The sequence below is a fragment of the Acinetobacter sp. YH12152 genome (assembly GCF_013418285.1).
Lineage (GTDB): Bacteria > Pseudomonadota > Gammaproteobacteria > Pseudomonadales > Moraxellaceae > Acinetobacter > Acinetobacter amyesii.
The window spans coordinates 1-57,671 of record NZ_VPCH01000003.1; the positions used below are offsets into that span (position 1 = coordinate 1).

The 57,671-nt window shown below is 39.9% G+C and carries 53 protein-coding genes and 1 pseudogene (1 of these 54 running past the window's edge); 27 read left to right on the top strand and 27 right to left on the bottom strand.

Annotated elements, in window-relative coordinates:
* Positions 1-96 (top strand): transposase domain-containing protein (locus FTU83_RS01515; protein WP_151778282.1); only part of this gene is annotated, 96 nt, incomplete at its 5' end.
* Positions 97-294: 198 nt separating this feature from the next.
* On the opposite strand, the gene map is transcribed toward FTU83_RS01515, so the two are convergent.
* A complete protein-coding gene (map, locus tag FTU83_RS01520) occupies positions 295-1,089 on the bottom strand; it encodes a type I methionyl aminopeptidase (RefSeq protein ID WP_180105527.1) in 795 nt (264 codons plus the stop codon).
* A gap of 349 nt (positions 1,090-1,438) precedes the next feature.
* Here map and brnQ point away from each other — a divergent pair, with 349 nt between their 5' ends.
* Positions 1,439-2,731 (top strand): branched-chain amino acid transport system II carrier protein, encoded by a 1,293-nt coding sequence (brnQ, locus tag FTU83_RS01525; protein ID WP_180105528.1) that lies wholly within the window; start codon positions 1,439-1,441, stop codon positions 2,729-2,731.
* A 559-nt stretch (positions 2,732-3,290) separates the two neighbouring features.
* A complete protein-coding gene (locus FTU83_RS01530; RefSeq protein WP_078188534.1) occupies positions 3,291-3,527 on the top strand; it encodes a hypothetical protein in 237 nt (78 codons plus the stop codon).
* A gap of 277 nt (positions 3,528-3,804) precedes the next feature.
* On the opposite strand, the gene FTU83_RS01535 is transcribed toward FTU83_RS01530, so the two are convergent.
* The gene (locus FTU83_RS01535; RefSeq protein WP_180007847.1) at positions 3,805-4,266 is read right to left on the bottom strand and encodes a hypothetical protein; all 462 of its coding nucleotides are present in this window, start codon (positions 4,264-4,266) and stop codon (positions 3,805-3,807) included.
* 173 nt (positions 4,267-4,439) lie between these two features.
* Here FTU83_RS01535 and FTU83_RS01540 point away from each other — a divergent pair, with 173 nt between their 5' ends.
* The gene (locus FTU83_RS01540) at positions 4,440-5,300 is read left to right on the top strand and encodes an alpha/beta fold hydrolase (RefSeq protein ID WP_180040404.1); all 861 of its coding nucleotides are present in this window, start codon (positions 4,440-4,442) and stop codon (positions 5,298-5,300) included.
* Positions 5,301-5,516: 216 nt separating this feature from the next.
* The gene (locus FTU83_RS01545) at positions 5,517-6,002 is read left to right on the top strand and encodes an Lrp/AsnC family transcriptional regulator (RefSeq protein ID WP_078188537.1); all 486 of its coding nucleotides are present in this window, start codon (positions 5,517-5,519) and stop codon (positions 6,000-6,002) included.
* Positions 6,003-6,087: 85 nt separating this feature from the next.
* Here the strand turns inward: FTU83_RS01545 and FTU83_RS01550 are convergent, their stop codons facing one another.
* The 10 genes from FTU83_RS01550 to FTU83_RS01595 all read right to left on the bottom strand — a co-directional run bounded on the left by FTU83_RS01550 (position 6,088) and on the right by FTU83_RS01595 (position 14,874).
* Positions 6,088-6,300 carry a hypothetical protein gene (locus tag FTU83_RS01550; RefSeq protein ID WP_111884970.1) on the bottom strand — a complete coding sequence of 71 codons (213 nt, stop codon included), beginning with the start codon at positions 6,298-6,300 and terminating at the stop codon, positions 6,088-6,090.
* Complete coding sequence (locus FTU83_RS01555; protein ID WP_078193931.1) at positions 6,297-6,509, bottom strand: DUF4177 domain-containing protein; 213 nt, start codon at positions 6,507-6,509, stop codon at positions 6,297-6,299. Before FTU83_RS01555 ends, FTU83_RS01550 begins: the two co-directional genes overlap by 4 nt.
* Before the next feature lie 203 nt (positions 6,510-6,712).
* On the bottom strand, positions 6,713-7,570 hold the full coding sequence (locus FTU83_RS01560; RefSeq protein WP_180105529.1) for a tetratricopeptide repeat protein: 858 nt from the start codon (positions 7,568-7,570) through the stop codon (positions 6,713-6,715).
* 95 nt (positions 7,571-7,665) lie between these two features.
* A complete protein-coding gene (gene gltS, locus FTU83_RS01565) occupies positions 7,666-8,889 on the bottom strand; it encodes a sodium/glutamate symporter (protein ID WP_180011287.1) in 1,224 nt (407 codons plus the stop codon).
* Positions 8,890-9,094: 205 nt separating this feature from the next.
* Positions 9,095-9,310 carry a hypothetical protein gene (locus FTU83_RS01570; protein WP_180105530.1) on the bottom strand — a complete coding sequence of 72 codons (216 nt, stop codon included), beginning with the start codon at positions 9,308-9,310 and terminating at the stop codon, positions 9,095-9,097.
* 138 nt (positions 9,311-9,448) lie between these two features.
* Positions 9,449-10,285: a tetratricopeptide repeat protein gene (locus tag FTU83_RS01575; RefSeq protein WP_180105531.1), complete on the bottom strand. Its 837-nt coding sequence runs from the start codon at positions 10,283-10,285 to the stop codon at positions 9,449-9,451.
* Positions 10,286-10,465: 180 nt separating this feature from the next.
* Positions 10,466-13,105 carry a bifunctional aconitate hydratase 2/2-methylisocitrate dehydratase gene (locus tag FTU83_RS01580; protein WP_180105532.1) on the bottom strand — a complete coding sequence of 880 codons (2,640 nt, stop codon included), beginning with the start codon at positions 13,103-13,105 and terminating at the stop codon, positions 10,466-10,468.
* 296 nt (positions 13,106-13,401) lie between these two features.
* Positions 13,402-13,671, bottom strand: coding sequence for a hypothetical protein (locus tag FTU83_RS01585; protein ID WP_078189189.1), 270 nt, complete (start codon positions 13,669-13,671; stop codon positions 13,402-13,404).
* 296 nt (positions 13,672-13,967) lie between these two features.
* Entirely contained in the window at positions 13,968-14,327 is a 360-nt protein-coding gene (locus FTU83_RS01590) for a hypothetical protein (protein ID WP_078193938.1), read from the bottom strand.
* A 112-nt stretch (positions 14,328-14,439) separates the two neighbouring features.
* Positions 14,440-14,874: an I78 family peptidase inhibitor gene (locus FTU83_RS01595; protein WP_373685258.1), complete on the bottom strand. Its 435-nt coding sequence runs from the start codon at positions 14,872-14,874 to the stop codon at positions 14,440-14,442.
* Between the two features lie 299 nt (positions 14,875-15,173).
* Here FTU83_RS01595 and FTU83_RS01600 point away from each other — a divergent pair, with 299 nt between their 5' ends.
* The 4 genes from FTU83_RS01600 to xseB all read left to right on the top strand — a co-directional run bounded on the left by FTU83_RS01600 (position 15,174) and on the right by xseB (position 18,733).
* Entirely contained in the window at positions 15,174-15,821 is a 648-nt protein-coding gene (locus tag FTU83_RS01600) for a LexA family transcriptional regulator (protein ID WP_180105534.1), read from the top strand.
* Positions 15,822-15,836: 15 nt separating this feature from the next.
* Positions 15,837-17,132, top strand: coding sequence for a Y-family DNA polymerase (locus FTU83_RS01605; RefSeq protein WP_180105535.1), 1,296 nt, complete (start codon positions 15,837-15,839; stop codon positions 17,130-17,132).
* A gap of 136 nt (positions 17,133-17,268) precedes the next feature.
* Positions 17,269-18,549 (top strand): exodeoxyribonuclease VII large subunit, encoded by a 1,281-nt coding sequence (gene xseA / locus FTU83_RS01610; protein ID WP_180105536.1) that lies wholly within the window; start codon positions 17,269-17,271, stop codon positions 18,547-18,549.
* On the top strand, positions 18,539-18,733 hold the full coding sequence (gene xseB, locus FTU83_RS01615) for an exodeoxyribonuclease VII small subunit (protein WP_180105537.1): 195 nt from the start codon (positions 18,539-18,541) through the stop codon (positions 18,731-18,733). The genes xseA and xseB overlap by 11 nt, the downstream gene beginning before the upstream one ends.
* Before the next feature lie 73 nt (positions 18,734-18,806).
* Here xseB and FTU83_RS01620 read toward each other — a convergent pair whose 3' ends face one another.
* Both FTU83_RS01620 and FTU83_RS01625 read right to left on the bottom strand, forming a co-directional pair.
* The gene (locus FTU83_RS01620; RefSeq protein WP_180105538.1) at positions 18,807-23,327 is read right to left on the bottom strand and encodes a translocation/assembly module TamB domain-containing protein; all 4,521 of its coding nucleotides are present in this window, start codon (positions 23,325-23,327) and stop codon (positions 18,807-18,809) included.
* A gap of 21 nt (positions 23,328-23,348) precedes the next feature.
* The gene (locus FTU83_RS01625) at positions 23,349-26,090 is read right to left on the bottom strand and encodes an autotransporter assembly complex family protein (RefSeq protein ID WP_180105539.1); all 2,742 of its coding nucleotides are present in this window, start codon (positions 26,088-26,090) and stop codon (positions 23,349-23,351) included.
* 177 nt (positions 26,091-26,267) lie between these two features.
* Here FTU83_RS01625 and FTU83_RS01630 point away from each other — a divergent pair, with 177 nt between their 5' ends.
* Together FTU83_RS01630 and coq7 are read left to right on the top strand one after the other, a co-directional pair.
* Complete coding sequence (locus FTU83_RS01630) at positions 26,268-27,587, top strand: MFS transporter (protein ID WP_180105540.1); 1,320 nt, start codon at positions 26,268-26,270, stop codon at positions 27,585-27,587.
* A gap of 3 nt (positions 27,588-27,590) precedes the next feature.
* Positions 27,591-28,226, top strand: coding sequence for a 2-polyprenyl-3-methyl-6-methoxy-1,4-benzoquinone monooxygenase (gene coq7 / locus FTU83_RS01635; protein ID WP_078188555.1), 636 nt, complete (start codon positions 27,591-27,593; stop codon positions 28,224-28,226).
* Between the two features lie 69 nt (positions 28,227-28,295).
* On the opposite strand, the gene FTU83_RS01640 is transcribed toward coq7, so the two are convergent.
* The 7 genes from FTU83_RS01640 to FTU83_RS01670 all read right to left on the bottom strand — a co-directional run bounded on the left by FTU83_RS01640 (position 28,296) and on the right by FTU83_RS01670 (position 33,507).
* Complete coding sequence (locus FTU83_RS01640; RefSeq protein WP_180105541.1) at positions 28,296-28,976, bottom strand: hypothetical protein; 681 nt, start codon at positions 28,974-28,976, stop codon at positions 28,296-28,298.
* Between the two features lie 77 nt (positions 28,977-29,053).
* The gene (locus FTU83_RS01645; protein ID WP_257222511.1) at positions 29,054-29,632 is read right to left on the bottom strand and encodes a DedA family protein; all 579 of its coding nucleotides are present in this window, start codon (positions 29,630-29,632) and stop codon (positions 29,054-29,056) included.
* A 161-nt stretch (positions 29,633-29,793) separates the two neighbouring features.
* Positions 29,794-30,243 (bottom strand): 2-amino-4-hydroxy-6-hydroxymethyldihydropteridine diphosphokinase, encoded by a 450-nt coding sequence (locus tag FTU83_RS01650; RefSeq protein WP_180007921.1) that lies wholly within the window; start codon positions 30,241-30,243, stop codon positions 29,794-29,796.
* Positions 30,200-30,580 (bottom strand): dihydroneopterin aldolase, encoded by a 381-nt coding sequence (gene folB / locus FTU83_RS01655; RefSeq protein WP_078188558.1) that lies wholly within the window; start codon positions 30,578-30,580, stop codon positions 30,200-30,202. The genes FTU83_RS01650 and folB overlap by 44 nt, the downstream gene beginning before the upstream one ends.
* An 83-nt stretch (positions 30,581-30,663) precedes the next feature.
* Positions 30,664-31,962, bottom strand: a complete 1,299-nt coding sequence (locus tag FTU83_RS01660) for an AarF/ABC1/UbiB kinase family protein (RefSeq protein WP_180105542.1) — start codon at positions 31,960-31,962, stop codon at positions 30,664-30,666.
* A 58-nt stretch (positions 31,963-32,020) separates the two neighbouring features.
* Positions 32,021-32,800 (bottom strand): HesA/MoeB/ThiF family protein, encoded by a 780-nt coding sequence (locus tag FTU83_RS01665; RefSeq protein ID WP_180105543.1) that lies wholly within the window; start codon positions 32,798-32,800, stop codon positions 32,021-32,023.
* Positions 32,801-32,904: 104 nt separating this feature from the next.
* Complete coding sequence (locus tag FTU83_RS01670) at positions 32,905-33,507, bottom strand: TetR/AcrR family transcriptional regulator (protein ID WP_180105544.1); 603 nt, start codon at positions 33,505-33,507, stop codon at positions 32,905-32,907.
* 95 nt (positions 33,508-33,602) lie between these two features.
* Between FTU83_RS01670 and FTU83_RS01675 the strand changes: the two are divergent.
* A pseudogene (locus FTU83_RS01675) lies at positions 33,603-34,778 on the top strand (multidrug effflux MFS transporter).
* A gap of 98 nt (positions 34,779-34,876) precedes the next feature.
* Here FTU83_RS01675 and FTU83_RS01680 read toward each other — a convergent pair.
* From FTU83_RS01680 to FTU83_RS01690, 3 genes are all read right to left on the bottom strand, one after another.
* Positions 34,877-36,520: an AMP-binding protein gene (locus FTU83_RS01680; RefSeq protein ID WP_180105545.1), complete on the bottom strand. Its 1,644-nt coding sequence runs from the start codon at positions 36,518-36,520 to the stop codon at positions 34,877-34,879.
* 297 nt (positions 36,521-36,817) lie between these two features.
* Positions 36,818-37,954: an acyl-CoA dehydrogenase family protein gene (locus FTU83_RS01685; protein WP_180105546.1), complete on the bottom strand. Its 1,137-nt coding sequence runs from the start codon at positions 37,952-37,954 to the stop codon at positions 36,818-36,820.
* Positions 37,955-38,273: 319 nt separating this feature from the next.
* Positions 38,274-39,044 (bottom strand): 3-hydroxyacyl-CoA dehydrogenase, encoded by a 771-nt coding sequence (locus tag FTU83_RS01690; protein WP_180105547.1) that lies wholly within the window; start codon positions 39,042-39,044, stop codon positions 38,274-38,276.
* A gap of 141 nt (positions 39,045-39,185) precedes the next feature.
* Between FTU83_RS01690 and FTU83_RS01695 the strand changes: the two genes are divergently transcribed.
* Positions 39,186-40,220, top strand: coding sequence for an AraC family transcriptional regulator (locus FTU83_RS01695; protein ID WP_180102499.1), 1,035 nt, complete (start codon positions 39,186-39,188; stop codon positions 40,218-40,220).
* A 200-nt stretch (positions 40,221-40,420) separates the two neighbouring features.
* Positions 40,421-40,774: a hypothetical protein gene (locus FTU83_RS01700; RefSeq protein WP_180026411.1), complete on the top strand. Its 354-nt coding sequence runs from the start codon at positions 40,421-40,423 to the stop codon at positions 40,772-40,774.
* A gap of 76 nt (positions 40,775-40,850) precedes the next feature.
* Here FTU83_RS01700 and prmC read toward each other — a convergent pair whose 3' ends face one another.
* Positions 40,851-41,669, bottom strand: coding sequence for a peptide chain release factor N(5)-glutamine methyltransferase (gene prmC, locus FTU83_RS01705; RefSeq protein WP_180026412.1), 819 nt, complete (start codon positions 41,667-41,669; stop codon positions 40,851-40,853).
* Complete coding sequence (gene prfA, locus FTU83_RS01710) at positions 41,669-42,757, bottom strand: peptide chain release factor 1 (RefSeq protein WP_078188570.1); 1,089 nt, start codon at positions 42,755-42,757, stop codon at positions 41,669-41,671. Before prfA ends, prmC begins: the two co-directional genes overlap by 1 nt.
* Before the next feature lie 368 nt (positions 42,758-43,125).
* On the opposite strand from prfA, the gene FTU83_RS01715 reads away from it, so the two are divergent.
* The 5 genes from FTU83_RS01715 to FTU83_RS01735 all read left to right on the top strand — a co-directional run bounded on the left by FTU83_RS01715 (position 43,126) and on the right by FTU83_RS01735 (position 47,089).
* Complete coding sequence (locus FTU83_RS01715; protein ID WP_078193959.1) at positions 43,126-43,554, top strand: glycine zipper domain-containing protein; 429 nt, start codon at positions 43,126-43,128, stop codon at positions 43,552-43,554.
* Between the two features lie 290 nt (positions 43,555-43,844).
* On the top strand, positions 43,845-44,360 hold the full coding sequence (locus tag FTU83_RS01720) for a hypothetical protein (RefSeq protein ID WP_180022018.1): 516 nt from the start codon (positions 43,845-43,847) through the stop codon (positions 44,358-44,360).
* Between the two features lie 179 nt (positions 44,361-44,539).
* Positions 44,540-45,547, top strand: coding sequence for an LLM class flavin-dependent oxidoreductase (locus tag FTU83_RS01725; RefSeq protein ID WP_180105548.1), 1,008 nt, complete (start codon positions 44,540-44,542; stop codon positions 45,545-45,547).
* 233 nt (positions 45,548-45,780) lie between these two features.
* Positions 45,781-46,257, top strand: coding sequence for an inner membrane protein YiaA (gene yiaA / locus FTU83_RS01730; protein WP_180007913.1), 477 nt, complete (start codon positions 45,781-45,783; stop codon positions 46,255-46,257).
* Positions 46,258-46,516: 259 nt separating this feature from the next.
* Positions 46,517-47,089: a flavoprotein gene (locus FTU83_RS01735; RefSeq protein WP_180004943.1), complete on the top strand. Its 573-nt coding sequence runs from the start codon at positions 46,517-46,519 to the stop codon at positions 47,087-47,089.
* Positions 47,090-48,088: 999 nt separating this feature from the next.
* Here FTU83_RS01735 and FTU83_RS01740 read toward each other — a convergent pair.
* On the bottom strand, positions 48,089-48,925 hold the full coding sequence (locus tag FTU83_RS01740; RefSeq protein ID WP_078193964.1) for a pyruvate, water dikinase regulatory protein: 837 nt from the start codon (positions 48,923-48,925) through the stop codon (positions 48,089-48,091).
* Positions 48,926-49,078: 153 nt separating this feature from the next.
* On the opposite strand from FTU83_RS01740, the gene ppsA reads away from it, so the two are divergent.
* The 8 genes from ppsA to FTU83_RS01780 form a co-directional block, all read left to right on the top strand.
* A complete protein-coding gene (gene ppsA / locus FTU83_RS01745) occupies positions 49,079-51,457 on the top strand; it encodes a phosphoenolpyruvate synthase (RefSeq protein ID WP_180105549.1) in 2,379 nt (792 codons plus the stop codon).
* Between the two features lie 82 nt (positions 51,458-51,539).
* Positions 51,540-52,322: an RDD family protein gene (locus tag FTU83_RS01750; RefSeq protein ID WP_180105550.1), complete on the top strand. Its 783-nt coding sequence runs from the start codon at positions 51,540-51,542 to the stop codon at positions 52,320-52,322.
* A gap of 302 nt (positions 52,323-52,624) precedes the next feature.
* A complete protein-coding gene (cyoA, locus tag FTU83_RS01755) occupies positions 52,625-53,692 on the top strand; it encodes a ubiquinol oxidase subunit II (RefSeq protein WP_180051123.1) in 1,068 nt (355 codons plus the stop codon).
* A gap of 3 nt (positions 53,693-53,695) precedes the next feature.
* A complete protein-coding gene (cyoB, locus tag FTU83_RS01760; protein WP_067767311.1) occupies positions 53,696-55,684 on the top strand; it encodes a cytochrome o ubiquinol oxidase subunit I in 1,989 nt (662 codons plus the stop codon).
* A gap of 4 nt (positions 55,685-55,688) precedes the next feature.
* The gene (gene cyoC / locus FTU83_RS01765) at positions 55,689-56,309 is read left to right on the top strand and encodes a cytochrome o ubiquinol oxidase subunit III (RefSeq protein WP_078188581.1); all 621 of its coding nucleotides are present in this window, start codon (positions 55,689-55,691) and stop codon (positions 56,307-56,309) included.
* Positions 56,309-56,635, top strand: a complete 327-nt coding sequence (locus tag FTU83_RS01770) for a cytochrome o ubiquinol oxidase subunit IV (protein WP_078188582.1) — start codon at positions 56,309-56,311, stop codon at positions 56,633-56,635. The genes cyoC and FTU83_RS01770 overlap by 1 nt, the downstream gene beginning before the upstream one ends.
* Positions 56,636-56,645: 10 nt before the next feature.
* Complete coding sequence (gene cyoE / locus FTU83_RS01775) at positions 56,646-57,524, top strand: heme o synthase (protein ID WP_180105551.1); 879 nt, start codon at positions 56,646-56,648, stop codon at positions 57,522-57,524.
* 101 nt (positions 57,525-57,625) lie between these two features.
* Positions 57,626-57,671: the 5' end (the start) of a hypothetical protein gene (locus FTU83_RS01780; protein ID WP_180105552.1), read on the top strand. It continues 2,072 nt past the right edge of the window; only the first 46 of its 2,118 coding nucleotides appear in the window; its start codon is at positions 57,626-57,628; its stop codon lies beyond the right edge, outside the window.

The window sequence follows — 57,671 nt, forward strand, 5'->3', positions numbered from 1 at the left end:
GCCTATTTAAGTGATGTGCTGAAAAGGTTGCCGACACACAAAGTGACCCAAATTGAAGAATTGCTGCCGCACTGCTGGAAACCTAAATTGAATTAAAAAATAGGTATGGGATTCAGCGGACGCTTACAAACCTTATAAATTAAGCTATAGAGAAAACCTCTTAGTCTTAAAACCTATAACGCTCATACACACTACAACTTATTAGACTAAAGTCAAAAAATATACACTTGTACAATTTAATTTAACTTCAATCCTTTAGATACAGCAGATTCAGGATTAAATTCGCGATTTAGCTTAGATTGCAGGATATGTACCTGTACCTTCTGGCCATGGAGATAGCAACTCAAAACCACTATCGGTTACAACCACCATATGCTCCCACTGTGCAGATAAAGAGCGGTCTGCAGTAATCACTGTCCAGCCATCTTTTAACTCTTTAGTTCGCGCTTTACCGCTGTTAATCATCGGCTCAATGGTAAAGACCATGCCTTTTTTTAGATTTACACCTTGACCCGGTTGACCATAGTGTAAAACGCTCGGTTGCTCATGATAAACCTTACCAATCCCATGACCACAGTATTCACGTACAATGCTGTAGCCTTCACGATGAGCAACTTGTTGAATGGCATAACCTACATCTCCCAATGTTGCTCCCGGTTTAACTGCATGAATCCCAGCAACCATGGCCTCGTAGGTAGTTTCGACTAACTTTTTAGCCGCAGGTGAAACTTCACCCACATAGTACATACGACTGGTATCACCAAAATAACCATCTTTAATGATGGCGACATCAATATTGATAATGTCGCCATCTTTCAATACGGTTTCTTTCGAAGGAATACCATGACAAACCACTTCATTCGGTGAAATACAGGTGGTTTTGGTATAGCCATAGTAGCCAACATTGGCAGGAATCACTTTAAGTGTGTTGATGATAAAATCATTACAGATATCGTCCAAATATTCAGTCGTCACGCCCGGCTTGACATACTCCCCGATCATCTCTAAAACCTGAGCAGCTAAACGACCTGAAATGCGTAATTTTTCAATATCTTGCTCGGTTTTAATCGTGATTTTGGAAGCTTTCATCTGAATATCCTCAAATTTGAATACACCGAATTATAGACCTTTTAGATTTTTTTTGTTTTATTCAGCCAATATTTCTGCATTTATTCGGCTTATAGCATCCTATTTAGTGCTGAAAATTAGAACAATTGATTTATATCTGATAAATCTTAATCGCTAAACATATTTCTATAAAAATTTTATATACAATAAATTTCTTTTATTTATCATAAATATAAATAAAACATTATTTTATCTGTCAATATATTCATGATTCGTATTATAAAAACTATCTATACGATTTATAAATTTTGCTCCAAAAACGAGCTTAATTGCACTAAAATTGCCTTTTTTCACAGTTCATCTCCCCTTTATGACAAGTCTTCGTACACGGGATATTGTTGCCTTAGGTTTTATGACCTTTGCACTGTTTATTGGTGCAGGTAACATTATTTTCCCACCAATTGTCGCACAGCAAGCGGGTGAACATGTTTGGTTAGCTGCATTTGGTTTCTTAATCACCGCAGTTGGTCTACCTGTCATCACGATTATTGCTTTGTCGCGTGTTGAAGGTTCTATTCAAGTTTTAAGTTCACCTTTGGGTAAAGCAGCCAGCATTATCCTTACTGTCGCGTGTTACTTAGCTGTTGGACCTTTATTTGCAACACCTCGTACAGCTACCGTTTCTTATGAAATTGGTTTCTCTTCTTATTTTGGTAACGGCGCAAACAGTCTGCTAATTTATAGCGTGATTTATTTTGCATTAGTGACCATTGTTTCACTTTATCCAAACAAAATTTTGGATACTGTGGGTTATTTCCTTTCACCACTCAAGATCTTAGGTCTCATTGTACTGGGTATCTCTGCGTTCTTTATCCCTGCCGGTGTGATTCCACCTGCTATTGGTAATTACGTGGCTGCACCAGTTTCAGAAGGTGTGGTCAATGGTTATTTAACCATGGATACTTTAGGCGCTTTAGTTTTTGGTATCGTGATCGTAAAAGCCATTACTTCACGCGGTGTAACGGATAGTAAGCTCGTCACTAAGTATGCTGTCATTGCCAGTATTATTTCTGGTATTGGACTTACACTGGTTTATATCAGCTTGTTCAAACTCGGTATGGGCAGCCATGATATTGCTCCAAATGCAACAAATGGTGCAGTGATCCTGCATGCATATGTACAACATGCTTTTGGTGATATGGGCGCTTATTTCCTATCTGCAATGATCTTTGTTGCATGTATGGTGACCGCGATTGGCTTGACCTGCGCATGTGCTGAATATTTCTCAGAATTGACTAAAATTCCATACAAAGTTTTTGTGTTCATTTTAGTTGGTTTCTCACTGCTGATTTCAAACTTAGGTTTAACCAAACTCATTGCAGTTTCAGTGCCTGTTTTAAGTGCGATTTATCCACCTGCGATTGCAGTTATCCTACTGAGCTTCTGCTCTAAATGGTTTATTTCACCATCACGAGTTATTGCTTCTGTTACCGCATGTGCGTTTATTTTCGGTATTTTTGATGGTTTAAAAGTGGCTGGTTTCGAAGATGCACTTCCAAGCTTTATTGCCAATCTACCACTTGCTCAACAAAATTTAGCATGGCTGATCCCTTCTGTGATTGTGCTGATTATTGCTGCTGTAATTGATAAAGTTAAAAAATAACCTTTTTTGACTTGTCTAAAATCGGAGTTTTACCCGAATGACGATTTTACCTGCGACCAATAATTGTCGAGTTTTACCCAAACTGACTTTTATTTGTCCTACTACAGCGCAATAACCCTAAGTCATTGAACTTTTTTAATAAAGTTTTATTTTCATGATGAGAAAAAAATCCAGCCCTTTGGCTACAAAATATAATAATAGTTAAAATACAAATACTTTCTGCAAAATACACCGTACACAAACTCCATGATTAAGCCCGATTCAGACTGTAAGCTAGGCGGTTTCGTGTCATAAAGCCGATATACCCGTGTTGGTATATATATTGCTTATTCATACATAGATATTATGCATCGACCATTTTACTCACCAGTCAACACCTTTAGATTCATAATATTTAGTATATGAATAAAATGATTATTCTTATACGATGATCTAACATAGTTTTATGACAAAATAATGACATTTGCTATTGAAATACTTCTAGTTTCGAAGTACAACAGTAGTTCAAACCTGACCAAAATCATGGGTTTTGGCTAAACAACAACAAGGAGGGGTGGAGATGTTATCAGTACATTTCAAAAAGCAATTCTTCATTAACGCTCTGAAGGCAAATAAGAACATGGTGACCTATACAAGCACCACTATTGCTCTCATGCTGACACTACTTATTCAAGGCTTAATACAAGGAAATTTAAGACCTGAATATTTTGCTTATGCGCTTATTGTCTCTGTAGCCTTTTATTTATGGGCAGTCATTGACCACAAATATCGAAAGCAAAAATCAACAGAATTTTAAGTTAGAAGATGGATGAGGCATCATCCATCTTGAAAAAAGAAAAGATGCCAACCCCCCACCTTCTCGTTCATTCAATCCATTTAAAAAAACAATACAAATAATTCCTAAAATAACCAGAAAATCATCAGCCTTTTCTCATAAATTTTCAATTCTGCAGAACTTAAAATTTTGTTTATATAAATTCTTCGACCTAACAATCGTCTGCACTTTAAAAGCTTTTATCTCCTTGATTAGCCTCCAATCTAATTGATACGATTTTTATTTGATACTACTTTGCTTAAAACCAAAATTTAACGATGACTCCGAAGAGCAATCCGAGTGTTGCAATTAACTCGCCAATCACCAATCCAAGCATTGCCATACTCATCATCCATTTAGGTAAATGCCATTTGCCTAAGACGTGCGGTACTTTAAATTGATTGGTGGTATCAGCTAAAAAGCCATGCAGCACATAGCTTAAAATCGAAAAGCTAAAAAAGAACAAATTGATGATTACAAAGAGTAAATTGAGTGTATGTGGAAGTGCTGAAAAATAGGCCAATACCGCCAAAATGAGCGTCGCTGGGGCGTATAACAAACTGCTCCGATGTGCGATATCTACATAATAATGCGCACGTGCCAGTTCAGACTGCCTTATTTGTGCATATTTCCACACACCTGTGAGCATACCTACCCATAAATAAATCCCACTAAAAACTATCGCAATTTTTACTGCACTCGAAAGTTGAAGCATGTCCATTTTAATTTACATCCATTGTTCAATTATACGCATTATTTTTATCTGTATTTCTTCTGCAATAGTACTTGCTTCAAACCTGTTATGACATGACTTTAGAGTCATACTCTTTTCAGGTTTCTTTTTGGAACTTGTGTAAATTAGTGACATCGGAACACACCCATGAAGTTTGAATCATGTCATCATCTGAAAAACTCACGATTCATTGCCAAGACGGCTATTCACTGAGTGCGCGCTTTTATCCGCACCAGACAGAGCTCAAACAGGCTTTACCTGTGTTGATTTGTCCAGCCACAGGCATTACCAAGCAATTTTATAATAGCTATGCAACATGGTTGAGCCAACAAGGCTATGACGTTTTAGTTTTCGATTTTCGTGGTATTGGTGAGTCGCTACACAGCCCTTTAAAACAATCGACAGCAAGTATTGTGCAATGGGGGCAGCTAGATATCCCTGCGGCAATCGACGCTTTGATCAGTAAAACGCAGGCACCTAAAGTCATATTACTCGGTCATAGCGCAGGCGGACAATTATTAGGTATCGTGCCAAATTATGACAAAGTTGCCAAAGTGGTTGCTGTTTCTGGCTCTACAGGTCATGTCAAAGATCTTAAAGGTCGCACCAAGCTTTTAGCTCCTGTGATGTTTAATGTGATCTTCCCGATTGCACGCTATACCATTGGCTATGGCCCGACCAATGCGATTGGTATGGGTGAAAATTTGCCAAAAGATGTTGCTCGTGAATGGGCTGAATTTTGTAGCAAACCCGGTTATGTCATCAACGCCTTAGGCAAAACTGTTCAGCATGATTTTCATCAACAGGTGAACTGTCCGATCACTGCCGTATGGAGCTCCGATGACGAAATCGCCACGGAAGCCAATGTCAAAGACTTGCTGCGCTTATACCCGAATGCTTCGACTCAAATGATTGAGTTAAAACCGAAAGAAACAGGTCATAAAGCCATCGGACATATGTTGATGTTTAAATCGTCACATCAAAATCTATGGCCGATCATTGAACAACAGTTACACGCTTAAGTTTTTGCCACTCAGTCAGTAATCCGGCTGAGTGGTCTTTTTATGGTCTGCACAAGATTCTCTACTTTTAGATTCATTCACACTGCCTGACAGCTTACATATTTTATTTTTCTATCTTTAAAACCTGTACTGAAGGTCCAAGTGTGCTTATTTTCTTCAGCCGACCATTGCAAAAAATGATATAACTATTTTTTCTCAATTATATTCTATTTTGGCATGAGTGAAGCACGACACAACCTCGACAGAATTGATCGTTTAATATTATCCGCATTAAGAGAAGATGGACGACTCACCATAGCCCAGCTTTCTGAACGTGTTGGTCTCTCCTCTTCGCCGTGTTGGACACGCTTAAAGCGTCTAGAAAATTTAAAAATTATCGACGGCTATACAGCCAACATCAATCCAAAATCGATTGGGATCAATGAATTATTCTTTATTGAAATCACATTAGAACGTCACGATGATGAAATTTTAGATCAATTTAGTGAAACTTTAGCCAATATGCCAGAAGTGGTAGAAGCACATTTAGTCACTGGCGATTATGATTATTTGGTGAAAGTTGCAGTTAAAAATGCTGAACACTATGAGCGTTTTTTACGTAAAAATTTATATTCTATGAAAGGTATACGCCATACCCGCTCTATTTTTGCGCTACGACAATTAAAATCTGCCAGCAGTGCTGACCTTATGATGATTGAGTAATGAGCCAATATAGATTTAATCTATAAGATGACTTTAAAATTTAAAGGCAATTGAGTTCAGCACTCAATTGCCCTATTTATGTGTTCTAATCTATATAGCCATCTTTTTTCAATTTTTTATCTGTCAAATACTCACGTATGACCAATGTTGCAATAATAATGATGGCTTCTAAGATCGCTACTGTGATGGTTATTTTGGTAAATACTTCGACACTGAGCAACACAAACCATAATTGAGAGATGGCTAATAAACCCCATAAAACTGAAATAATAAGTGCACTAAAGACACCGTATTTCATTTTTCTCTCTCCAAAACAACTACATAAGCTTCGCGCTTCCAAAAAAGCAGCATACGGCGGATATCTTTTTCCATCGTAATCACCGCCCAGCCTTGCTGTGCATTTTGATTTAAAAAATTGGTGAATTTAACAGGATCAACTTTTGAAGAGCCAAGCAGCAAAGATCCCAGCATACCTTCTTGATAGATAACAACTTTATATTCTTTCATCAATATAGTTCTTTATGGTTATAGTGAAATGAACAAATGTTCAGAGCAAAGTATAACGATCGGTTTTCCCTAAAACAACCAAGTTTTAACTGTCAATTTGCTCAGCATTTTTTTCAATTTTATGCTTTAATACACGCAGTATGAGATGAGCCTTATATGAGTATCACGCGAGTGATACGACTAGCCCCTAACCATGGGGCTTTTTATTGTTTTCTACTTAGCTCACATTGTTGTATTTCATTGTTCAATTCTGACAAAACGAGACTGTGAATTTCACATGTTTTCACAGGGTCCTGCTCATAAGCCGAATTAAACCATGCAACAGCTTTTTCAAAATCTCGCTGTACGCCTAGCCCACCTAAATAAAAACTTGCTACGCTAATTTTTCCGTTCAAATCATTTGCTTCCGCAGCCTTTAAAAACCACGGATAAGCCTTTTTATAATCAGGCTTTGCGTCAATACCTTGATAATAAATCATACCCAAACGGGACTGATATTGAGCCAAGCCTTGTTCAGCCAACAACATCGTTGGCTTTTCAGCAAGCTGCATATTTTGCTTCGTATAGTAATAATAGTCGGCCAATTGTTCGATATCTTCTTGCTTGCCTTTATTTGCAAATTCAATTAAAAGACTTTCCAATTTTTTCTCATCCCTTGGAATGAGTTCATATTTATTCATAATCAAAAGCATACGCTTTGAATCATCTAAGTTTCTTTCAGCACCGATCTCAAACCATTTTGCGGCTTCTACATAATCTACTTTTACTCCTACACCTTTGTAATACATCAATCCCAAATTTTGATTTGCAGAGCGGTGCCCTAAGGCAGAAGCACGCTTATACAGCGCTATGGCTTCAGGCAGATTAATCTCCACACCTTCTAGCCCCATATGTTTCAGTACAGCCAAATCATAAAGCGCCTGTTTATCGTTATTTTTTGCTTGAACGATGGTCTTTCGGACATCAATTTCGGCTGAAAAGGTTATAGAAAATGGAAATGCTGTTAATACAAATAGCATGAACAATTTGATGTAAGGCAAATGATATTTTAAAACTTTCATTGTTTATTATTCTTGATCAATAAGATGGTGAAAAATGAAATGCTAAAGCACTCTATCTAGATGCTTTAGCATTTTTTAAAGCTGTATATATAGTATTAACCAAAGAAGCCTATCGTTGCCTGAATGACCACAGCATTGACAATATCTACAAAGAATGCCCCTGTCAAAGGAATAATCAAAAAGGCTTTATGTGATGGCCCATAGGTATTGGTCACTGCCTGAATATTGGCAATCGCTGTCGGTGTTGCACCCAAATTTATACCACATTGCCCTGCACAAAGTACGGCTGCGTCATAGCTTTTTCCCATGATCTTAAAAGTTACAAAGTACAGATACAGTGCTAAAACGAGGGTTTGTACCAGTAAAATAATCACCAGCGGGCCTGCAAGATCTGCCAATAACCAGAGCTGCAATGACATCAGCGCCATGGATAAAAATAATGCCAAGGATGCGTTACCAAATACATCGATACAGCGATCAAACATTTCAATTTTAAAGCCAAGTTCAAGGGTGTTTCTTAAAAATACACCACACGCTAAAGCCCAAACGAAGGTAGGTAATTCAAACCACTGTCCACGAGCAAACTCTGTCATGAAATAAGCAAAGCTGATACAGATGGCAAACATCCCCATCGTTTTGACGGCATCATCTGCGGTAATTAAACGAGTTTTTTCAGGATATTCGAAAGGCGCCGTTTCAGATGCAGGCGGTGCTTCATTACGTCCTGTTGTCGGTACAAGTTCTTCTGCCAACTGAAAACGGCGGATGAGGAATTTCGCCACTGGCCCGCCCATCATGCCACCAATGACTAAGCCGAATGTTGCACTTGCCATACCGAGTACGACTGCGCCTTGTATACCATGATCTTGTTCAAAGACTGTGCCCCATGCACCTGCTGTACCGTGACCGCCAGTTAATGTGACTGAACCTGTAATTAAACCGATGAGCGGATCTAATCCTAAAATTTTGGCTAAACTGATACCAACGATGTTTTGCAGCATGACAAATACAATCACACAACCTAAAAACAGCACCAGCGCCTTTCCGCCTTCTTTGAGTTTTCCAAGACTTGCGCTCAAGCCTACCGATGTAAAGAACATCAGCATGAATATTTGCTGGATTTTGGCATCAAAATTTACGGTGATATTAAAGTTTTTAAATAATATAAATGTGATAATCGCAGCGACCAAACCGCCTGCTACAGGTTCAGGAATGTTGTATTTTTTCAGGATGGAAATTTTGTGTACGAAGAAATAACCGATAAATAAAACCAAAACCGCCACGACAATTGTCAAAAAAGCATCTAGCTCATAATTCATAATTTAATCTTAAGTGCTCAATTTTATTTATCTTTTTACATAATTATTTGATTTTTTCAGCTAGAAAAATGTAAATAAGCTATTTCCCCCCCTTCTTCTACTACACATTTTTGAAGCCTAATAAGTGAAATAAATAAAAATACTCAGCGTATGTGATGTGCTGAGCATTGGTTATTTATGACTGAATATAAAGATTTTTGAGATATTATTTTATGTCGAATACCCAGTTATGCGCCTCTTTATCACTGGTGGTTTCACAGACATAGTAATCTTGGTCCCACGCATCTTGGTTAAAGATTTCTTTTTTGAAGTAATTCACCTGTTTGCCATTTTCGACACAGACAAAGCTTTCGCCTTGGTCTTTGACTTGGGTTCCGTTAAGGAAACCGCCAATGCAGAGGAAGCGGGATTGTTTGGGCATTTTTACATCATCACTTAAATCACTAATATTTTACCGAAATCAACACCCAGTAGTAAATTCTTGATTGAAACTAGTATGAGCTACATCATCTAGATTTTTAAATAAATTGTCACCCTATCGCTTCTAAAAAAATTAAAGTCAAATATCACAATCATGGTTTTTTTTACATACTTTATCCCAGTATTCATAATCTTTTGAATTATTTAGTTTTTTATAATAAAGTCTTAAGTTATAAATAGCATCTGGATGACCATCTATTGCTAATGGCTTGATTATATTAATAGCAGTATTAATATTAGCTTCCACACCATACCCTTTAAAATATAATGTTGCTAATTGGATTTTCGCTAGAGAATAATTTTGATTTGCTGACAAAGTATACCATTTGAAAGCCTCCTTAAAATCCCCATTACCGCCATTTCCTTTAAAATACATTTGGCCAATATTAAACTGCGCATCTGGATTACCTAGCAAAGCAGCCTTCTTATAATATTTCAGTGCATTTCCCAAATCTACATCATAACCATAGCCATAATTATACATCACACCTATTAAATTAAGAGCTGGTGCGAAATTATCATTTTCAATCGTCTTAAAAATTGATGCTGCTTCTGTATAATGTCCTTGCTCTAATCGAACTCTTCCTACATTATAAATAGCTGGAATATAATTTTTATTACCAGCTTCAACATAATATTTTAATGCTAATTCTAAATTTTTATCGACATAAATTCCATTTTCATAAAAATTACCAATCTCATTTTTAGCATAGCTACTGATATTATTTACATTTTCTAAAATTAATAATTTTTTATATGCTTCTTCATACTTTTTCTTTTCCAGCATATCTTTATATTCATTCAAAGTATTTTTTTCTTGCTGTTCGGATAAAATTAATGGTTCAGATGAGCTTGAGGTACAAGAGCTTAAAAAAATTATAATAACTAAAGGTAAAAAATATATTCTAAAGTTCATAACTAATCCGTGAATTTAATATCATTTATTTCTTAATATTTTCTAAAAGTAATTTAAACCTAGTGACATATACAACTTACAATATTCTAATTAATTTAAACACGTATAAAATTCGCAATATACTTTTAATAATAAAATAAGGGCTGATAAATCAGCCCTTATTTTCAACTACTTAATCAATTAAGACAATTGAGCAGCAGCAATTTTCTTAGTATCAACATCTTTAGAAGCGTCAGTATAGTCGCTCATTTTGTCGAAGCTTAAGTATTGGTAGATGTCAGCAGACATGCTATCAATTTGAGCTGCGTATTCTTGGTACTCAGCTGGAGTTGGTAATTTACCAAGTACAGCAGCAACAGAAGCAAGCTCAGCAGAAGCTAAGTAAACGTTCGCACCTTGACCTAGACGGTTCGGGAAGTTACGAGTAGAAGTCGATACACAAGTAGTGTTCGGAGCTACACGTGCTTGGTTACCCATACATAATGAACAACCTGGCATTTCTGTACGAGCGCCAGCTTTACCATAAATGTTATAGAAACCTTCTTCCATCAATTGACGTTCGTCCATACGAGTTGGAGGAGCCAACCATAGACGAGTAGATAAAGAACCACCAGGAACTTTGTCTAGAAGTTTACCAGCTGCACGGAAGTGACCGATGTTAGTCATACATGAACCAACGAATACTTCGTCAATTTTCACGCCTTGAACGTCAGAAAGCAATTTAGCGTCATCTGGGTCATTCGGGCAGCAAAGAACTGGTTCAGTGATTGTAGAAAGGTCGATTTCGTACACTTTAGTGTATTCAGCGTCAGCATCAGCTTTAAGAAGTGATGGGTTAGCCAACCATTTTTCCATGTTTTCTACACGGCGCGCCATAGTACGAGCATCGCCATAACCTTCAGAAATCATCCATTTCAACATAGTAATGTTTGATTTAAGGTATTCAGCAACTTTCTCTTCAGAAAGCGTGATAGAACAACCAGCAGCTGAACGTTCAGCAGATGCATCAGAAAGTTCGAACGCTTGCTCAACAGTAAGGTCAGTTTCCATTTCTGTAAGGTCGATCTCAAGGATACGGCCAGAGAAGATGTTTTTCTTACCTTTTTTCTCTACAGTTAAGTCGCCTTGTTGGATCGCAACGTAAGGAATCGCATGTACTAGGTCACGTAGAGTGATACCAGGTTGCATTTTACCTTTGAACTTAACAAGTACAGACTCAGGCATGTCTAGTGGCATAACGCCAGTTGCAGCAGCAAACGCTACAAGACCAGAACCCGCAGGGAAAGAAATACCGATTGGGAAACGAGTATGTGAGTCACCACCAGTACCAACTGTATCTGGAAGAAGCATACGGTTTAACCAAGAGTGAATAATACCGTCACCTGGACGTAGTGATACACCACCACGGTTCATGATGAAATCAGGAAGCGAGTGTTGCATTTGAACGTCAACTGGTTTTGGATACGCAGCTGTGTGACAGAAAGATTGCATAACTAGGTCAGCAGAGAAGCCTAGGCAAGCAAGATCTTTAAGTTCGTCACGAGTCATTGGACCTGTTGTATCTTGAGAACCAACAGTAGTCATCTTAGGTTCGCAGTAAGTACCTGGAAGTACACCTTGACCTTCAGGAAGACCACAAGCGCGACCAACCATTTTTTGAGCTTGAGTGAAACCTTTACCAGTAGCTGCAGGTTGAACTGGAGTACGGAATAAAGTTGAAGGTGCAAGACCAAGAGCTTCACGAGCTTTAGTTGTTAAACCACGACCAACGATAAGGTTGATACGGCCACCAGCACGTACTTCGTCTAGAAGAACTGGAGTTTTAAGTTCAGATTCAGCGATTTGAGCGCCGTCTTTGAACGCAGTTACTTTAGCAGCAGCGTGGTCGATTTTAAGCGTGATTTCGTCGCCCATGTTCATGTTTTGAACATCGATTTCTACTGGCAATGCACCAGCATCCTCCATAGTGTTGAAGAAAATCGGAGCGATTTTAGAACCTAAGCAATAACCACCGTCTTTTTTGTTCGGAATGTGAGCAATTTCGTCACCAAAGAACCAAAGTACAGAGTTAGTTGCTGACTTACGAGAAGAACCAGTACCAACAACGTCACCTACGTAAGCAACTTGGTTGCCTTTCGCGATAAGCTCTTTGATTTGGCTAAGTGGACCAACTTCGCCAGGAACTTCTGGATTGATACCGTCACGTACGTTTTTAAGCATTGCGTTAGCATGTAACGGAATGTCTGGACGGCTCCACGCGTCTTGTGCAGGTGACAAGTCGTCTGTGTTCGTTTCGCCAGTTACTTTGAAAACTGTAAGTTTGATTTCTTCAGGAACGTCTTTACGGCTAGTGAACCATTCAGCATCTGCCCAAGATTGCATAACTGCTTGTGCATTCGCATTGCCCGCTTTTGCTTTATCAGCAACGTCGTGGAAGGCATCAAATACAAGAAGAGTTTTCTTAAGTGCGTCAGCAGCTAATTCACCAAGCTCTGCATCATCAAGAAGTGCAACTAAAGGAGCAACGTTATAACCACCAAGCATAGTACCTAGTAGGTAAACCGCACGTTCTTTAGTTACTAGTGGAGAAGTCGCTTCGCCTTTTGCCAAAGCAGCTAAGAAAGCAGCTTTAACGTATGCAGCTTGGTCAACACCCGCTGGAACACGGTTTTCTAGTAAATCAACTAAAAATGCTTCTTCGCCAGCTGGTGGGTTTTTTAATAATTCAACTAATGCAGCTGTTTGAGCATCGTCAAGTGGCTTCGGTGGGACTCCGAGTGCGGCACGTTCTTCAACGTGTTGGCGGTAAGCTTCTAGCACGGTGTTATTCCTCTTTTTTAAAAAATTATTTACGCATTCCTGCTTTAAATAAAGCTACGCAAATAATATGGACTGCTAAATTTTACTAAAATTCCAGTTAAAAGTTAATGCACTACAAGTGTTTCTTCGTGATGCCCGTTATTTTATAAATAAATGATCCTCATATCGGTTATACATTAAGCAAAATCAATACTTAGAACACGCTTTTCTTGCACATATTAACTTTTGACTAAAATTAACCATCAAAAAAAGGCAACTAAATGTTGCCTGTTTTTATCAGTATTGGATATTCCACCTTAGTGTACAGTGGTTGCAGTGATATATTGCTGAAGTTCTGCTCGATCGCCTGTAAATCTGAGGCACCATTCGTCCTGACATGTGGTTTGATGTTGATTACTTGCAAAGCTGATATCGACCAAATAGCGTTGAGAAAATTCATCTACTTTTTGGCGTAATGTGACTTTATCTCCAATGCTGAGCACGTAGTTCCCACCACCGATAATTGCTACGCCTTGTTCATCTTCTAGGAGTAGATCTGAGTGATGCATATAACCTATAACGTCCATATTCTGCTCCTCTACTGTTTTTTATTCTCCATTTCATTATTCATTAAAAAGATTTGCTTTTCTATATTTATGATTTAGCAAGTTGTCACAATTTGTATTTCGCTCTGCTTAGGCTATTTAAAAATCTTTAAGCATCTCATATTCAAAGTAACCCGAAGATAAATATGCATTCGCAAAATAAGCATGAACTCAATCATATGGCTAAACAACGGATAGTTACCCAGTTGTAACTACTCACTGATGAATACAGCCTTTAGGTTTTGCTTTACGCGCTTTCTCGCATAAAAAACCGTTCCTTAGAACGGTTTATAATCTGGCATTTCAGTATGCGGTGTTGCGATACATTTTTCAGTAAACTCAGCACGAATTTTTTCACGTGCTTTTTCAACATCAGTATTAATCTCAGCTTGCGGCAAGGCATAAACTTCATCAATGATGTTCAGGATAAATCCTTTGGTGGTTTCATCCTCAATTTTGTTGGCATGCTCAACTGCTTTGTCTTTTTCAATTGCATTTTGACGATCTAACATAATCGTACGTGCAGCATTACCTACACTGCGGCAGTAACCCTGCCACTGCTCTTCAGGGGTTAATGGTTTTTTTTCAGCACAGCCGACCAAAGCCACCATAACGGATAAAGCAAATAACTTTTTCATGAACTTCTCCTTACGAGGGGCAATATAAAAGATCGTAATGGATTTGTCATTTAAATTAGTCGTAGCCGAACAAACAAAAAAAGCCCTTTCGGGCCTTTTTTATGCGTTTGAATTAACCACAAGTTGCTTGAATAATCTTTTTATTGATTGGATTTACAGTGACGGTGACGCGCTCTACACGATAATCCATTGTTACTGGCTGCCCAGGTTTGACTAAACGGACAATTTGAGCTTGGCTAATCGCCTTGATCTGATCTTCTGTCAATTTTGCTTGGCCAATCAACGTCTTTGCCTTATCAGCAACACATTGGGTCTGGCTACTACGGAATAATGCCCACTCTTCAACCACTTGCCCGTTTGGCAGATGGCAATACCCTACCTGACCATTTGCTTCATCACGAATTTCAAGTTTACCTTTTTGCTCTACACAATATTGGCTGGCTGGATTTGCCATACCAATTTTTTCTGGTGTATTTTCAGTTTGCTGGGTTGTACTACAACCCGCCATAAATGCTGTCAGTGCAGCTAAAATCCATATATTTTTCATCATGTCTATTTCTGAATATAAAAATTTAACTTATCAAGTTTATGGCAACTAAACGAGTTGTTTATTGCAATTTTTAGCAATCCTTCTGCTTTCTGCGATTGGGCAGCAATGCAGCCTTTATTCAAAATACAGCACGCCATTTTCTGTGAGCCGATGATGATTTTTGCAATATTTAAAACGACTCAACTTGTCGCAGTTTTGATTTTAAAGGTTTTATTAATTTGAAATTTGACCTGCCCAACGCGTATCCTAAAAAAAGTAATTTTCTTCAAACACGCCACGTTGCGTAGGAGCAAAATATGTCAAAAAAACTGCCAATTTATTTTTCGGACCAAGCTTGGTCATCTTTGCAACAGCTCATGGGCGAAGATGGTAAACCGAGTCCCACCATCAATGCCCTGCTTGAACAGCAATCTCAAGAACCTCCTAAAGATCCATTTTTGGATTCTTCGCTCAATGTTCAGCCTGTTCAAAAAAATACCCGTATTGAACTTCCCGTTGCCTTGGAACGTATTCCTGCTGGCCCAGCTTTCGCCAATAAAGATGTTTTTGAAAAAGTCTTAGACCTGAACGATTATTTGGTGATTAACCCGCTCGCTACATTTGTTGCGCATGTCGATAGCGAGTCTTTACTCAATGCTGGCTTTGAAATTAATGATACTTTTTTGGTGGATCGAAGCTTAGAAGCCAAACATGGCGATATCGTAGTCGCACTAATTGATAATCGTGAAATCACCTTAAAGCGTTTGATGATCACCGCAAAAATGTCAAAAGAAGAAATTGCCGACATTTTTGGTGACCCTAATAAAGTCTTACCCCAAATTTGGCTGAAAGCAGAAAACCCTGCCTATGCGCATATTATCCCTTCAGATAGCGAATCTATCGTTGTTCAGGGTGTTGTGACTTTTAATTTAAAGCAATTTTATAAGCGCTCATCACACACCTAAACACAAGAATTCGTCATGAAAGCTGAAAATAAAATATTTGCGTTAGTTGACCTCAACAACTGCTACGTCAGTTGCGAGCGTGTCTTTAACCCAAAGCTCAATAATGTCCCTGTCGTCGTGCTGTCCAATAACGATGGCTGTGTTGTATCACGAAGTCAGGAAGCCAAAGACCTTGGGATTAAAATGGCTGTGCCGGTCTATCAAATTCAAGATTTAATCCAACAACATCATGTTCAGGTGTTGTCGAGTAACTATGCACTCTACACCGAAATGTCTAATCGATTTATGAATATTTTAGGCATGTATGTCGGCCCCGAAGACCGTGAAGTTTACTCGATCGATGAGTGTTTTTTAGATCTCACCGCCTATCAAGAACTGTTCGATTTAAGCCTATATGCCAAAGAAATACGAGAGACGATCCTAAAATGGCTAGGCTTAACCTGCTGTGTCGGGATTGGTCGCTCTAAAACGGAAGCCAAAATAGCCAACCATCTTGCCAAAAAAAATGCGTATTTGAACGGTGTGTGCAATTTAGTTGAAATGGACCCGTGTTCCTCAGAACAGCTCCTTGCCCATACGCCAGTCAATGAAGTTTGGGGCGTCGGTCGAAATCATACAAAAGCCCTGAATCAACTTGGCATTCATCATGTTCTAGATCTGATCAATGCACAGCCTAAAGATATTCGAAAAAAATTTAGTGTGGTGATGGAAAAAACCGTCTTGGAACTGCAAGGTCTATCTTGTCTGTCTATTGAAGAAGAAGCGCCGAGCAAACAGCAAATTATCAGTAGTCGTTCCTATGGTCAGCCAGTCTACGAACTGGAAGATATTAAAGCCTCTATTCGTGTATATATCGCGCGAGCCGTCACACGTTTAAGAGCAGATCATTCTCTATGTCGTATGGTGGGGGTTTTTATTCAAACAAGTCGCTTTAATTCTGCTGAAAAATACGCACCCTACCTGGCCATTACTCTGAATGAGCATACCGATGACTTAATTAGCATCACCCAAGCAGCAACGCGTGCCGTCGAAAAAATCTTTAAAGCGGGATTTAAATATAAAAAAGCCGGTGTAGTGTTATTAGAAATCATTCCACAGCAAAATTTCACCCCAGATTTGTTTTGCGATATGACGCGAAGACAAAGCCGTTTGAAACTCTCCGAGACCATCGAAGGTATTCAAAAAAAATTTGGACATCATTTTGTCTCGATCGGCTTAGCGCAGGACGATGCTGCAACATGGCGGATGAAAAAAAATCTGTGTTCCCCTGCTTATCTGAGTAATTGGAACGAACTGCTCCGTGTGAAATAAACCGTTTGCTTGAAATGCTACGCTGTAGTGGCGTTGATAATGTCTGCTGTTTTAACCGAAATGATCATTTGCAATTGCTGAATATTTATTTAGTATTTAAATGAATATTCATTTGTATCTTCTCCTATTTTAAATTATGTCTGATGTTCAATTAACGCTGAGCGAATACCTATCTGCGGTCAAAGAAATCATTCAATTGGCTTTTGATGATGCCGTGTGGGTCAAAGCCGAGATTCGAAATTTAAACATCAAAGGTGGACATTACTATTTAGAATTGGCTGAAAAAGAACAAGAAAGCGATAAAGTCATTGCCAGTTGTAAAGCCACAATTTGGAAATTTACTGCAAATAAAGTTGTCGGAAAATTTGAACGTGAAAGCGGTATTGAGCTCAGTCGTGACTTAAATGTCTTAGTTAAAGTGCGTGCCAAATTTGACCCGCAGTACGGCTTTTCAGTCAATATCGAAGAAATTGATTCGAGTTTTACCTTGGGTGATCTAGCTCGACGTTATCAACAAATTTTAGAAAAACTCACCAGCGAAGGTCTGATTCATAAAAATCGAAACTTGCCTGCGCCATTTGATATTCAGCATGTCTTGGTTATTGCGCCTGAAAATGCGGCTGGCTTAGGTGACTTTAAAAAAGATGCAGATGCACTACAACATGCTGGCGTGTGTGAATTTGTCTATCATGCTGCAACCTTTCAAGGGAATACCGCAGCACAAAGTATCCGAGATGCTTTAGCACTGGGTTTAAGACAATGGGCCAATGACTTTCAAACTGCGCCAGATTTGATCGTGATTATTCGTGGTGGCGGTGCTGTTAACGATCTTGCTTATCTGAATGATTATGATTTGGCTGTACTTCTATCTAAGCGTAGCGTGCCGATTTGGGTCGGTATCGGCCATGAAAAAGACCGTACAATCTTAGATGAAATTGCACATCGTTCTTTCGACACCCCGAGTAAAGTGATTGGGGGGATTCGTAATCATATTGTTGAGCGAACTCAGGAAGTTTTAGAGGCATTACAAAGCATTCAACTGCGCTCACAACATCAAATTGCTGTGTATCAAAGTCAAAATGATCAGTTACTACAAGTCATAAAGACCTTGGCACAGAGTCAAATCAATGACTCAACTCAGCTATTACAACAATACCAAGATAACACTGCTTATTTTGCTCAGTTACAACTTAAAACAGCTGCACAGAATATTGAAATACTCATGCGTGAGACTTTACTGCAAAACCCTGCTCATGTGCTTTCCAAAGGTTATGCCATCGTGCGGCAGCAAGGTCACGCCATTCGCGCAACGAAAAATCTTCAGCCTTCAACGCATTCACCGATTGAAATTGAAATGCAAGACGGCATCATCACGGCTGACATTCAACATATACAGGTAAAAAATCATGATGACTGATACTCTAAGTTTTAAAGAAGGCTATGAAGTTTTAAAACGTAATGCTGAATTACTCGAATCTCAGCAAGAACCCGATATTGATAATCTTATGAAAATCGTTGAAGAGTCGATGCAAGCCTATAAAGCCTGCAAGACTCGTGTTGAAGCAGTACAACAGGCACTGAATGATACGTTTAAAGATTGATTTCTCAATTCATTATTTGCATAAAAAAACGCAGCCTAAGCTGCATTTTTTTATATTCAAATTTTGACTTCTCTTAGAAGCGCCAGTTATAGAACAAGTCGATTGCACGCTCTAAAGACTGACTCGCTTCCAAGTACAAACGTTGATTCATTTGATAACGTAAGGTCAGTTTATTCACTGGTGTAAATACCCCGACACCATAACGAATGAATAAGTCAGGTGTGATATAACCCGTCACAGAAACCTGAGTATCATCCCCTGTTCCTTGAGCATCTAGTGCCAAACCACTCAGACCAAATGTACGACCAATTTGGTTGGTCAATGCACGTGTACCACCCAAGCCCATACTAATACCGGCAGCAGCAATCGTGTTGTTCACATCAGAACGGAAACCTTCCGCCTGACTTAAACCTGAACTTCCTTCATTAATACGACCTGTAATTAAGGCATTTAAGGCTTCTTGTTCAGACAGACCCGCATCGTTATACACCTGAATCGCAGGACTTGATGCCGTACCCGTCACACGAACCCCAACAGTACTACCTTGCACGGCTTTATTGGCATCGATATCTAAAGTTGGGTTTGCCAATGGTCCATTGAAACGAGCAATCGCACGGTTCAAGTCCAGACTTTGACCATAGGCTTCGATTTTCACACGCTGAGAAACACCGATTGCACCATTGGCACGCATTGCTGTTTCTAAACCACGTTGTGTCAAATTCAAACGACCAATCAACGGAATTCGACTATCAAAACCTTGGAAAATCACTTGATTACCAATGTTCACCTGTACATCTGCGCGAATATCCCAAGGACGTGCCGATTTTAAGATTTCAAGTTGGTTATCACCTTCATGCACCACACGTACATCTGAAGATACCCCAACCACTGTTGCAGACGATTCTGGCATCGAAATCAATGCACGCGGCACATCAATTTTACCTTTTAAGGTTAATTTCTTACTGAAAGGCAGCACATCTAAAGATAAATCAGGCGTTACAACAGCGGTGATCAATGGCGCTTGACGGACCAACATTTCATTACCCGTTAAATTCAACTGGATACGTGGATCATTTTTCCAGTCAATATTTCCGGTTAATTTGCCTACACCACGCCCACTGTTAAATGCACCATCAATCGTCGCGTAGTTTTGACGCACAGCAGAATACAACTGAATATTGGTCAAGTTTACAGGCAATGAAATCATGCTAATCGAGCCATTTTTCACTCGAATCTCACCATCCATTAAAGGCTGAGACAATGTTCCGCTAATTTTTGCCGCATAAGACAACGTACCGCCCATTGAACGGACATCTTGTATAAATGGTTTTAAGATTTTCAATTGAACTTGGTTAAAGGCCACTTCACCACGGATCGGTTTATTGGCTTTATACGGGTCAATAATAATATTGGCATAACCTGTACCAATATCTGGGGCTTTGGTATCGAGTCGAATTTGTAGCCCTTCAGCGACACTTTTCGCAATCAAACCTACTTCATCATATTTTAAAGTGGATGCTAAATACTGTGGATCTTCAGCTGCTAAACCAAGTAAACCGTCACGAGTCACTAAACGTGCATCAATTTTAGGTTTTGCACCTTTCGCCCAAGACGCTTTTGCATAACCATTCACTTTACCCGTAATCGCCAGGCCTTCAGGCATAAATGCTGCAAAATCATTTAAGTCTAGGTTCTTTGTCACAAAAGATACATTGCCGCGGTTTTTATTCACACGAATCGGCTGATCAAAACATAATTCACTTTGCTGACTCATCCAACAATGTGCGCCAACAAATAAGTCAGACTGTGCAGTGTTGTAAATAATCGATGCATTTTGACGCTGCACAAGACGTGTACGCAAGGAGTCAAAATCGCCTTTTTGAATCTGACCAAGCCAATTATTTTGTGCGTTGAAACCACCAGCTAACTGCACATAAAATTTTGATAATTTATTTTCAGCACTGACTTTTAATAAATGCGCATTACGTGTTCCTGCTAGTGAAATTTGACCTTTCACAATCTCACGGTTGTTACTACGTAAATTATCCATCGTTGCCGTTAATAAACTTGGTGAAGTCGCAGAAGTTGGCAACTCACCTTGCACCCGTATTTTTTTCACACTGAATAAATTATTAAAAGCAAAATCATCTATTGCGATATTGGCAGATGCTTGCAGTCGTGGCTGTGCTTGAACATTTAAGTAGCCATAAGCACGTCCACGTAGGCCTGCATAAATTTCATATAACGCTGGTGCATTAATTTTCAATTGTAAATTTTGTGCATTACCAGTGGCTTGAATTTGGTTATTGGCATAAGCCAACAGCAAATTATTCGCTTCAAACTGTTTTGGCATAAAGCCGGATTGATTTGAATTAATCACCATCGCCAAGTTACCTTGACCACGGACAGGTTTGTTATTGATCATACCTGCCAAATTCAGACGTTCAATTTGAATACGTTTTAGCGCATCTGACCACACACCATTGGTTTTTAAATTTCCAGATAATTCACCCCGTACATTTGAGGCAAAATAATGCGGCTTAAAATGCACCAGTGATGCATTAATATCCCAACCAATGGCTTTTTGTAGTAAAACTTGTCCATTGGCAGAAATTTTACCTGCCACGCCATCATGACGCAGCTCGGCTATTTTAATTAATTCAGGTGTACCCGATACTTTGAAAATCAAACTGCCTTTACTTGCGGCAACTTGGCTTGCATTGAGGCCACCATCATAATTCACAGCAAAAGCTTTAAAGCCTCCACCTTGTTTCTCATCATGGAAAGTCAGCGCAGCAGTAGATTGACCTGTTAAATGAACTGTTTCATTTTGCTGTGCAAGTCGGCCTAACAAATCAATATTATTCAGCTGAATAATCTGTTGATTTGGTTTTGCATAACCATTGGCTTTTAATGACCCTGTAATTTGGTCGACAGGCGCAGCAGCCACGATGGTTTGCGGATTGAACTGCTGTGCTTGTACATTGGCTTGCCACTTCAGCATGCGTTTTTCATCAGGCAATTCTACAACTGCGTTACCTTTGAGCTGACCTTTGTCGGCCACATAACTAAAGGCAGGGACATTGAGATTGTTATTTTTCAGATTCAGTTTGGCTTGATATTGTCCAGCAGGCAGAGCACCTTTTTCATGTCTTGACACGGTGGTCGCCACGTTGATGTTCTGCTGACCTTCTGTAAGCGCCAATTGCACATTGCCCGAATCACTACTCAACCATCCAACATATGGCACTGCACGGTCTATATTTTTCCAAGACACATCCATCAGCATCGGCTGAGCTTTATTATTTTTGGCAGGCGCTTGATCGAGTTTTAAATTCCAAGTTTCATATTGGTCAAAATCCACCAACGCCGTCAAGTGCATACCTTTTTCAAGGGTCCCTTTGGACGCAATCTTACTGTTTAAATTTACAGGTAGAAAATCTTGAACCACTTGCGGGATCAGCTTATGTTTTGGATTAATTTTATCCAAACGACCACTTACATCCCAAGTGACCTGATCTTTCCAACTCACCACGCCACCCAAATTGACAGCACCGCCCATCACTTGACCATTTAGGTTAGAAATATCAAGTTGGTTGACCAAGTCCGTACTCATGAGCGCAGTATATTTACCCTCAGGAATATTGGCCCCGCTCAGGTCCGTGTCTAAATCTAAATTGAGACGCTGAATATCCCCTTTGAATTTTGCCAGCCCATTTTTAGCAAAGAGCTTTTGCTCAGTCAGTAAAGGTAAATGATAGTTTTTAAATTTAAGCGCACCAAACATCGGGACATGTGGACGCATTGGATGGACCACTGCCCATCCTGTTAAAAGATCAGGCGTATGAGTTGCCACACCAGCTTGAATCGTATCAAGAGATCCTTTAGCCACCATTTGAATATCATGAATATTCAAGCTTTCACGTAGTGAAGGTAAATTGACAATCCCCACAGCATTTAGCGGATACTTGTCTTCAAACTTCATATTCCCAGACGCTTGGCGCACAGACAAATACCCCATATCCATACGGGTATCTTCGAATTTTAATTCCGTCCCTGACCAAAGCGCTTCATTTAATTCAATATCATAAAAATCCACACCTGAACTATGGGTTTTAATCAACATATGATCTAAATCTGCATGATCGACACGAAGTACGAACGGCAAACGGATTTCACTAAATACAAAAGGTTTATCGCTAGGTGGGGTCTTGGTAATAATTTGCAGATTTTTAACATCTGCCTTATTTAAATGAATTTCTTTATTAATAATGGCGCGCCAACCGAGTGTAATATCGGCACGGTCAATTTTTACATCGACAGGTTTTAGCGTAACGAGGACATTTCGTAGAATAATGCCCCGCCACAGGTTACCACCTTCATATTCATAGTGAATGATTTGCTGACGTTCCAGAACACGGTCAAGTAAAAACTTACTACCTTTGTCTGTAGAGAACATGACCGCCAATGCAGCCACCAAAAAGATAAGCACGAACACGAAGGTCAAAATGACACTTCGAAGAATACGACGCTTCTTCGGCAGTTGCTCTACCGGCGTTTCGTTTTCTGGTTCTTGCTGTTCTTGTTCAGTCATAAAAAACACATCACCTAAAAATTATAATTGTGAACCAATAAAGAAATGTAAACGAATTGGTTTGCTGTCGTCAGAAAGTCCGGTAGCGACATCTAAACGAATTGGGCCAATTGGCGATGCCCAACGTATCCCCACACCTGCGCTATATGCAGTCGGTGTATTAAAGTCTTTATCGTACGCATTACCAAAGTCACTAAAGACCGCAGCACGCCAGCCTTCTTTAAATTGGTAGTTGTATTCTAATGAACCCGTTGCCAAGACTTGACCACCAATTTTATAGCCATTTTCTTCGGCCGCTAAACTCTTATAGTCAAAGCCGCGAATGGTTTGGTCACCACCGGTAAAGTAGCGTAAGTTATAAGGAACTTTATCAAAGTTCTCTGTCAGAATATAACCTAAATCACTGCGCCCAACGACTTGGTGATTATCATTTTCACCCAACGAATAAATAAAGCGCCAGCCCGCATTCAAGATCGCCATATCAGCATCTGAAAGTAAGCTTTCACTTCCGACTTCAACTTTATAGGTTTGCTTGATCCCTTTACTCGGATTCACACGTTTATCAGAGTCGGTTCGAGAAATTTCATAGCCAAACATCAAGGACTGTTGTTCATTGTTGGTATTCACCAAGAATGCATCTGGAATGTCATCACTAGGATTAAGTCCGTCATCAGTAATACGGTCCAAACGATAACGTAAACCAAAGGTGTGCTGCCAACTACCACGGGGGTTTTTAATAATCCGGTCCACACCCGCTACAGCAGATTCAATGGAAAGATTAACACCTTGACCGACATCATCACGTTCTTCACGTTCATAACCACCGACTAAGCTGACATAGTCATTTAATGGGTAGTTATATGGAATGTTATAGCGTCCATCAATCGATTGACGGATTTTGGATACTTCCATGTTGGCGTCAAAAGAATGACCACGTTTGTTTACAATGGCACGACGATACTGGCCACGAACACGTGTACCGGTGTCGGTACCAAAACCAGCACCAATTTCTGCACTATTCAACTTATCTGCATTTAGTGTCACGATCACAGGGACTTTTTTATCTTCACGTGCTTGCGCTTTTAAACGTTCTTGTTCTGCTTGTTTGGCATCTTGCGTATCTTGCAAACTGCGTAATTTAGATGATTGCTCTGCATCATTCACCCCCGCAAATTGGTCTTCATTAACCACTTTTTGCGTGACTTCCTTATTCGACATCACTTCCGTTTTGTCTTTCACTACTTGTGAACTTTCAGACAACTGATTTTGATCGACCAAGGTCTGAATATCTGGTGGCAGTTCAAGCGGCTTTTCAATCGGGTCTGGTCGAATTGAATCAACCAAGGTGTAGTTAAAATAGCGAGAGTTGGTCAAGTTATTAGCCAAACCATTCACACGCCAGAAAGTATAGTCAGCACCGTCTTTCCACGTCACCAAACTTTCTAAAATATCGCGATCCAATGGAAACTCTGCATTCGGATCGCTCATTCTAAATTCAACTGCGCCAAGCTTATAACGCTCGCCCGTCTCAAAGCGCAAATTGATATCGGCTGTATTTTGTGGTTGAGCCACTCTTACATCGTGCAAACGCCAGTACGAGTCGAAATAACCGTTATTGGTCGCTGCCTCATTGATTCGGCGTTTCGTGGTTTCGTATTTACCATGATTAAGAATGTCACCGTCTTCCTGATCTGGTAATACACCAATCACCTGAAACTGAGCTTGATTCGCCCCAGCCCCAGAAAATTCAACATTCTGTTTTTCAATTTGCACAGGCGTATTTGGTGTAACCAATACACGAACTTTGCTGTCAGACACTTTTTCAAATTTGAATTCTGATTGATAGAAACCCACGGCTTGCGCGGCTTGATTGGACAAGCTACGTAATTGAGGCAAAGCCGATGGAAAATCACTAAAGGATTCTTGAGTAAAACCTGAAAGCTTACCTTTAATATTGGCTTTGAGATCTTCCAGTGCCGCACCGTAGGCCTTACTCGACGTTTGACTGGTGTTATGTGCTGAGGTAATTTCAACATCCGCACTAATTCGTGGCACTTTTGCCGTATTCATCTGACGTGGCGGACGTACTTTATATAATAAGCGCTTGAAAATACCTGGCTCTACATCATCCTCAACTGTTGGGTTATGCAGCTCTTGCAGAGTATTGGCATTTTCATTTCGTGTCGCGGTAATTTCATTATCCGAACGAATTTCACCCATGAGCTGATCAATATTGACTGGCGCTTGGTTAATTTCCGTTAACTCTTTTTGGGTAATATCCGCAACAGCAATTTCTGTTTGCTGTGTTGCACGGTACTCCTGTGCTTGACGTTTGGCTTCTTCAGCAACTTGGAAGATTTCATTCGCCATGTTTTGATCAACAGGTGTCACGGGTAAGTTTTCTAAATCTTCAAACTCAATGGGTTTAAATTCTTGTAGTTGTGTTCCTGCTTGCTGCTGTTCTTGCAGCATTTTCATGCTATCAACAGATTCTTCCGGCTCATTTATATTTTCAATTTTTTCAATTGCTTCAGGCGTCGATAGCCCTTGCTTTACAGCCTCATCCTTGATTTCAGTAACAATCTCTGCTTTTGTATCTGCAGATGTTGGAACCGTTTCTGCGGGAGTTTGGGCGAAACTATGCTGAGCACACAAGGTCAAAAAGATGCTCATATATAGACTTTTATTGCTATGATGCTGTCGTATGCAGTGAGCTATACTGTGATGAAGCAATGTTTTTTTAAACTTGATTTTTGCAGGCATAGCAAACTCTAACAAATTTCATTATGTAATGGACTTAGTCAACCAGATATAGAGCTAAAGATCTTATATCTATTGGTTTTTCGCCATCTCCAAACTCAAAAAACATATTACATGATTTTTTAGAGATTTTACCAATCACTCACATTTCTTAATAAAACTTAATGTAGCAAGACACTTATGAATAACAACGAACATCTGCTAGGTACACGCCGCTTCCTGCCTATGTTTTTGACCCAATTTTTTGGGGCGCTCAATGACAATGTGTATAAACAGGCTTTATTGTTGGTCATCACCTATGGATTAATCCAACAACAGGCATTACCCATCAGCACGCTAAACAATCTAGCTGCATTATTGTTTATTTTACCCTACTTTATTTTTTCAGCGACAGCGGGACAGATCGCAGATAAGTTTGAACGTTCACAACTTGTCCGTGGCATCAAAATTTTAGAAATTATCATCATGATCATCGGCAGTATTGGCTTTCTGACCGGTCATTTATGGTTATTGTTGCTGGCTTTATTTTTGATGGGGACCCATTCGACATTTTTTGGTCCAATCAAATATGCAATTTTGCCTGAAATTTTAAAGCCCAATGAGCTGATGTCAGGCAATGCGCTCTTCCAATCGGCAACATCCATGGCAATTTTATTCGGGATGATTTTGGGTGGTGCTGGGATTGCTTCATCACAAGGCAATTTAATGTGGATCAGCCTGACAGTGATGACCATCGCTATTTTAGGTTATATCACCAGTCGTTTTATTCTTAAGCAAAATGTCACTACACCAGATTTAAAAATCGATTGGAACTTTTTTCGTACCAGTTACCAAACGATGAAATATGCCAAAAGTTTGCCACTAATTTTTACTATTTTATTGGGGAACTCGTGGTATTGGTTTTATGGTGCAACCTACCTCACTCAAATTCCACAAATGACTCAGCAAAATCTACATGCCTCTGAAAATGTCGTTAGCTTGCTATTGACCTTTTTCTCTGTGGGTGTGGGCGTAGGTTCATTGCTTTGTCGTAAATTGGGCGGCACTCAAGTCAATATTAAGATGGTTCCCATCGGTGCTGTAGGTTTAACGGTATTTGCACTGTATTTAGCCTTTAGTTTGACCCTCGTCCCTACTCAAACTGGCCCACTTATTACCCTTTCAGAAGTTTTTCATCAAGGTTGGGGCTATTACCATGTCATGATTGCCGTGACTTTATTGGGCATTAGTGGCGGATTTTACATCGTTCCACTCTATGCAATGATGCAAGCTTACTCCCCACGCTCACATCGTGCGCGAGTCGTTGCCGCAAACAACATTTTAAATGCGGTATTTATGGTATCTTCTGCTATATTTTCAATTATCATTCTGAGTGTTTTAAAGATTGATATTAAAATACTTTTTTGTATAACCGCAGTACTCAGTGCAATCTTTTGTATTTGGCTGCTATTACGCATCAAACCTTTGCTTCAAACTACGCAAGTCTCTCTGGAGGATTAATCCATGCGTCAATTTACAGGTGTCGACAAACTTATTCACTCATTTGATCAGGCCTTACGTAGTTTAGTTCCCGGAGCAACGGCTGCACATCGTGAAAATCCGTCTGTTGCTGAAAAGACTCAACTTGCAGTCAGTGAAGCACGTCATGTGGCGGGTCTAATGCGTGTCAACCATAGTGGTGAAGTTTGTGCCCAAGCGCTTTATCATGGCCAAGCACTCACCGCTAAACTGCCAAATGTCCGCCGTGAAATGGAACAAGCTGCGATTGAAGAACAAGATCATTTGGCTTGGTGTGAAGACCGCTTAAAAGAATTAGACAGCCATACCAGTCTGCTCAACCCTGTTTGGTACGGCCTTTCTTTTGGGATGGGTGCATTAGCAGGTATTGCCGGTGATAAATACAGCCTAGGTTTTGTCGCTGAAACTGAGCGTCAAGTGAGCCTGCATTTAGAAGATCACATCCGCCAACTTCCTGAACAAGACGAACGTTCACGTAAAATCTTAGTGCAAATGAATGAAGATGAGCTGCATCACCGTGATACAGCACTCAATGCAGGTGGTGTAGACCTTCCTGTTCCAGTTCGTATTGCCATGACTGGTATTTCAAAGCTGATGACCAAAACCAGTTATTACATTTAATGATTTTCTAATGATTGTCGCTAAGTTCTATAAATAGTGGACAAAAAGCCTGCAATGATGCAGGCTTTTTTATGAGAAATCTTTTGACTTTAATACAATAATTCCTTCGCCATCAAAACAGTTTATAGGCTGCCATCGACTTGGTGTAAACCAATCAAAATTCAAACTATAACGTTGTGCAGTGGACGGATAACCAGCTCCACCTAACTCAAGCAGCCATCCAGCCGGACAAATTTCTTTTTGGTTATTCATCATAACGGTTTGATCATGTACCAACTCAAGCAATAAATGACGATGCAGCTCAAATGCAATAACATCAAATCCAGCTATTTGAATCGGCTGTGGAAAACGAGCCGATGTCAAACCTTGACGAATATCAGTCATCTGTTCCAGAGTATAGTCGGTTTCAAATGATCGGTTAATCCACGTGCCTTCAGGCAGTACAACCTCTCCAAAGTTTAAGGGTTCCTGCAACTGTATATGAATTTTCTTTTGATGCTGCCACTCTGCATAGTCAGAACTAAGATCTGAAATCACGAACAATCCCAGCGTTACTGCAACAAATAAAGGGAAAAACAATACGCCAGATAAACCAATTTTAAGTACCGCATTTACTTTATATGGTCGATTTTTTTGCTTTTTATACCAATTATTCCAACTCAACCAAATCGCAATGACAATAAATAGCACCAAAATCGCAAAGCAAATAATAAGGAAACCTCCCGCACCCGCACCATAACCTAAGCCCATATTGCGCTCACTAAATATCCCTTTAAATCTTTTAATTATGTTTTGACGACTTTATCAGATCAGCCACGTTCACTTTATCAATGTTGATGATGCTTACACCACCACTTCAACACCGTATAGAGCACACGGAAGAATACGATACATAAAATAACGGCAATAACGATGTAAATATCTTGATGATAAGGCAGCATTTTCGCCCAAAATAGATGTAAATAATGACTGATTTGGAAGCCAATCATTGCGACCAACATCGCCCAAATAAAACAGGCAACTAGATTAATCAGCACATATTTCCAAACAGGATAAGCACGCACACCTACAACAATAGGTAAAATGGTTCTAAAGCCCCAAGCAAAGCGCATAAATAAAATGGTCAAAATAGGATAACATTCAATAAACTGGCTCGCACGATCGAATTTTTGTGCAAATTCTGCATTCGACTGGATAAGTTTTTGCCCATAGCGAGCGCCCATTTGATAATAAAACTGATCGCCAATAAAACTGCCCAGCATCGCCACTGCAATCAACATTGGAAAATGAAGTATGTGTTGATGTACGGCATAGGCGCCAATCATCAGCACTGTTTCTCCTTCAAACAATGTGCCAATAAAAATCGCAATATAGCCATAGTGCTGAATCAGATCCGTCCAGTTCATATCATTATTTTGAAGCTAAAAAGATAATGTAATCCTGAGACAGCCTATACGCTAGCGCATACCATGACAGGATTTGAATATTTTTGTTATTGTCTACTTGGGATATTTAGGGACATTCTAAATGTACGTCATGAGTTTTGAAAGCATTGCGTTTCATTCACTCAATCCACTAAAACTTTTTGACAACTCACCATAGGAAATTGATGTGCTGGATGTTCAAACATCTTATTTTTCCATATATCGAACATTGGAATTTTAACATCGAGTGCTAAAGGCAGTTTTTTCGGATTAAATTGCATGTGCGCTAAGCTTTCGCCCCACGCGATCAGATCCAGATCCAAAGCGATATTATGAGACGGACGAACACGACCTGAGTCTGCTTCCATTTTTTTCAGTAAGGCGCTGATTTCATCTACAGATAAACTGCTTTTCACCAAACAGGCTGCATTCCAATAATCCGCCCCAATGCCATCACGACAAGGAATCACATAAATTTTGGAAAATTCAGCATGACCCAAAGCCTGAATTTGACGTAAAGCCAGTTGAAAATGCGGTTTGGGATTGAAATTACTCGCCAGAGCTAGGGCGAAAATCGTTTCGGTGGCGTTCAAGACGAATTCCTACAGAATTGGCTTGCGCGATAATGGCAGGCTTCCGGATGGTAATCATAATAGATTCAATGCTGTCATAGGTAGCGAAAAGTGCATCAATCACCAGTTTTGCTGCATGTTCGATCAATTTAGGTTGAGCAGTTTGAATGACTTTGGCTGATATTTCGCAAATTTCAGCATAATTCAAGGTATCTTCAAGCTCATCTGACTGAGCTGCCTGCGCTAAACTGGTTTGAATATTGAGGTCGAGCATCAAAGGCTGAATAATCTGACGCTCCCAATTGAAACAGCCGATGACAGTCTCAACTTTCAAACCTTCAATGATAATTGCGTCCATTCTTACACTCAAAATAAAATCTTAAACATCGATAAAACCCTCCTGTTTAAGCAAGAGGATTCTATTTATATCTTGCAGCTAAATTATTGATTCAACAATAAATTAGGGTCCATAGTCTGCACCATTTGAATACGCTGGTCTGCATAAATATCAGTATATGGCGCAAGGATGCGCATAAAGCGGTCGAAGTACAACATTTGTTTGAATAATAAAGCGAAGTCACGTGGGAAGCGAATACCATGACGCTCTCCAACTTGTACCATATCCATCATGATGTCATTCAAATCGGCAGGATTTGAGGTTAATAACTCTTGCGGATCGGCCAAAAGCACACCGCTAAATAAGCGTTCTAAGTCGGCAGCTAAGACTTGTGTGTCAATTTTGACAGCCGTCATGCCCATTTTCAGCATATTTTCAGCCATCAAGTTGTAGTCAGTTTTTTGTAGGGCATCCATAAACGCAATACATGCTGTCCACACTTCAGGTTTCAACTGGCCCACGATACCAAAATCGATGAAGCCAACTCGACCATCTTCAAGCAGCATCAGGTTGCCTGCATGTAAGTCTGCATGAAAACTATTACATAACATCAAGCTGCCAAACCATGTATTCATCGCTGTCACCAAAACTTGCGATGGATCTTTAGCGACTTTCTTGACCACATCAAAATCAGTCAATGGTACGCCGTATAAACGCTCCATGGTTAATACGCGACGTGTTGAATATTGGTGATAAACCTTTGGTGCTGTTGCGGCTTTGTTTTGAGTTACGTTCAGATAATTCACAAAGTCGTCAAGATTTTGAGCTTCTTCAATAAAGTCCACCTCACGTACCATGCGAACTTTAATTTCCTCAACGATATCTGCAAGTGAAGCAAATTTGACTTTGGGTACAGCTTTTTCGACCAGTTTAGTAGCCCAATGTAAGACGTTTAAATCTGTATAGAGAATTGTCTCGACACCCGGTTTTTGCACCTTAATAACAACATTTTCACCAGTGACCAATTTAGCGGCATGCACCTGTGCAATCGATGCAGAAGCCAAAGGCTTTTCATCAATTGAAGCAAATATTTCATCTAAATTACGACCAGCAAATTCTGAAGCCAATACCTGCTGCACATAACTAAACGGCAATGACGGTGTCTGATCTAAACAGCCTTGGAACTCTTCGACATATTCACGCGGAAATAAAGAAGGTGTACTGGCAATAAATTGACCCAATTTAATATAGGTTGAACCCAGTGATTCAAAAGTTTCACGCATTAATTTTGCGTTACTTGGTTTTTCAGTTGCATATTTAAAGCCGGCTTTTGCCGCAACGACTGCGGTCTCACCCATTCGGGCAACCGAGCGAATTCCATCTAACCAGATATTGTTTTTCATAATGTCTTAGAAAAAAATAATTAACGTGAGTGTAGCAAAAAAATAAGGGCTTGCTGCTTTATCTTGCCTGACAGATTGGACAATCGGGATCTTTTTCAAAAGCGAGAATTTTTTGTTTCATTGACAGACCATCCCACAACAAAAGTTTTTGTTTCAGTGCTGTCGTCCCTAAACCCAAATAGAGCAAGGCATGATGTGCTTGCAAACTTGCCATAACATTTGGTGTAGTTGCAAGTACACCCGAGTCTGCACAGCGCAAACTTTCATTGGCATGCTGTTCTTTTGGAAATAAACATTCATAACAGGCAGCATCGGCTTCAACCATAAATAACTGCCCTTGAAAGCCGATCGCTGAAGCACTAATCAGCGCCACATTATTTTCCACACAGCTTGCGTTAACCAAATACCGTGTACTGAAATTATCACAACCGTCGAGAACCAAATCCTGCTGTGAAATCAATGCCTTTGCGTTTCTTTCATCTAATTTTGAGGTATAGCTTTGCACACGAATATGCGGGTTAATCGCTTGTAATCGTTTAGCCAAAATTTCAGCTTTATAAAATCCTACATCGTGTTTGGTATAAGCAATTTGTCGTTGCAAATTACTGATTTCAATTCGATCTGCATCGATCAAAGTGATTTGTCCGACGCCTGCACGTGCCAATAATTCGGCTGTGGTACACCCAATCCCACCACACCCCACGATGAGTACATTGGCAAGTTTTAGCTTCTCTTGCGCATCGATGTCCCAACCATCAAGCAATATTTGACGGCTGTATAGATGCATTTCATCATCACTTAATTCCATGTCTGAATCTAGATCGAGCTGTGCATCCATGTTCTGCTATCTCATTTTAAACATAAAACCGAGGCCATTATAACGAGCAATCCAAAGATAAGGATGAAAATAAACATTCAATTTTGCTATGAAAATTTAGGCATTCACATTTTAAACAAAGCCTGAATACTTTGTTCAATTGCCATAGTCACCTGCTGCATATCTATCTGCTGATTTAAAAATAGTAAATCGACGAAAGGCTTCGAAATGGTTGCACCAAATAACATATCCGCCATGATATCTGCATTTAAGTTCAATACAAATTGGGCACTTGGTATATGACTTACAGTATGAATCAAATGATCTCGGCTTTTGGCGATACCTTTTTCATAAAAAGTATCACTTATTCCATCAACACCAACACGCTCTGCGATCGCCAGTCGGCACAACTTAATATGCCGCTCGGACAGGACATGCTCAGCGATTTTCTTCAACTGATTCTGCAAGGCCAACACACGATCTAAACTATTGGCATCAAAAGCATCTTCAGTCCAGATATAGGACGACTCAACCAATGAAATAAGCAGTTCACGTTTATCAGAAAAATACACATATAAGGTTTTTTTAGACATGCCTGCTGCGGTCGCAATCTCAGACATGGTGACATTTTCAAAGCCCTTTTCACCAAAGAGTTGTTCTGCAATAGAAAAGATTTCTGCACGCCGCTGTTCTGCCGACATGACCAAAGGACGGCCTAGTTTTGCCAATGCTGCTCTCCTTGACTTAGGAAACCAATAGGTTTCATAATGCGCCGCTTTTCACAAGATCCGACCACATTATGACAGCATCAAATACACGTGCAATGCCCATACTCATTGCATTACTCGCAACCATCGGCCCGATAGGTATTGATATGTACCTACCAAGCATTCCCGCTATGGCAACATCTTTAGGGAGTAGCGAAGGTGCGATCCAACTGAGTTTGATGACATTTTTTGTGGGTTTAATGCTCGGCCAGCTGATGTACGGCCCACTATCGGATAAATTTGGCCGTAAACCGCTCATTTACTTAGGTTTAGGGATTTATATTTTAGGCTCGATCGGCTGCGCATTTGCACAAAGCGTTGAACAATTACAATGGATTCGCTTTATTCAGGGTTTAGGTGGTTCAATTGGGATGGTGATTGCTTTTGCCATCATCAAAGATTAGTTTCAAGGCCCAGCAATGGGCAAAATGATGTCTATGGTTTTGGCGATATTAGGCCTATCACCGGTGGCAGCACCTTTAGTTGGCGATGGCTTACAGGCTTTAGGTTCATGGCGAAATATTTTTATTTTTTTAGCCGTATATGCCGCGATTGTATTGGCAGCCGTTGCAGTGCCGCTCCCCGAAACACGTCAAGTGGAATTGCGCCAACAATTCAAGCTCTCACAAACCATCAAATTATATGGGCAAATTATCAGGGATCGTAAGTTCATCATTTACTCACTCACACTGTGTATTGCACAAGCTGGCTTCTTTGCCTATATCGCTGGTTCAGCCAGTGTATTTATCAGTGAGTATCAGTTGAGTTCTACCCAATTTAGCCTGCTCTTTGCATTCAATGCATTTGGTTTAATTGCTGCGGCAATCTTTAATCCCAAAGTGCATGAAAAATTTGGCCCACTGAATGCCTATAAAATCATGAACAGCAGTTTCTTACTCATTATGGCTGTATTGCTCCTTGCACAATGCTTAGGCTATTCAAATCTAATATTCTTCTGTAGCGCACTATTCATTGCCGTTGCACTTTTAGGTTTCATTATGCCTACCGGCAGCCAGTTGGCTCTTATGTTTCAGCATAAAAATGCTGTTACAGCATCTGCATTATTAGGTGCCTTACAATTTGGCTTTGGTGCGATCATTACAACTTTAACCGGTAAATTTAGTAGTTTTGGCGGCTTAGGTTTAGTCACAATCATGTTTGCTTGTGCACTTATTTCTGCACTGCTTTGCCTCATGAGCTTTCCAAAACATTTACCGATGTCTCAGCATTAAAATTGCCAAATCAAAAATAATTATTATCCAACTTCAGATAAGCAAATAGAAAAGGCTGCATGTACGCAGCCTTTCCTTTAATTCAACTCAGCCCAAACTTAACTGACCTTTTGCATACATTGCGCTTTGGCCACTTCTTGTTGCTTCAACAGATTACGTTGGATTTTTCCACTCGATGTTTTAGGCAACCCATCAACAAATTCAATTTCTTTTGGATAAGCATGCTTGGATAAACGAGAACGTACATAAGCTTGTAGCTTATCCATGAGTTCAGAACTAGCTTCATATTGTGGTTTCAATACCACAAAAGCTTTGACCAATTCTGTACGCTCAGGATCAGGCTTACCAACAACTGCCGATTCTAAAACTTCTTCACACTCTAATAATGTGCTTTCCACATCGAAAGGTCCTACACGATAGCCTGACGTTGTAATGACATCGTCAGCACGCCCTACAAAATCAATACCGCCTTCTTCATTTAAACGAACAGTATCACCAGTTAAATAGTAGTTCCCGACAAAGGCTTTACGGTTATTGCCGCCATAGCCCGTGAACCACATGAGTGGAGATTGCGACCAGTCTAATGCCAATGTTCCAATCCCACCACGTTCAATTTCTTGGTGGTCTTTATCAAGCACCGCAAAGCGATGTCCCGGTATAGCAAAACCGGCTGAACCCACTTTTTTGTAGTGTTCTAAAGCATGATGATTTGCAATCACCATACCGAGTTCTGTTTGCCCATATTGGTCATAAATATTGACGTTTAAATCGTGATTAAACCATTGAATCACTTCGGGAGTTAGTGGCTCTCCTGCGCTACTCACAACCCGTAAATGTGATTTTATGGATTCATCAAATTTTTCTTTAAACCCAAAGAACATACGAAAAGCCGTTGGTGAACCGGTCAAATTGCTGACTTTATATTTTTTGATGACTTGAAGTGCATGATCAACACTAAAAGCCCGTTCATCCATAATAATGCTGTGCCCTAAACTTAAAGGCCCTGCAATTCCATAGTACAAACCATAAGCCCAGCCCGGATCTGCCAAATTCCAAAATGAATCTTCATCACGCAAATCAACCGCATGTGTCATATACCCTTTAAATGCCAACAACGCTTTGTGCGGCACAGGTACAGACTTGGCTAAACCGGTCGTTCCTGAGGTAAACATCATTAAAAATTCATCATCAAATGAACGCGGTACTGAGTTAAATGTGGTGTCATGCAGTTGCAGCTCTGACCAAAAGTCAGGATCTGTCTGAATTGCTTGATCGGCATGTACGGTTAAAATATGTGGTAAATCAATATGATTGAGTTTTGATCGTTGCTCAGTGTTGGTTACAATCAGCTTTGTTCCCGCAGTTTGCACTCGATGTTCAATCGCTTTGGACTCAAATGCAGTAAACAACGGTTGATAAATTGCCCCTATACGCCATGTTGCCAATACGGTGATCAACAACTCTGCTGTGCGAGGTAAAAGACCTGCAATGCAATCACCTGCTTTCAATCCAATGCGCTGATAATAATTTGCCAATTGTGCAGAAGCTAAATCTAATTGCTCAAAAGTCCATTGCTCAGATTCACCATTTTTACCTTCCCAGATCAGCGCAGTTCGATTTTGCCCAACATAGCGCCCACAACATTCATCATAAGCATTGATTGAACTTGGCGTACCGACCAATTGTTCTGTAACCATCTTTTCAAAATTAAAATCACGATATGCTTGTTCTAGTGTCTTCATGACGACAATTCCTATCCTGTTCTCTATGATTCAAAGTGCAAGACTTTGAGGTTTATTCATCTTGTTGTTGTACCGCTGCGTACTAGTGACGATTCCTTTGCCACATCCGCCTTTACTGCTATTCCATACACCGATTGCAATGTCGGTTTTTTAGTTTTGAAACTTATACTTTGTTAAACAATCTATTCTTAGACTGTGTATACCTAAATAACCATGTTTGGATGTCCCCTGCAATTTCCATAACCATCAACGCCATTGCAGGGTTTGAACATCGACCAAAGTCTATTTTTTAATCACCTATCCTTTGGTTACTTCACGTGCTATCACCAGACGTTGAATGTCCGATGCACCTTCATAGATTTGACTGACACGCACATCACGATAAATTCGTTCTACTGGAAAATCAGATACATAACCATAGCCCCCATGGATTTGAATGGCATCTGAACACACCCGTTCAGCCATCGTCGATGCAAAAAGTTTCGCCATTGAGGCTTCTTTTAAGCATGGAAAACCGGCATCTTTTAACGTCGCTGCATGGAAGATTAATTGACGTGCTGCCTCAATTTGGGTGGCCATATCTGCTAGGCGAAATGCCACGGCCTGATGCTGTACAATCTCCACCCCAAATGCCTTGCGTTCATTGGCATATTCAACAGCCGCATCTAATGCTGCTCGTGCCATACCCACAGACTGCGCAGCAATACCAATTCGACCTGACTCTAGGTTTGATAAGGCAATTTTATAGCCTTCACCCTCTTGGCCTAAAAGACTGTCTGCAGGAATACGACAGTGATCTAAAACAATAGTTGCTGTATCGGAACAATGCTGACCCATTTTGTCTTCTAATCGCGATACGATATAACCCGGCGCATCCGTTGGTACTAAAAAGCACGAAATCCCTTTTTTACCTGCAGACTTGTCCGTTACCGCAAAAACTAAGGCTACTTGGGCATGTTTTCCTGTGGTAATAAATTGCTTGGTGCCATTTAACACCCACTCGTCACCATCACGCTCCGCTTTACATTCCAATGCACTCGCATCTGAACCCACTTGTGGTTCTGTTAGGCAAAAACAACCTAACCATTCGCCAGTGGCTAATTTTTTTAAGTATTTTTCTTTTTGTGCTTCTGTACCATAACGCTGTGTAATGCCACATGGCAGTGAGTTTTGTACGCTAACAATTGTGGAAATCGCACCATCGCCAGCAGCAATTTCTTCTAAGGCAACAACCAAAGACACGTAGTCTAAACCAGCACCACCCCATTCATCCGAAACCGTCATGCCTAAAGCACCCAGCTCACCAAGTTCCTTTAGCTCTTGTGCAGGAAATGCTGCCGTTTTATCACGCTCTGCAGCCGTCGGTTTCAGTTTTTCTTGCGAATAGCTTCGCATCATGTCCTGAACCATTTTTTGTTCATCATTTAAAATCATGAGACTTCCTTTTCTAAATCTTTTATAGCGCGTATAGCTTTAAATTTTGGATAACTGCGGAATTAAAAATTCTTTGACTGTATTAAAGCAAAGTTGGATACACGACGACGTCATTTGCAACTGTCTGAGGCAGGACGCCATTAATCTCTAATGTTTGTGTAATCTGTAAATCAATAAATACTTGATGACGAGTTTTACAAATGACTATGGTTTTGGTTACTTTTGCCGAAACAAAAGTAACGAGATGAGCTACTGTCAACGAAGTTATTCTCGATCAGACTCCGTCGTAGAAGCCAGAATAAGCAGTTTTAATAAATAACTATTTAGGCTGCATACGAATCGCGCCATCAAGACGAATCACTTCGCCATTGAGATAGGCATTTTCAAAAATATGCGTCACTAATTTTGCAAACTCTTGTGGTTTTGCTAAACGTGGTGGGAAAGGCACCATTTGCCCCAAAGCATCTTGTACATTTTGTGCTAAGCCTTTGAGCATTGGCGTTTCCATAATACCCGGAGCAATGGTCATCACACGGATTGATTCACGTGCAAGCTCACGTGCAAGAGGTAATGTCATTGCAACCACTGCCCCTTTAGATGCTGCATAAGCCGACTGACCAATTTGACCATCGAAAGCCGCAACCGACGCCGTATTCACAATCACGCCACGCTCTTCTTCACCCGCTTTTAATTCATATTTAGCAATCAGTTGTGCCGCATAGCGCAGCATATTGAATGTGCCTGAAACATTAATATTTAATACTTTTTGGAACATCGCCAAATCATGTAATCCGTCACGACCTAAAACTTTTGCAGAGGGTGCGATACCTGCGCAGTTCACTAAGCCATTAAGTTGACCAAATTCCGCTTCAACTTGTGCAAAGAAAGCGCCGACCGCTTGTTCATCGGTAACATCCAATTGAACAAATTTCGCAGGATCACCCAGTTGACGTTGCATCGCTTCGCCATGCTCATGATTCATATCCACGATAATCACTTTTGCACCCAGGCCAATCAGATGTGTTGCTGTCGCAGCGCCTAGTCCTGATGCACCACCTGTCACAACAAAAACTTTTCCTTTAATGTCCATAGCATTTCCCTATTTACGATGTCTTGTTTTAAATTCGACTTAAGATGCAGAGTAAACAGAGAATTTATTCAGTACAATTTCCAAATGTTGCATCTTTTCTGATGTATTTGGACAATTCTGAACAAGGACCTATCCGCACATATGCCGAAGCATGGACTCGAATACAGTAAAGGGACGATTTCTATCGACTTGGTGCATGAAGCATTACACGATGCGCAACAAAAGCACTTTGATATTTCTGCTATTTTACAAAAGGCGGGTATTCCCTCTGAGTTACTGCTATCGCGTAAAACCAGAGTTTCTGTTTCTCAATATGCGGCTTTATGGACTCATCTTGCAGATGTGATGGATGATGAATTTTTTGGCATGGATCGGCATGCCATGCGACGTGGTAGTTTTAAACTACTTTCGAAAATGGTCATGCACAACAGCACCTTGGGGGATGCACTTAAGCAAATCCTACAATTTTTAAATCTGGTTTTAGATGACTTGCATAGTGATTTAACCATTGAAGATCACTTTGCTTATATCGTGATCTATGACCAACAAGCGCCTAAACGCATGTTCAGCTATGCAACATATTTGATGCTCATCCACACGCTACTGTGCTGGCTAAGTGGACAACGGATTTTATTAAACCAAATCCAATTCAAATGTGATGCGCCGCTTGATGATCACGACTATAAAGTTCGCTTTTGTGAAAATATTCATTACCAAGCCAGTCAAAACTATATTCAGCTAGATGCCAGTTACCTAACCCTGCCAATCAAACAAGATACACGTTCGTGGTATCAATTCCTACAACAAACACCTGAAAACCTCTTGGTACGCTTTAAAAACCCATATGCACTCAGCAGCCAAATTCGTAAACAACTGTTAGACGTTTCTCCTGCTGAATGGTTAGAGTTTTATGAGTTGGCAGTCAAAATGAATATGTCGGAAGCCACCATGCATCGCCGTCTTAAAAGTGAAGGTGTGAGTTATCAACAACTCAAAAATGATATCCGACGTGATACTGCCATCGATTTTTTAACCCATACCGATAAAAGTTTGCAAGATATCAGTGAAGAACTAAATTTTCATGATCCGAGTGCTTTTCATCGGGCATTTAAAAAATGGACAGGCGTCAGTCCCGGTGCGTATCGACAAAATAATGCGCCTGAATTCAAGGCCTAAAATTTGATATTCGCTATTTATAAATTGAATATTCATCTAATTAATAGAAAATCAATAACTTAAAAATATTCAATAAATAGACTGACCATTCATCCTTGAACGATTGCTACTTTAGTCTAATTAGGTTATTTTTCACTCAATTTAAAGCACTTTGCTTATTTATTTTCCAATTCTCCTGCATCTCCTTGAAAGGCTTTCCTATGCTTAAGATGATTGATGTTCTTGAACAACAACTTGTTCAAAACTTTTCAGATTCTCTTTTCACTCAGATTGACGCAATTGATGAACTGTTTCACGAACAGCTTAAAACTGTTGCAGATATCGATTTGCAAAATTTGATTTCACAATTTTTTAGCACTGAAAATGCAGTTGAAGTTGCTCATGCACTGGATATCCAAGCGGATGACATTGAAGCAATTCAAGCAGGTGCGAATCTAAAAGATGAAAATTTAGTCAATGCAACTGCAAAAATTATTGCTTACTGTCTTGCAGTAGAAACATCAGCTTTAGAACAAGTTGAAGTTTTCGATAGCTTACAAGACTACCCAATGTAAGTATTGATCGAATATCAAAAACAAAAAAATAAAGCGCATTCAATGCGCTTTATTTTTGACTATCTCTAATACCAAATCAATGTTGCCACTGACCTAAGCTGACACGGTCATTTCCACCATAATCTTTTACAGTCCGAACATTTCGATATCCAACTCGTAAGAACAAATGTCTGACTGCTTCACCTTGGTCATAGCCATGTTCAAGCACCACCCACCCATTCACGGTTAAATGTTTTTTGGCTTGAAGAATGATTTGCTCAATATCTGCAAGCCCATGATTGTCCGCAACCAAAGCACGTTCAGGCTCTGTCGCCAAATCTTTCATGTGTACATCATCAGCATCGATATACGGCGGATTTGACACAATTACATCAAAGAAAGCACGACCAAAGGGTTTCAACCAAGAACCTAAGACAAACTGCACATGTTCAAGATCATGCTTTTTGGCATTAAACTCAGCAACTTCCAAGGTAGGTTCGTAAATATCCGAAGCTACAATTGACCAATCTGGACGTTCACTGGCTAATGACAAGGCTACAGCACCAGTTCCTGTTCCTAAATCGACCACACGAGCATCTTCAGGAAGTTCTAAACGCAGTACAGTTTCAACAAGTACTTCCGTATCAGGACGTGGAACCAAAGTATCTTTAGTCACTTTTAAGTCTAGCGTCCAAAATGGCTGAGAACCTGTGACATAAGCCAAAGGCTCACCTGCTGCAATACGAGCAAGACTGTCGACATAGAGTTGTTCTTGTTCTGCCGTCAATTCTTGATCCTTTTTCATGATTAAATCAAAAGAATCAATCTTGGTGATGTGCTCTAACAACCACGCATTTTCCTGACGTTCATAACTTTCAGGTTCACCACGATAGGCCAAAGCCTGTGCAATATTCATTAGCCACCATTCTGCTGCGCTAATAACGCCAACTGATCGGCTTGATATTCACGATGCAAACTATCAAGCAATTCAGTCAAATCGCCTTCCATCACTGCATCTAACTTATACAGTGTTAGGTTAATACGATGATCAGTCATGCGACCTTGTGGATAGTTATAGGTACGAATACGCTCAGAACGGTCACCAGAACCCACCAAGTCACGACGCATTTCAGATGTCGCGGCATCTGCTGCTGCGCGTTTGGCATTTTCTAAACGAGAAACCAACAGCGCCATCGCTTTGGCTTTGTTTTTATGTTGTGAACGTTCGTCCTGACATTCTACAACTGTACCCGTTGGTATATGGGTAATACGCACCGCGGAGTCAGTTTTGTTAATGTGCTGACCACCTGCACCAGAGGCACGATAGGTATCAATACGTAATTCTGAAGGATTAATTTCAACACTTGTGTCTACATCAATTTCCGGCAAAATCGCAACAGTACATGCCGAAGTATGAACACGACCTTGTGACTCTGTTGCAGGAACACGCTGTACACGATGTGCACCACTTTCAAATTTCAAACGACCATATACGCCTTCACCATTGATGAGGCAAATCACTTCTTTATAACCGCCGTGTTCGCCGTCATTTTCAGACAACACTTCAATACGCCAACCTTGTGATTCAGCATATTTACTGTACATGCGATACAAGTCACCCGAGAAAATTGCAGCTTCGTCACCACCTGTTCCGGCACGGATTTCTAAATAAGCAGAGTTCGCATCATTCGGATCTTTTGGAATCATCAGAATGTTTAAGTCTGCTTCAAGCTGACCGATCAAAGCTTTATTTTCTTTGATTTCCTCAACGGCCATCTCTTTAAAATCTGGATCCGTCATCATTACTTCAGCAGTCTCAATATCTTCTTCAGCTTGACGGTATTTTTTCCAAACTTCAGTGATTTCAGATAAATCACTATGCTCACGTGACAACTGACGGAAACGTTTGTTGTCTGAAATGACTTCTACATCTGCGAGTAATGCATTTAATTCTTCGTGACGGTCAGAGAGCTGATCTAATCGTAAACGTAACGATTCTTTCATTTTTCAAAAAATCTCAATACACAGGCTCTACCGCTAAACTTTCACGGATATGCCAAAATTCAAAATAATGGCGCTAGTGTACCGATAATGGGTCTGAAATGACATATTTATTGTTTTTTGGCCTATCGATGAGCCTAAATATCAAAATGTGAAATTCATCACTCCTACCTTTCTCCACAAAGTCGTACAGATTTTCTGCATTCGACCGTTTTTTTCACAATATTAATAAAACTTATACAAACTAGACACTCAAATCACTAAATAAAGTGAAAGCTCTCCATATTTATAGCGAATAGTTTTGTTACATTTACTGCCATCGAAATGATTATGAAAAAGTCCTCGCGTTTATGAAGGACATGGAGTGAACTATGAAACTGAATACTCTTTTAATGACAGCCACTCTAGCAACTGCTTCTATGTTCACTGTGTCTGCAAATGCAGATAGTACAACACGCGTTGCTGCAGCTAGTGCATTAGGTAGTGTTGCAGGTACTGCAATTGGTAAAAACATGGGCGGTAATACCGGCGCTACAATTGGTGCTGCTCTTGGTGGTGCTGGTGGTGCTGCGGTAGCAAGTAATAAACGAAACCGTACAGAATCTGCAATCGGTGGTGCTTTAGGTGGCGGTACAGGTTATACCGTTGGTAAAAGCATGGGCGGTACAAACGGTGGTTACATCGGTTCTGCACTTGGTGCTGCTGGTGGTGCTGCTTTAGGTAACAAAATTTCTAAAGATAAAGCCTACGACAAACACCAAGAACGTAAATACAAAAAACGTTACCGTCGTCGTCACTAATTCAAAATTAGTGAGTCCAAACTTATTGGACAGTGAAAAGAGCACCTTCGGGTGCTTTTTTTATATATCGCCTTTTTTCAAATGATAAGTACAACTTTATTTATTGCACCTCAAATATGTAGAGTTGATCCACTCTATCCATGTAATCAATCATGTAGAAATAAAGTGCAAAATTTACATTGCAGCAACGGAACACGTATTTTATTTCACATCACGCTCCAAATATTCGCTATGTGTTTTCATATATTGATATCAACAGATAAACATCATGCTTCGTAAGGAGTTTAAAAATGAAAATTAATAAAATTCTATTCAGTGCAGCAATTGCCGCTTCAGCGCTTACCATGACTGCAACACATGCAGGTAATAGCACCAATACTGCATTAACATCTGCTTTAGGTGGTGTTGTTGGTGCAGCAATCGGTAACCAAGTTGGCGGCCAAACTGGCGCAATGATTGGTTCAGCAATTGGTGGCGGTGCAGGTGCAGCAGCATCGGCAAACAAACGTGACCGTAATGGTGCCATCATCGGTGGTGCACTTGGTGGCGCAGGTGGTTATACCGTAGGTAAAAACATGGGCGGCACAAACGGTGGTTATATCGGTGCTGCACTTGGTTCAGCTGGTGGTTCTGCACTAGGTAAAAAAGTGTCTGAAGACCGTCGCTATAATGACCGTTATGATGATCGCTATGACCGTCGTTATAACAACCGTGGCTATCGTACCAATAATTACAGCTACAACGACCGAGGCTACCGTGGAGACAATGGTCGTCACTTAGGTTGGTACAAAAACGGTAAACGTTAATCGATATATTTCAATGGAAAAAAATCAGCACCTTCGGGTGCTTTTTTTGTATATAAAAAAAGTTTAGATATATCTAAAGTTGTCTTTTTACACCGCCCCACAACCATATCGAATTTATTCGATATACATTCAGCTTTTTATATCGTATTATTTCGATATAAAGATCTCTGAGAGAAAACATGCGTACTCTAGCCGATACAAAATTTTCAATACTTGAACTCGCACCTGTTCGAGATGATAAAACCATCGAATTTTCGCTCAAACATGCACTCCAGTTAGCACAGAAAGCAGAACAACTTGGCTATGACCGTCTATGGTTAGCCGAACACCACAATATGGACGGCATCGCAAGTTCTGCAACTGCGGTTTTACTCGGTTATCTCTTAGCAAATACACAATCCATCAAGCTCGGTTCAGGCGGGATTATGTTGCCCAACCATGCGCCTTTAGTTGTCGCTGAACAATTTGGCACACTTGAAACGTTATATCCTGGACGTATTGAACTCGGCTTAGGTCGCGCACCAGGTACTGACCAAACCACCATGCGCGCATTACGCCGTGGCCGTCAGGAAACCGAAGATCAATTTCCACAAGATGTTCTTGAGATTTTACAATACTTCAAAGCACCTGAACCTCACCAGCGCATCATTGCCACACCGGGACAAAATACACATGTTCCTGTATGGCTTCTAGGTTCAAGTCTATTCAGTGCACAACTCGCTGCACGTTTAGGTCTACCCTATTCTTTTGCTTCTCATTTCGCACCACGCATGCTTGGACAAGCGATTCAGCTCTATCGTGAGACTTTCCAAGCATCCGAATATTTAGATCAACCTTATGTTTCTATGGGCGTACCAACGGTTGTTGCTGAAACAGATGAAGAAGCAGAATATCTAGCAACGAGTGCTTATCAACGGGTTTTAGGTTTAATGCGTGGTCAAAGTTTAAAACTCAAAGCTCCAGTCGACAGTATGCAAGGCTTATGGTCTGCTGCAGAAAAGATGTCTGTCGACAATTTCTACGCTATGGGACAAGTCGGTTCAAATGCAACCGTTCGAGCAGGTTTAGAAAACCTACTCACCAAATATGACGTTGATGAATTTATTTTCACCTGCGACATTTACGATACCGATAAGCGCATTGCAAACTTCGAACGTTTAATGCAAATCAAAAATGATCTCGCTTAAGACTCTAAACTTAATGATCTAATCCAAGCGTTTAATCCGTCTAAAGGTAGAATTGTGACTACATTTTTTGTGGCTCTTTAGACGGATAGCAGTCAACAGATAATATGGTTTCGGCTAACAACGACCAAACCTGTACTTAAAAACCATCATTGCCTCAACGAAATAATTGCTTTACTCATTTTTATTGCTGTATAAATATTAAACATAAGCAAAACAAAGAGAAAAATAAGCAGATGAGCCAATATATTAATAAACCCACACCCGCATTTATCGCAGCAAGTTGGTGTGCACTGATCTTAGGCGCTGTAGTGTTTTGCATAGGTTTATTCAATGCAAATATGATGTTGAATGAAAAAGGCTTTTATCTCATTTTATTGCTTTATGGATTATTTTCATCGGTTTCACTACAAAAAATCATTCGTGACCGTTTAGAAGGAATGCATGTCACTGCAATCTACTTTGGACTGTGCTGGGCATCCGTCATTATTTGCCTCGTACTTCTTGCCATTGGTCTATGGAATGCTGAACTGGCATTAAGTGAAAAAGGTTTTTACATGATGGCTTTCCTAATGAGTCTGTTTGGTGCAGTTGCTGTACAAAAAAATATTCGTGATATGGACTATTTACGTACCCATACCGACCAACCCGAACTTAAACATTCAACCACGAGTCAGCTTGACTATAACTCATCAGATGATGAACCACTTTAAAACTCACAAAATTATAGATCTCAAAAGCTGTTCATGCAGGTCGCTCATTATTTCGACCTGCTTGAGCGAAAGATGAACTTCAACGCATAAAAAAATCAGTTCACTCCTAGAAATGTATAAATGACAAGGGCCAAGCAAATCAATTCTAGACAAATTGTATGACTCATCAGACTGAAAAAACGCTTTACCCCGACTGGCCCATCACAGAATATATTCCTATCTAAGACTCAACTAAAAAAACAAAAGACAAGGAATAAATATGGCCAACAAGCAGGATGCAACCCACCATATTTTTAATAATCATCTAGAGGATTTTGAACACTTTCGTGGAACGATCATCAGTTCAGAACAGATCAAAGATTATGATTTTAAGAATCAAAAAATCGCAATTATTGGGATAGATCAGCATGTGGTCTCTGAACTACATCATCTATGTCAGGTTGCAGATAACATCATGGTCTATCAAATCAAACCGCAATTTGTTTTACCGCGTACTGAACGTCTATTGAATAAATTAATTCAACATCCACTGATTGCAAAAAATCGACGTTTATTTAGCAATCGTATTAAGAGTATTTTGGCGATTCGCTTTTTAGAAGATCAAGTGCCGAACCATTGGTTAAGACATTTACTCAGTCCAAATACCGCAATTCAGAACAAAACCTTCCTAAAATCGGATCATTATTATGCAGCATTACAGCAGCCCAACTGCATCTTAAACACTTGGCCTATTGCAAAAATTCAGAGTAATTCAATCACGGCTTTAGATGAGCATACGTTTGAGTGTGATGTCATTGTGCGCAGTGAATCTAACCAGCCTAAAGAAAAGTAATTACATTGCAATTATTTTCACATGACAATTACTAGAATTTATCCGATTGATCAAAACTCACAACACCAAAAGCCATCTCTGGCGGCTTTTGGTAGCTCCCCTACTATATTGGATACTTTCATTCGATAAGGCTAAGGATTCTTAAAAATCCATAAATGAAAATAGCTTTAATTGTGCTACATGCTTTTCAGCTCTCAGACTTAAATCATGCCTCCGACCTACACCATCAGCTACAGCGAGTTTATAGACGTGCAATTTTGAATAGTTATGATCAATTCTTCATAAAAAATTTATTTCAAACCAATAATTTTTCAGTCGCTTAATCTGGTCTTACACCACTCTTTTAATCCCTAACTATAAGTTGGAAAATTTATACCGATGCTCATATTCAGCCGACATTTACTTATGTTCTAATCTATATTCAATAGGGAAATAACTGCTAAAAATCCAATTTTAATATCACTTCATATCAGCTTTTAAAGCCTGAATGTTATTAATTTGACTATTTTTCAACCACATCAATTAAATAAATGATGCCATTTCTTGAGATTTAACACCTAAAAGCAACTGTTTGATTATTTTTTATTCTATTTTTTGCCTATTTTTTTTGCATTTAAACAAGCTATTTTTGAAAACTTGATCAAATATTAAACTGTATGTGCTAAATCAGGTATATACACCACTCTTATCAAGTAGATTATTCAGGCTTAATTCATAGCTAAAAATACAGCACAGCACGGATTATTTTAAAAGATTCAAGCTGTCAATTAGGCCATATTTTATAAATTTTCAGCTAAAAAAATTCATCAAATTGGTACACATTTGAATACAGAATTTGCTTAAATTTTAAGTCTAAATGTTGAGAAAAATTTTCATCAATATTTTAAATATTTATCATTCATTAAAAGTATGACAAGTCAAAAATTAATACTATTTTTATATAATTTATACAGTAATTTATTATCATTAAAAGAGCCACCGAAGTGGCTCAATTTACACTTAACCAATGCGACGTTTCAGTCCTGTCATTTGTAAAACACGTGTTGAAATTTCTTCAATCGACATTTCCGACACGTTTAAGTATTTAATTCCTTCTGAAATATAAATACCTTCAATCGCACGTAATTCCATCTGGCACTGACTAAAACTTGCATAACGGCTATTGGCCTTACGTTCTGAACGAATTGCTACAAGGCGCTCTGCATCAATCATCAAGCCAAATAACTTATGTTTATGCTCACGTAAAACTGCAGGTAAACGGTTGTCATCCAAGTCTTCTTCTGTCAACGGATAGTTCGCTACACGAATACCAAATTGCAAAGAGAGATAGATGGAAGTTGGTGTTTTACCCGAACGTGATACCCCGATTAAAATTAAGTCGGCTTTATCATAATGACGAGTACGTGCCCCATCATCGTTATCTAAAGCAAAATGCACCGCATCAATACGTGCTTTATAAGACTCAGAATCTGTTACTGCATGGGTTTGACCGACTAAAGTCGTAGGCGCAGTACCTAACTCGTCAGACAGTTTACTAATAAGCCCTTCAAAAACATCAAGATTTATCGCATTTGCAGTATTAATAATGTCACGTACATACGGGTCTACAAGGGTATCAAACACCAAAGGCTTTTGACCGTCTTGCTGCGCTCTAAGATTGATCTCTGCAACCACATTTGTAGCAGCTTCTTCAGAGGTAATATATGGAATAATATGAATGTCAAAATCTACATGAGGGAACTGGGCTAACAGTGAATGACCAAGCGTTTCTGCGGTAATCGCTGTCCCATCCGAAACAAAGAAAACACTACGCTGAATCTGTTTACCTTCTGACATTAAAATTCTCCTCCAAAATTTGTCTTAGTGCTATATAATCTTTATAGTAAACCATCTTACATGACTGTCACTTAGTAAATTTAGAATGCTAAGTAATTTGTTATAATTTCATGCCAAGATAGTGATTAATACTGCAAAAGTGGAGTAACAACTTTGGAAGCGCGCGTAATTGGTCTAGAAAAATTAGGGAAACACGACGTAGAACTCGTGGGTGGTAAAAACTCATCATTAGGTGAAATGATCAGCCATCTCGCAAATGCTGGTGTATCTGTTCCTGGTGGTTTTGCTACTACAGCTCAAGCATATCGTGAATTCCTCGAGCAAAGTGGCCTAAACGCTAAAATTAACGCTGAACTTGCTGCACTCAATGTTGACGATGTAAATGCACTTGCTGAAACTGGTGCAAAAATCCGTCAATGGATTGTAGACACTCCGCTTACAGCTGAACTTGAAACAGAAATTCGTGAGGCTTTCACAGCTCTTTCAAACGGCAACCCTGATATCGCGGTTGCCGTTCGCTCATCTGCAACAGCAGAAGACTTACCAGATGCTTCATTTGCTGGCCAACAAGAAACTTTCTTGAACATCCGTGGTATCGACAACGTCCTTATTGCGATTAAAGAAGTATTTGCTTCACTTTATAACGACCGCGCAATTTCTTACCGTGTACACCAAAACTTCGCACATGACGTCGTTGCGTTATCTGCAGGTGTTCAACGCATGGTTCGCTCTGAAACAGGTGCAGCTGGTGTAATGTTTACACTAGATACAGAATCTGGTTTCCGCGACGCAGTTTTCATCACAGCTTCTTATGGCTTGGGTGAAATGGTTGTACAAGGTGCTGTAAACCCTGACGAATTCTATGTATCTAAACCACTTTTAAATGCAGGCAAACACGCTGTATTACGTCGTAACCTTGGTTCTAAACACCAAAAAATGATTTATGGTGAAGAAGGTGCTGCAGGTAAGTCAGTGGTTGTTGTAGACGTTGAAAAAGCAGATCGTCAACAATTCGCTTTAAATGACCACGAACTTCAAGAACTTGCTAAACAAGCATTGATCATTGAAAACCACTATGGTTCAGCAATGGACATCGAATGGGCGAAAGATGGCGATGATGGTCAAATCTATATCGTTCAAGCACGTCCTGAAACTGTGAAGAGCCGCCAAAACGTTGGCACCATGGAACGTTACCTACTTAAGCAAAAAGGTAATGTAGTTTGTGAAGGCCGTTCAATCGGTCAACGTATTGGTTCTGGTCGCGTTCGTATTGTGACTTCAATCAAAGAAATGGACAAAGTGCAAGACGGCGACGTACTTGTATCTGACATGACTGACCCAGACTGGGAACCAGTAATGAAACGTGCTGCTGCGATTGTCACTAACCGTGGTGGTCGTACTTGTCACGCTGCGATTATTGCACGTGAACTTGGTGTTCCTGCAATCGTAGGTTGTGGTAATGCAACTGAAGTATTAACTGATGGTCAAGAAGTGACTGTGTCTTGCGCTGAAGGTGACACAGGCTTTATTTACGAAGGTTCTTTGGACTTTGAAATCCAACGCAACTCTATCGAATCTATGCCTAAACTTCCGTTCAAAATCATGATGAACGTAGGTAACCCTGACCGCGCATTTGACTTTGCTCAAATTCCTAACGAAGGTGTTGGTCTTGCTCGTCTTGAGTTCATCATCAACCGTATGATCGGTGTACACCCTAAAGCATTGCTTAACATTGACAGCCTACCACGTGAAACTCGTGCTGCTGTAATGTCACGTACTGCGGGTTATGCATCCCCTATCGAATTCTATGTTGAAAAACTAGTTGAAGGTATTTCTACACTTGCTGCAGCGTTTGCTGACAAACCAGTGATTGTTCGTATGTCTGACTTTAAGTCAAACGAATATGCAAACTTAATCGGTGGTAAGTTATACGAACCTGAAGAAGAAAACCCAATGCTTGGCTTCCGTGGTGCAAGCCGTTATGTGTCTGACAATTTCCGTGACTGCTTCGAACTTGAATGCCGCGCACTGAAAAAAGCACGTGACGAAATGGGCTTAACGAACATTCAAATCATGATTCCTTTCGTACGTACTGTTGCTGAAGCGAAACGTGTTATTGAATTGTTAGCGCTTAACGGTCTTAAACGTGGTGAAAACGGTCTTAAAGTGATTATGATGTGTGAACTTCCAACTAACGCATTATTGGCTGAACAGTTCCTTGAACACTTCGACGGTTTCTCTATCGGTTCTAACGACTTAACTCAGTTAACACTCGGTCTAGACCGTGACTCTGGTATCGTTTCTCACCTATTTGATGAACGTGATCCAGCTGTTAAAGCACTTCTTTCTATGGCAATCCATGCTTGTCGTAAAGCTGGCAAATACGTAGGTATTTGTGGTCAAGGTCCTTCAGATCACCCTGACCTAGCTAAATGGTTAATGGAACAAGGCATTGAGTCTGTTTCGCTTAACCCAGACTCAGTATTAGACACTTGGTTCTTCCTTTCTGAAGAAAAAGCTCAACAAGCTTAATAAACTGTGTTAAAAAAAGACCCACATGTGGGTCTTTTTTTTTATTTATACTTTTACAGACGTTTTTTGAGATTTTAGTTTTATGCAGATTTACTTGGCACGAAATAACCAACAAGCTGGTCCCTACACCTTAGAACAACTTAACCAAATGCTCGCGAGCCAACAAGTGTTACTCACGGACTTGGTTTGGCACCAAGGTATGACCGAATGGAAAGCTTTGGGTGAACTCACTCAAGGTCAGTTGGTTTATATGCCTGCAGGATATACTGCACCAACAGCATTCGAATCAAATCAAACTACAACTACACCATCAAATACCTACGCACAGTCTCAAGCGGTACAAGAGCAAACTAGCCTAGCAAGTATTCCTAAACGTGTCCTGGCTAAGATCGTTGATTTACTGCTTTGGATACCGGCAACTTTTATCTTAACGGCATTTTTTAATCCAAGTGAAAAGACACAATTTGCCAATCTAAATGAACAGTTTATGCAAGCTGTGATGACCCCAAATGCTGACCCTAATGTTTTACAGGCATTACAAACACAAATGGTTGAAATGTTTCCCAACCAAGCTTGGATTGCAATGTTTGCCTACCTATTTATCATGCTTTTCATTCAAGCGTATTTGATTGCTAAATCAGGTCAAAGCATTGGTAAAAAAATCACCAAGATTAAAATTGTAGATGCTGAAACCAGTCAACCTGTCAACCTCATGCGTGGCTTCACTTTACGCAGTGTTTTATTTATTTTCCTGAACTTTTTATCAATGCCATTAAGCGTAATCATCGATTCCGTTTTCATTTTCGGCAAGAAGCGTCAAACCTTGCATGACAAATTGGCAAAAACCAAGGTAATAAACCAATAATTTTCACTTTTATTCAGGGATGATTTTTTCATCCCTTTTTTGTGCATTATATTGAAATTAAAATAAAATTTAGATAAAAAAAATACAATCCCGACTAGCAAAATAGGGTTTTAATACAGTCATTTAAAGCATCTTTATGTATAGCTTAGTTTGCCGATATCAGGCATAATGCCCTACAACGTAGCGGTGTCGCATCATTGTGACTGTTTTTTCATGTCTGAAAAAATCACAATCATGCGACACTTTATTCGCTATCCCAAATTTTAAATTTAGGGAATGGGACTCTTCACCGAGGTTGTAAAATGAGACAAACAATTTTAGCTGTATTGTCTTTATCTGCGATCGCTGCACTCTTAACTGGGTGTGGTGGTGATATGGTACTTCTAAACTCAAAAGGTCCAGTTGCTGAAGGTCAATCAAACCTCATGCTTACTGCGATCTACCTAATGTTGTTGGTAGTTATTCCATCAGCACTTATGGCTCTTTGGTTTGGTTGGAAATATCGCGCGTCAAATAAAGATGCAGACTATGCACCTACTTGGGCACACTCGACTGCAATTGAAGTTGTAGTTTGGGGTATTCCCGTAATTATTATCGCTATTTTAGCTTGGTTAACTTGGTGGGGTTCCCACAAGTATGACCCTTACCGTCCACTCGAGTCAGATAAAGCTCCTTTAACTGTTCAAGTTATTGCTGAACAATTTAAATGGATCTTCATCTACCCTGAACAAGGCATCGCGACTGTAAACGAGATCCGCTTCCCTGAGAAAACTCCTGTAAGCCTTCGTTTAACATCTAACTTCACAATGAACTCATTTTTCATTCCGGCGTTAGGTGGTCAGATTTATGCTATGGCAGGTATGCAAACTCACTTGAACTTATTAGCTGATGAAACTAGTCCTGCTGAAGGCTTCCGTGGTTTCTCTTCTAACTATTCAGGTTATGGCTTCTCACAAATGCGCTTCCGTGCACATGCTGTGACTGATGCTCAGTTTGCTGAATGGGTTTCTGCTGTTAAAGCTGGTAATGGTTCTTCAGTTAATCCTGAAGCAGTTCAAAAAACTGTTTTAGACCAAGCTGAATTTGCAACCTTACGTGACGGCAACCGTTCTAAACACCAGATCGAAGCTTTAGTTGCTAGAGCAACTACTCCTGAAGAAAAGGCTAAAGCTGAAGCAATGAAGCCTTACCCTACTAAGCCACATCCAGTGACTTATTACTCTTCAGTAGAACCTAAATTGTTCGAATCAGTGATCAATAAATACATGAGTAACTACCACGGTGCTGATCATACAGCTACTGTTGGACACGAAGCTGCTGCTTCTGAAGCTCATGCAGGCGTTGAACATGCGACTGTTGCAGGGGAATAAGACATGAGCTTATTAGGTAAGTTAGGACCAGATGCAATTCCACACGATCCAATCGTGTTGGTTACTGTTGCAATGATGATCCTTGGCGGTATCGCAGTTGTTGCTGGTATCACCTACTTTAAAAAATGGGGCTACTTGTGGAACGAATGGTTCACATCTGTAGACCATAAAAAAATTGGTATCATGTATATCCTCGTGTCAATTGTCATGCTTGTGCGTGGTTTTGCCGATGCGATTATGATGCGTCTTCAACTGTTCCTTGCAAAAGGTGGCGGTGAAGGTTACTTACACCCAGAACACTATGACCAGATCTTTACTGCCCACGGCGTAATCATGATCTTCTTCGTAGCAATGGGTCTAGTTGTTGGTTTAATGAACGTTGCTGTACCACTTCAAATTGGTGCGCGTGACGTAGCATTCCCATTATTAAACTCTCTAAGCTTCTGGTTATTTGCCGGCGCTGCGGGCTTAATGATGGCTTCTCTTGCAATTGGTGAATTCGCTGCAACAGGTTGGATGGCTTACCCTCCACTTTCTGGCATCGAATACTCTCCAGGTGTAGGTGTAGACTACTATATCTGGGCACTTCAGGTTTCTGGTCTAGGTACGCTTCTTACTGGTGTTAACTTCTTCGTTACCATCATCAAAATGCGTGCGCCTGGCATGAAACTTATGGACATGCCTATTTTCACTTGGACTGCATTAGTTACTGTAGTGCTTATCGTTGCAACTTTCCCAGTTTTGACTGCGACTATTGCAATGCTTTCACTTGACCGTTACTTCGGCTTCCACTTCTTTACAAATGACATGGGTGGTAGCCCAATGTTGTATGTAAACTTGATTTGGACTTGGGGCCACCCAGAAGTTTACATCTTGGTATTACCTGCTTTTGGTATTTACTCAGAAGTTACTGCTGTGTTCTCACGCAAAGCGTTGTTCGGCTACAAATCTATGGTGTACGCAACTGTAGCAATTGGTGTTCTTTCACTGGTTGTTTGGGTTCACCACTTCTTTACAATGGGTGCTGGTGCCAACGTTAACGCGTTCTTCGGTATCATGACCATGATCATTGCGATCCCTACTGGTGTGAAAATCTTCTCTTGGTTATTCACCATGTACAAGGGCCGCATCACCTATACAACTCCAATGCTTTGGACACTTGGCTTCCTTGTGACTTTCGGTATTGGTGGTTTAACAGGCGTATTAATGGCAGTTCCACCAGCGGACTTCTTAGTACACAACTCTTTATTCCTTATCGCTCACTTCCATAACGTAATTATTGGTGGTGTAGTGTTCGCGATGTTCGCGGGTATCATTTTCTACTGGCCAAAAATGTTTGGTTGGAAACTGAATGAAACTTGGGGTAAAGCAGCGTTCTGGTTCTGGTTCTTCGGTTTCTACTTTGCATTCATGCCACTTTATATCCTTGGTTTCATGGGTATGACTCGTCGTTTGAATACATATGACAACCCTGAATGGGATCCGTACTTAGCGATCGCTTTATTTGGTTCTGTATTGGTTGCTATCGGTATCTTCTGTTTTGTTATGCAAATCGTTGTTGGTTTCCTTCAACGCAAAGACAACATGGACGTTACTGGCGATATCTGGGATGGTCGTACTCTTGAGTGGGCTACTTCATCTCCTTCACCATTCTATAACTTTGCTTATCTTCCAAAGATCAATGGTATTGATACTTTCTGGACTGACAAAGAAAATGGTGTTGCTTACGCTAAGCCAACTACATACGAAGACATCCATATGCCTACAAACCGTGCGGCAGGTTTCGTAATTGCAATGTTTATTACAGTTATGGGCTTTGCATTAATCTGGCATATCTGGTGGTTAGTCGTTGTAACTTTCATTGCTTCAATTATCAGCTTCATCGTTTCTTCTTTCACAAAGAAAGTGGACTACTATGTTCCAGCTGCAGAAGTTGAACGTATTGAAAATGAACGCTACGCGCTTCTTGAAAAACATTTGAAGAAGGACTAAGACAATGGCTGAAGTACTTCATCACGACAACCACGGACATGACGAACATCATCATCACGATGATACTGACATCACTGTCTTTGGTTTCTGGACTTACTTGATGAGTGACTTGGTTCTTTTCGGGACACTCTTCATCGCGTTCGCTGTATTAAGTAGCCACGTTCCAGTGGGTACGCCAAGTGCACAAGAGCTGTTTGGTGAATCTTTAGGTTTCGTTTTAACTGAAACTTTCGCCCTTCTTATCTCTTCTGTAACTTTTGGTTTTGCTGTTCTTGCAGCATACAAGAAAAATGTTGGTCAAGTTTTAACTTGGTTAGCAGTTACTTGGGTATTTGGTGCAGCCTTCATTGGCATGGAACTTTATGAGTTCAACCATTTAGTTCATGCTGGTCATGGCCCAAGCACAAGTGCGTTCTTATCTGCGTTCTTTACTCTAGTTGGTACGCATGGTATTCACGTAACTTCTGGTTTGGTATGGATGCTTGTGTTGATGTTCCAAATCAAGAAATATGGTTTGACACTTCCAAACACTCGTCGTCTTGCTTGCCTAAGCTTGTTCTGGCACTTCCTTGACATCGTTTGGATCTGCGTATTCAGCGTTGTTTACTTGATGGGAGTTATCTAATGAGTCACGATCATAACTCTGCTGGTGCAGCTCACGGTAACGTTAAACAATATACAATCGGTTTTATCCTTTCTGTTCTACTTACCGTAATTCCATTCGGTATGGTAATGGCAGGTGGTTTTAGCCGCGGTCTATTGGTTGCCGTAATCGCGATTACTGCGGTTGCTCAGGTTCTTATTCAGTTAGTTTACTTCCTGCATATGAACTCTTCTTCAGAGCAACGCTGGAACGTGATTGCATTTGTTTATACAATCCTCACAATTGCTATCCTTTTAGTAGGTTCTGTGTGGATTATGAACTACCTTCACTTCAACATGATGATCTAAACTGGTCGTCATGCTGAAAAAGTATTTATTCCTGACTAAACCAGGAATTCTCTTTGGTAACTTTGTTACCGCTTTGGGTGGCTACTTTGTAGCTGCCCAAGGTTCTATAGATTTCCTTCTGTTGCTTCTTACCCTCTTAGGCACCCTCTTTGTGGTCGCTTCTGGATGTGTTGTCAATAACGTTATTGACCAAGACATCGACTCAAAAATGCAACGCACACAAAATCGTGCGATGGTTAAAAAATCAATCTCGATTCCTGTTGCTTTAGTTTTTGCTTTAGTTTTAGGTGTAATTGGTTTTAGCATTTTATGGTTTTGGGTAAATGCTTACGCTTTTCTTTTTGCTGTTATTGGTTTTGTCGTATACGTTGGTTTTTACAGCTTATGGACAAAACGAACAACAATCCATCAAACCATTATCGGCAGTCTTTCTGGCGCAGCGCCACCTGTAATCGGGTATACGGCAGTTGCAAACCAGTTTGATTTAGGTGCATTACTGATTTTTATTGGTTATGCATTTTGGCAAATGCCTCATTCTTGGGGAATTGCAGTTTACCGATTTGATGACTACAAAAATGCAGGAATTCCAATTTTACCTGTAGCACGTTCAATTCATCGAACCAAGGTTGAATCTTTGGTTTACGTGATTTTGTTCTGCATTACCATGAACGGTTTATACTTTTATGGTTATGCCAATTGGATTTATATGATTGTCCTGAATGCCTTAAGTCTGTATTGGATTTATTTAACCATTCAAGGATTCAAAGCTGAAGATGATCAAGTTTGGGCAAAACAATATTTCATGTTTTCAGTCAAATTGATCACAGTGATTAGTTTAATTTTTAGTTTTACTTCCACTGCCCCTCTAAAGCCAATTGTATTTTTTTAAAAAAGATAGAGTTTTACTCTATCTTTTTTATTTCTAGGCATCTTCAATCAACTTTCCCCACTTGATATCATTGCACCTACAATTATAAATAACTGTGCCTTATGTCTTCTCAACAAAAAATTCTTCGCTCTGCTCTTTTCACATCAT

What these genes read in the sequence shown, in the direction of transcription:
- FTU83_RS01695 (WP_180102499.1), top strand. Translation starts at nt 39,186, where the DNA reads ATGCCGAAGCATGGACTCGAATACAGTAAAGGGACGATTTCTATCGAC.
- prfA (WP_078188570.1), bottom strand. Translation starts at nt 42,757, where the DNA reads ATGAAAGAATCGTTACGTTTACGATTAGATCAGCTCTCTGACCGTCAC.
- FTU83_RS01665 (WP_180105543.1), bottom strand. Translation starts at nt 32,800, where the DNA reads ATGGATGCACAGCTCGATCTAGATTCAGACATGGAATTAAGTGATGAT.
- brnQ (WP_180105528.1), top strand. Translation starts at nt 1,439, where the DNA reads ATGACAAGTCTTCGTACACGGGATATTGTTGCCTTAGGTTTTATGACC.
- cyoB (WP_067767311.1), top strand. Translation starts at nt 53,696, where the DNA reads ATGAGCTTATTAGGTAAGTTAGGACCAGATGCAATTCCACACGATCCA.
- FTU83_RS01535 (WP_180007847.1), bottom strand. Translation starts at nt 4,266, where the DNA reads ATGGACATGCTTCAACTTTCGAGTGCAGTAAAAATTGCGATAGTTTTT.
- FTU83_RS01640 (WP_180105541.1), bottom strand. Translation starts at nt 28,976, where the DNA reads ATGGGCTTAGGTTATGGTGCGGGTGCGGGAGGTTTCCTTATTATTTGC.
- FTU83_RS01700 (WP_180026411.1), top strand. Translation starts at nt 40,421, where the DNA reads ATGCTTAAGATGATTGATGTTCTTGAACAACAACTTGTTCAAAACTTT.
- map (WP_180105527.1), bottom strand. Translation starts at nt 1,089, where the DNA reads ATGAAAGCTTCCAAAATCACGATTAAAACCGAGCAAGATATTGAAAAA.
- cyoE (WP_180105551.1), top strand. Translation starts at nt 56,646, where the DNA reads ATGCTGAAAAAGTATTTATTCCTGACTAAACCAGGAATTCTCTTTGGT.
- FTU83_RS01770 (WP_078188582.1), top strand. Translation starts at nt 56,309, where the DNA reads ATGAGTCACGATCATAACTCTGCTGGTGCAGCTCACGGTAACGTTAAA.
- FTU83_RS01630 (WP_180105540.1), top strand. Translation starts at nt 26,268, where the DNA reads ATGAATAACAACGAACATCTGCTAGGTACACGCCGCTTCCTGCCTATG.
- FTU83_RS01660 (WP_180105542.1), bottom strand. Translation starts at nt 31,962, where the DNA reads ATGAAAAACAATATCTGGTTAGATGGAATTCGCTCGGTTGCCCGAATG.
- FTU83_RS01680 (WP_180105545.1), bottom strand. Translation starts at nt 36,520, where the DNA reads ATGAAGACACTAGAACAAGCATATCGTGATTTTAATTTTGAAAAGATG.
- FTU83_RS01625 (WP_180105539.1), bottom strand. Translation starts at nt 26,090, where the DNA reads ATGCCTGCAAAAATCAAGTTTAAAAAAACATTGCTTCATCACAGTATA.
- FTU83_RS01720 (WP_180022018.1), top strand. Translation starts at nt 43,845, where the DNA reads ATGAAAATTAATAAAATTCTATTCAGTGCAGCAATTGCCGCTTCAGCG.
- FTU83_RS01540 (WP_180040404.1), top strand. Translation starts at nt 4,440, where the DNA reads ATGTCATCATCTGAAAAACTCACGATTCATTGCCAAGACGGCTATTCA.
- prmC (WP_180026412.1), bottom strand. Translation starts at nt 41,669, where the DNA reads ATGAATATTGCACAGGCTTTGGCCTATCGTGGTGAACCTGAAAGTTAT.
- folB (WP_078188558.1), bottom strand. Translation starts at nt 30,580, where the DNA reads ATGGACGCAATTATCATTGAAGGTTTGAAAGTTGAGACTGTCATCGGC.
- FTU83_RS01740 (WP_078193964.1), bottom strand. Translation starts at nt 48,925, where the DNA reads ATGTCAGAAGGTAAACAGATTCAGCGTAGTGTTTTCTTTGTTTCGGAT.
- FTU83_RS01735 (WP_180004943.1), top strand. Translation starts at nt 46,517, where the DNA reads ATGGCCAACAAGCAGGATGCAACCCACCATATTTTTAATAATCATCTA.
- FTU83_RS01590 (WP_078193938.1), bottom strand. Translation starts at nt 14,327, where the DNA reads ATGAAAAAGTTATTTGCTTTATCCGTTATGGTGGCTTTGGTCGGCTGT.
- FTU83_RS01690 (WP_180105547.1), bottom strand. Translation starts at nt 39,044, where the DNA reads ATGGACATTAAAGGAAAAGTTTTTGTTGTGACAGGTGGTGCATCAGGA.
- FTU83_RS01595 (WP_373685258.1), bottom strand. Translation starts at nt 14,874, where the DNA reads ATGAAAAATATATGGATTTTAGCTGCACTGACAGCATTTATGGCGGGT.
- xseB (WP_180105537.1), top strand. Translation starts at nt 18,539, where the DNA reads ATGATGACTGATACTCTAAGTTTTAAAGAAGGCTATGAAGTTTTAAAA.
- FTU83_RS01750 (WP_180105550.1), top strand. Translation starts at nt 51,540, where the DNA reads ATGCAGATTTACTTGGCACGAAATAACCAACAAGCTGGTCCCTACACC.
- xseA (WP_180105536.1), top strand. Translation starts at nt 17,269, where the DNA reads ATGTCTGATGTTCAATTAACGCTGAGCGAATACCTATCTGCGGTCAAA.
- FTU83_RS01545 (WP_078188537.1), top strand. Translation starts at nt 5,517, where the DNA reads ATGAGTGAAGCACGACACAACCTCGACAGAATTGATCGTTTAATATTA.
- FTU83_RS01570 (WP_180105530.1), bottom strand. Translation starts at nt 9,310, where the DNA reads ATGCCCAAACAATCCCGCTTCCTCTGCATTGGCGGTTTCCTTAACGGA.
- FTU83_RS01560 (WP_180105529.1), bottom strand. Translation starts at nt 7,570, where the DNA reads ATGAAAGTTTTAAAATATCATTTGCCTTACATCAAATTGTTCATGCTA.
- coq7 (WP_078188555.1), top strand. Translation starts at nt 27,591, where the DNA reads ATGCGTCAATTTACAGGTGTCGACAAACTTATTCACTCATTTGATCAG.
- FTU83_RS01725 (WP_180105548.1), top strand. Translation starts at nt 44,540, where the DNA reads ATGCGTACTCTAGCCGATACAAAATTTTCAATACTTGAACTCGCACCT.
- gltS (WP_180011287.1), bottom strand. Translation starts at nt 8,889, where the DNA reads ATGAATTATGAGCTAGATGCTTTTTTGACAATTGTCGTGGCGGTTTTG.
- FTU83_RS01600 (WP_180105534.1), top strand. Translation starts at nt 15,174, where the DNA reads ATGTCAAAAAAACTGCCAATTTATTTTTCGGACCAAGCTTGGTCATCT.
- FTU83_RS01715 (WP_078193959.1), top strand. Translation starts at nt 43,126, where the DNA reads ATGAAACTGAATACTCTTTTAATGACAGCCACTCTAGCAACTGCTTCT.
- FTU83_RS01530 (WP_078188534.1), top strand. Translation starts at nt 3,291, where the DNA reads ATGTTATCAGTACATTTCAAAAAGCAATTCTTCATTAACGCTCTGAAG.
- cyoC (WP_078188581.1), top strand. Translation starts at nt 55,689, where the DNA reads ATGGCTGAAGTACTTCATCACGACAACCACGGACATGACGAACATCAT.
- FTU83_RS01550 (WP_111884970.1), bottom strand. Translation starts at nt 6,300, where the DNA reads ATGAAATACGGTGTCTTTAGTGCACTTATTATTTCAGTTTTATGGGGT.
- yiaA (WP_180007913.1), top strand. Translation starts at nt 45,781, where the DNA reads ATGAGCCAATATATTAATAAACCCACACCCGCATTTATCGCAGCAAGT.
- FTU83_RS01645 (WP_257222511.1), bottom strand. Translation starts at nt 29,632, where the DNA reads ATGAACTGGACGGATCTGATTCAGCACTATGGCTATATTGCGATTTTT.
- FTU83_RS01575 (WP_180105531.1), bottom strand. Translation starts at nt 10,285, where the DNA reads ATGAACTTTAGAATATATTTTTTACCTTTAGTTATTATAATTTTTTTA.
- FTU83_RS01585 (WP_078189189.1), bottom strand. Translation starts at nt 13,671, where the DNA reads ATGGACGTTATAGGTTATATGCATCACTCAGATCTACTCCTAGAAGAT.
- cyoA (WP_180051123.1), top strand. Translation starts at nt 52,625, where the DNA reads ATGAGACAAACAATTTTAGCTGTATTGTCTTTATCTGCGATCGCTGCA.
- FTU83_RS01555 (WP_078193931.1), bottom strand. Translation starts at nt 6,509, where the DNA reads ATGAAAGAATATAAAGTTGTTATCTATCAAGAAGGTATGCTGGGATCT.
- FTU83_RS01685 (WP_180105546.1), bottom strand. Translation starts at nt 37,954, where the DNA reads ATGATTTTAAATGATGAACAAAAAATGGTTCAGGACATGATGCGAAGC.
- FTU83_RS01620 (WP_180105538.1), bottom strand. Translation starts at nt 23,327, where the DNA reads ATGACTGAACAAGAACAGCAAGAACCAGAAAACGAAACGCCGGTAGAG.
- FTU83_RS01605 (WP_180105535.1), top strand. Translation starts at nt 15,837, where the DNA reads ATGAAAGCTGAAAATAAAATATTTGCGTTAGTTGACCTCAACAACTGC.